Here is a 44,099-nt window from a genome sequence, read left to right as displayed (position 1 = left end):
GTCACTTCATAACAGGAGAACAAGACAGAAGCTGGAGCGTTTTGCAGAGTTTATGGCAAGGATGATTGAAAAATACGGTCATAAGGTTCTGGCCGAGATAGAAAGAGAAGAAGCAGAAAAACAGCAAAATGGTTAGTGGTGGATTGCGTCGATTTTTTCTAAAATCGGCGCATTTTACGCGCTGACGCAATCGAAAAAGTGCGTTATAGTTTAGATCCAAGGATACATGACGAACGTACCTTGGGCAACCTAAAAGGCGGTGATAGAGTGAAAAAGAAACGTTGCTATATCTACACAAGGGTTTCTACTATGGTTCAAACCGAAGGATATAGTCTGGACGCACAACAGGAGAAATTGAGAAAATATGCTGTATATAAGAATCTTGAAATTGCTGGTGAATATTGTGATGCAGGTAAGTCAGGCAAGAGTATAAAGGGACGTCCGGCGTTTCAGCAGATGATGGAAGATGTGGCCAGCCAGAAGGATGATGTTTCTTATGTGCTGGTATTTAAACTTTCACGATTTGGAAGAAATGCAGCAGATGTTTTGAAGTCCTTACAGCTTCTTATGGATTATGAGGTGGATTTGGTATCCGTTGATGATGCAATAGACAGTTCCACACAGGGAGGCAGGCTTACCCTTGCAATTTTGTCAGCCGTGGCGGAAATTGAGCGTGAGAACATAACAGTACAGTTCTTGTCTGGAAAGATGCAGAAGTTGAAAGAAGGAGGATGGCCGGGAGGTCCCATTCCTTACGGTTACCGTAAAGAGGATGATAAGTTAGTGCAGTATCCACAAGAGGCGGAAATTGTAAAATTGATTTTCGACTTATATTTACAAGACGGTATGTTAGCGACAAGTATTGTACGGTATTTGAATGATAACGGTTTTTCCAGAGTGATTAAGGGTAAGGTCAGTCCATTCAAATACGATTTTATAACAACCGTTCTGGACAATCCGGTTTATTGCGGAAAGATATTATATGGCAGGCGTACCAATTCCAAGGAGCCTAAAAAGCAAAAACGCAAGGTTATGGAGATACAGGGAAGTCATGAGCCAATTATATCTGTGGAACAGTGGGAGCAGGTGCAACAGAAGAGAAAAGCCAATTCAGCAAGATGTAAAAAGGTGGATGAGCCTGAAAGGGTTAGTATTTTATCGGGTTTGGTAAAATGCCCGGCTTGTGGGAGTGGCATGGTTGCATCCAAGAATAAACATCTTAATAAGAACCACGGCGGCTATTATAAAACACTGCATTATTACAGTTGTGGGAATGCGAGAAAACAGAATGGAATGACCTGTAAATTTCGACATACCTATAATCAGGATAAAGTGGACAGCGCAGTTCTGGAAATGATAGGCAAGTTATTTACTGTACCATCTTTTCAGAAAGAAACGGCAAAGTGGTTTCAAGGGAAAGATTCCATTGATGAGCTGACAGAACAGTTAAGGCAGTTTCGCAAGAAATTGTATCATCAAGAGCAACGGAAACGCAGTTTAGGAGAAGTTTTGGATAATCTGGATATTCTTGCGGATGATTATGATGAAAACTATGATAAGACGCAGGAAGAGATTGACGGTGTTTATGATGAAATTGAACGATTGGAGACTCTGATTTCACAGACAAAAAGGAAACTGGAATCTGTGGAGCAAGGTACAAAAGCCATTAAACAGGTGGAAAATTTGATTCATAACATCCCGGCACTTATCAAGGAGATGACTTGTGAAGAGAGACGAAAATTGTATCAGTTGCTGATTGACAAGATTGAGATGTATCCGGAAGAAACTTCGGATGGAAGAATTATAAAAAGTATTTCTTTTAAGTTTCCGGTATTTTATGAAGATTGGGAACCGACAAAAGAGCTAGTCGCTGATGAAGTGATTACATACACTTTGGATACCAGAGAAGTGGAGATTACTTCGGCAGAAGCGAAGGCAACCTATGTTGAATTAAAGAAGTATATTTTAGACAGATACGGCGAGAAGGTTTCTTCCCTTTACATTGCTCAGATTAAGAGAAAATACGGCATTGATATGGGAGAGAATTACAACAAACCAGAAGATCCAAATGCAAGGGTGCCGAAATGCCCGAAAGCAAAAGAAGAAATGATTATAGAGGCATTAAAGCATTTCAAAATGTTGGAGTCGGATATAAAGATGGCAGTTTAGGAGGTGCGGTTCGTGAAAAAGAAAACGAAATGTTATATATACATCCGTGTATCTACAGCGATGCAGGTGGATGGATATAGTCTTGAAGCCCAGAAGGACAGGCTGACAAAGTTTGCAGAGTTTCAAGATATGGAAGTGGTAAGAGAATATTGTGATGCTGGTAAATCTGGAAAAAGCATTACCGGACGTCCGGAGTTTACACAGATGCTGCAAGATGTGGCTGATGATAAAGATGGCATAGATTATATTCTGGTATTTAAGTTATCCCGATTTGGACGAAATGCAGCGGATGTTCTGAACTCCTTGCAGTTCATACAGGATTTTGGAGTAAATCTTATCTGTGTGGAAGATGGTATTGATTCATCCAAGGACTCTGGTAAACTTACCATCACAGTATTATCAGCTGTTGCAGAGATTGAGCGTGAGAACATTCTGGTGCAGACAATGGAAGGAAGAAAGCAGAAAGCCAGAGAGGGAAAATGGAATGGTGGTCTAGCTCCATTCGGGTATGATCTTGATTCAAAAAATGGAACTTTGATTGTAAATTCGGAAGAGGCAGAGATTGTGAGGATTATTTTTCAGAAATTCGTCAATGGCGGAATGGGAACACAGTCTATCAGCAATTATCTGAATCAGCATGGATATGAGAAGAAAAAGAACAGAAAACATGAGTTGAATTATTTCAGCCGAGGTCTGATAAAGAATATCTTGGACAATCCTGTTTATATAGGAAAGATTGCATATGGGAAAAGCAAAACAGAGAAAGTCAAGGGAACCAGAGATGAATACCACAGAGTATCATGTGATGATTTTCTTCTGGCAGATGGCATTCACGAGTCCATCATTGATTTGGATTTATGGGAGAGCGCGCAGGAAATCAGAAGAGAAACCGGTGTGAAGTGGAATAAGACACACAGCTTGGAGCATGAGCATATTTTATCCGGGTTATTGAAATGTCCGATATGCGGAACTGGAATGTCAGGTACTGTACGAAGACGAACCAATAAGGAAACCGGAGAGTATCAGGATGATTTCTATTACAGATGCAAGCACCGAAAGAAAATCAACGAAACAGATTTCTGTGATTATAAGCCGTCATTGAACCAAAACGAGCTGAATCGTGAAGTAGAACAAATGGTTACTGCGATTGTGAATAATTCAGAGTGCGGCGAATTTATCTTAAGGCAGTTGGACACCAGAGTGGATGTTTCTGTTTTGGAAAAAGAAAGAGAGCAGTTGCGCAGTCAGCTCCGCCAGCTGTCCGGTGCTAAAAACAAACTGATAAATATGCTTGACAAACTGGATGTTACTGATAAGCATTATGATAGAAAGTACCAGGATATGCAGGAACGTCTGGATAACCTATATGACAAGATTGGAGAGATAGATGAGCTGCTGAAAGAAATAAATGAAAAGATTAACCGTGCATATGGAAAACAAATTACATCAAAACAGGTCTATCAAATTTTACAGTTTTTTGATAAAATGTATTATGAGCTCACGGATTTGGAGAAGAAAGAGTTTTTCCAAGATTTTATAGAAAGTATTGAGTTACATCCGGAGCGATTGGAGGATGGACGCATCGTGAAACAGATTAATTTTGAATTTCCAGTGTTTTATAAAGGCGTTGAGAGTATGGCAATTAGGTTGCCCAACGAAAAGACAGTCGAGACGGTCTGTCTTTTGTCCAAACTCCATGAAGCGAAGCATCATGTGAATGTGAGACTTGACATGGACGAGATGGATTTAACGGCGGCTGAGAGCAAGGCTACTTATGAGGAGATAAAGTCCTACGTGGCGGAGCATAATGATGGGATGAAAGTTTCTAATCTCTATATTGCACAGGTTAAGGCTAAGTATGGAATCATAGAGCGTGAGAATTATAATAAACCTAAGTCAGATGACGCAAGACAGCCTAAGTGTCCGAAGGAGAAGGAAGAGGCAATAGTAGAAGCGTTGAAAGCTTTTAAGATGATTTAGTTTAGGAGTATGACGATATGAGGGTTTTATTAGGAACAACAAATCCATCAAAGGTAAAAAGATTTTCGGATTTGTTAAAAGGGTATGATATTGAATTTATTACTTTAAGAGATATCGAAGTTATAGAAGAACCTAAGGAAATGGGGAATACACCAGAAGAAAATGCTATTATGAAGGCAGAGTTTTATGGACAATACTTTGATGTTGTTATTTGTAATGATTCTGGATTATATTTTGAAGAACTGGATTTTGAGGATTTGCGTCAGCCGGGACTAAATATTAGAACACCTATGAATATGGATAGACTGTCAGATGAAGAGATGATTGATTACTATTCAAAACTTATTGCAGGGCTTGGAGGTAAAGTCACAGCATATTACCTAGATGGAATTGCAGTTTATAATCACGGAGTAATTTCATCGTTTATGGACAATATGGCAGCTCAAAAAAACGGATTATTCTATATGATTGATAAAGCTTCATCAAAAAGATTTGAAGGATGGCCTCTTGATTCATTATCAATCAATAAAGAAAACGGCAAATATTTTGTTGATGGAAGTATTGAAGAAAGCAAAGAAAATATCATAAAAGATCAATATCAAAAGAGTGTCGTAGATTTTTTGATTAAGTCTTTACATATAGCATAGTATAGGAGAAATGTGACAACTGGAGTTTCCTGAGAATATTCAGGCAATTGTCGGCGGAAAAGAATATTCGCTAGATAATACTGTCTTAAAAATCTGGCCGGAAAGTGAAGAAACAAATGGCGAATATGCAAGTGCAATAAGAAGTTTCAAACACAATTTGGATATTCAAAAGATATACATAAATTTTGATATAAAAGATACTATTGAGAGGCCGAATGACATTTGAAGGAGAAAATAGTGGACAGAAATAATGCATTAACAGATCCTAAGAAACTTGTCAGAGTAGAATTAAAAAATGCTGGATTTGATATTGATAAAATCAAAATACCGGATAGAGTATATCTTCTTGCTGATGACATTTTTGATGAAATGGTGTCAAGAAATGTAGGAGAATATAGATATCCATTAGGTGGGAAGTTGTATGTGTTTAATAAAAATGAAAACATTGGTTTTATAAAAGGGCATATGTGCTCGCCTGCGATAGCTACACAAGCGGAGGATTTAATTGCCGGAGGCGTTAAAGAATTAATTCATGTTGGTTATGCCGGGGGCTTACGACCAGAATTAGTTCCGGGAGAGATTATTCTTACGGACGGTGCTTTTAATGATACTGCAGTAGCAAGGTTGTACGGATATGATTATGATATAATTCATTCATCGAAGGATTTGACGAACGAGATTGAATCAATGATAACAAGTGCAGAAATACCATATAAGAGAGGAATTCACTGGACAACGGACGCAGGTTATAGAGAGACGTGGGGACAAGTCATGGATTATCGGGATAAAGGAGCACTTTGCGTTGAAATGGAAGGTGTTGGTTTGTTTACAATAGCTAATTATAGAAAATGTGTGGCAACAGGTATATATGTTGTTTCTGATGTGTATTCAGAGAATGATTGGAAACTTGGATGGGAAGGCAATGATATTAAAAGAGCTGTTGGTGCTGTTATTGATATGATAATTGAGTCTATAAGATAGATTGGAGTGTGGTAAGATAGTCGTGAAGTTTGAAAATGTTTATTTTATTAATGGGACAGCATATGCTGGAAAATCCACAATGGTAAAACTTCTGGCAGAAAAATATGACGGAATCGCCTGCGAAGAAAATTATCAGGATAGACTTTTAGAAAATTTGGATACCAAGGAGTTTCCTAATCTTACTTACACAAGAGATTTACAGGATTGGGGTGAATTTGTCAGAAGAACTCCAGATGAATATGAGGCGTGGGTAAATGGAGTTACGAAAGAATGTACTGTCTTAGAAATTGAAATTTTAAAGGATTTAGTTTCCAGAACAAAGAAAAAAATATTTGTAGATACTAATATTTCGGTTGAAATTTTACATGAAATTTCAGATGAAAATCATGTTTTGATTATGTTAGCAGATCCGAATATTTCTGTGCAGAGATTTTTTGAAAGACCAGATAAGGAAAAACAGTTTTTATATCAGTTGTTATTGAAAGAAGATAATTCTGAGGAGGCTATGATAAATTTCAGAGAATGTCTGAAAAGAATTAATTCACAGGAAAGATATATGATGTTTCAAAAATCTGGATTTAATGTAATAACAAGAGACGAAAACCGTAGTATTGATGAGACATTTGCTTTGGTAGAAAATATGTTTGGATTAAATAGATAAAGTCGATACAATGTCTGAGAATGTTAATGCGGAGCAAGATGTTAGTGCGCATTGACAGACTTTTGGTAAAGCCGGTTCAGGTGGTGGTGAAACTGATGCCGGATGCTGAGATGGAACCGCCGTATGATGGTGCGAAAAAATGATTCTGGTTGATGATGTGGATAATCGGCAGTTTCTGTGTGAATTGGTTGAGAGCATGTGGGAAGAATTGCTTAAGAAGAAAGAGAAAAATTGCACGTAAGACTTGACAAAATCGAACAAATATTCTATATTAACAGTGGAGATTTTATACCCAAAAGTAGAAAATACGAATGTACAAATGGAGCTCAAGCCCTTGTGGTTTGGGCTTTTTCTAATTTTGTAGAAAATCTGAGAACAACTATTTCTAAAAAGTCAATTATCATTTTGTAATGGAAAATAGACAGAATTATTCACAAAACTGTTTGTACAATACTAACAAATTTTTGAGCGTATATAGTCTTGTAAAAGTGGCAGCATGGCAATCGAGTAACATCGGTTGCTTTTTTGTTGCCTAATTTTAGAAAGTCATCAATTGTCCCGATAGAGTGATTTCTAAAAAATAAAGTAAAAAGAGTGGAGGAAATGCAAAGTGAAAGAGTATTCAAAAGGTATTTATGTGAAATTTAAACCAGAGGAGGTGGAAATACTGCATGATCGGATGAAGGAAGCCGGAGTTCAAAATATGAGTGCGTATATCAGGAAGATGGCGATAAACGGGTATGTAATAATCCCTGAATGGCCTGATTTGAACCGGGTAATATCTTTACATACAAGGATTAGTAATAATCTCAATCAGTATGCTAAGAAAGCAAATGAAACGGGGAAGCTGTATGAAGAGGATATTGCAGAAATAAAAAAGATAAATAATGAGCAAACAGAGCTTCTAAAAAAGGTACTTGAAGTAGTTATTCATCTATATGAGGAAGATTCAAAGAAGAGAAAGTGAATTGATAAAAAGCGTTAGCGTGGCTCTGCGGTTTATCCGCAGTTCGAGGGGATTGGGGCATTTTCCCCAACAAGCAAAAATGCGCCGGGTATATACCGGGGCACTGCTTGCCAATTTGAGAAAAAATGAAAGGAAGGACTTTATTTATGAGAAATTTAGAAAAAGAACAGAGGCTTGGAAGAAATGGAATAGAAAATCTGTGCATTAAGCCGACGTTTAATTACTGTACTGGTGAAGAGCAGTTTACTTTCTTCAAGTTACCAAAATGTCTAATAGATGATGCATGCTTTTTGGGGTTGTCAATAGATGCAAAACTTTTATATGTAATCTTTTTAGATAGGGTTTCATTATCTATAAAAAATGGATGGGTGGACGAAAACGGAAGAGTATTTATCTATTATTCTGTAATAAATATTTGTGAGATATTGAATTGTGGAACACAAAAAGCCTGCAAGTTATTGGACGAACTGGAGACATTCGGGGCACTTGAACGTAGGAGACAGGGACTTGGAAAACCTAACAAGCTCTATTTAAAGAAAGTGTTTTGAAAGATATCCACATAAGAAAAAATCAAAGCACATAAGACGTAAAAATCACAGTCAGAAATTTTGATTTTTACGATTACAGAGTTTTTATTTCTACAGGTCTGGAACTGAAAAAATCAAAATCTAATAAGACTAATATTAACAATACTAATTTTAATAATATCTATCTTATCCTATCTGAACGAAAGAATAGTATCTTGGATAGGATATGATGGATAACAATGGCAGAAAGGATTTCAATTATGATTAAAAATAAAGTGGTTATAAAAGAAAGAGATGCATGGAGTGATTTGGCGAATTTTATTGGAGAAATGGTGGCAAAGTATGCAGACGCAATGGAACTGGACCAATTACCGGATCCTGATAATTATCTTCGTATGAAGAGAATAAAACAGTTGTACATGGAATTATATAAAACAGAAAATATTGAGAAATTCAGAAGTATTATCATTTCTATTGAAAGAAATGCTGCGGCATGATAGAATGACCGTATAAACGGAAATAAAAACGATAAATACGGATATAAAATATAACGGAGGAACACACATGATTATCAGTGAAAGAATTTTTTACATAATGGAGCAGAAGAACATGAGTCAGTTGGAACTGTCGAGAAGAACTGGGATTGCAACAAGTAACATTAGTGATTGGAAAAAGAAAAAGACGAATCCAAAAGCAGACTGTCTGTTATCCATATGTGACGCATTGGATATTACACCGGAACAGCTTTTAACGGGAAAAGGAATTGATCCGGAGTATAAAGATGCAGATATGGATTATGAAGTTACCAGGTCGGATATTAAGATATTGAAGCAGATTCATAGCCTTGAAGACGAGCAGTATAAAAGATTGATGGCATATATGAAGGCATTGCAGAAACTGGAGCAGATGGAAAGCATTGTGGAAAAATAGTCTGTGAAGTCACAATTGACCGAGTTCTTTGAGCGATGGATGCTTCTTGTCCGAAGGGCAAGAAGATGGAATATACAAGGAATGCTAATAACAAGGGATGTGTGATTTCATAGCAACAGAATAGAAATCAGCAATTTATAGAAATTGTAATCGATTGGTTGGGAGGAAGAATGGAAGGAACAAAAGAATTGATTACTACAGATGCTATTCGGAGTAAGGTGTACATACTTCGTGGACAGCAAGTAATGTTGGATCAGGATTTGGCAGAAATTTATGGTTATCAAGTTAAAAATTTAAATCAACAGGTAAAACGTAATTTGACAAGATTTCCAGAAGATTTTATGTTTCAACTAACTAAAGAAGAAGTGGAATTGGTGAAATCACAATTTGTGACTTCACGGAATATAAATTATTTTGAAGGGCAAGAAGGAGGGCGTAGAAAATTACCATACGCATTTACAGAACAAGGAATTTATATGCTTGCGACAGTTCTTCGTGGAGAATTGGCAGAACAGCAGAGTATATTTATAATGCGTACTTTTAGGGAGATGCGTCACTATATTAGTCAAAATCAACAGTTTGTTACTAGAAATGAAATGGAACTTTTAACAGCGAAGGTTGGAACGATAACTGAGAGACAGGATCGAATGGAGAAAAAGGTAGAGTTCATTCAAAAAGATGTGACCATTTTAGCAGATAACTTTATTACTGATAAGGATAAAAAGGATTTTGTTATTTATAAAGGACAGAAGTTAGAGGCTGACATTGCTTACATAGAAATCTATCAGCAAGCAAAGAAATCAATCTATGTTGTAGATGATTATATGAATGCAAAGTCATTACAACATCTTTCTCCGGCATTTAATACAGTGACAACGACAACCACTCTTGCAACAGATGGTCTCTTCACGATTGCTAATAAAGCTGTAGGAGATACTTTGAAGATGGCTAAGAACGGAAATGCCTGGGGTGCTATGAAGACGGCTGCAGGAAGTTCTAAGATGGTTCAGTTGGCAGAAGCTAGTCCACTTACGGCTACATCGCAAGCTGTGGCAGCGATTAATCCTGCGACAATGATGATGGCTGTTGCATTGTACTCTATTGAGAAGCAACTAGGTGAGATCGCAGAAACTCAGAAGCAGATATTGTCATTTCTTGAAATCAAAGATGAGGCAAATGTCGAAGGAGATCTTGAGACTTTAACAGAATTGATTAACAATTATAAGCATAATTGGGATAATGAAATGTATGTGCATAACAGCCATAAGATGGTAATGGATATCAAGAGAACTGCACGAAGCCATATGCTTTCATATCAGAAGAAGGTAACTGAGTTCTTGTCATCTAAGAAGTTGCTAGTTGCACAGGGACAGGTTAAATCAGCATTATCTGAATTGGAGAAAAGATTCAAGTACTACAGACTTGCTTTATACACTTATTCCCTTGCATCAATGATGGAAAACAGGTTAAATCAGCATTATCTGAATTGGAGAAAAGATTCAAGTACTACAGACTTGCTTTATACACTTATTCCCTTGCATCAATGATGGAAATCATGCTTGGTGGTAATTTCAAGGAAGAGTATATTTCAGGTATTAAGGACGAGATTGTAAAGCTTTCAGGAAGTTATAGAGAATTGTTTGAGAAGAGTTCTTTGTATCTTGAAAAACTTGGCGGATTAGCGGTAGAAGCAAATGTACTTAAGGGTATTGGTACTGCAGGGAAAGCTGTTGGTAAGTTCATTGGAAGCATACCACTCGTGAAAGAAGGACCAGTTGATGAGTTCCTTCAGGATAGTGGTACTCATTTGAAGAAGAATGCAATTGGTATGGAGAAGCAGGCAGTTCACCAGTTTGCAGCACTCAACAATTCTGGAACACATATCTTCGTAAATAAGATGGAAGATATGATTCAGATTTACAATCATACTGATCGAATCTGCTTTGATGACAAACAGATTTATCTGGTGGCAAATTAATAAAAGAAGGCAATCGAGTTATGGTTATATATAAAATGGTTAATACCCATAATGGAAAAGTATATATAGGACTGGTGCTAGAATGTGGATGTTCGTACAATCAATGAGCATATTAAGAAGATTTATTCCGACTCAGAGCTTGAGGAAGATTCAACTATCCGGAATTTCCGGATAGTTCAAACGAAGGTTCACGTCAGGTGACTCGTGATACAAAGCATTATAATTTTCAAATGATTATTGCGGTTGGATTCAAGGTTAGCCATGATCTACAGCGATGATTTTGGTGTTTCTGAGTTCTCGCATAAAAAATACCTCCGTTTTCGTATTGATTGATTCAGCAGGTTGTACCGGTGTGGTACTGCTTTGTTATGAGATAAGCATACGAAAAGCGGAGGAAAAAGGCATTGAGGGGAAATTGAGCTGGAATTGAGTGAATGTTTGGAAAGTTGTAAAATTGAATTTCCATTTTGGCAAAGAATTACCACAGTAATTATGATGAGATAACATGAATGAAAAATATAGTGATTGGGTATCCGGTAAATTTGATTCTTAAAAGTAGCATTTCTAAATGCAGTAAATTTTTGTAATAAAACATTACTTTACAAGAAGAATAAAAAAGTATATAATTTTTTATAAAATATTTAATAAAAGAGGATAAGAAAACGGAAAATAAAGATAAAAGAAATATAACAAGAAAAAAAATAATTAATTATGTGCTGAACAATCGTGTTACATCCAAGGCAGAAATCGCAAAAGAGTTAAACTTGAGTATGCCGACTGTGTTAGCAAATGTGAATGACTTGTTAGAAAAAATGGTGTTGGAAGAAACTGGGGAATATGCTTCGACCGGTGGACGGAAGGCAAAAAGTATAGGGATTAATAAGTCATACTGTCATGCAATGGGAATTTTGATTACAGCGAATCATATAGAAATGGTATTAGTAAATCTTGGAGATGAGATTATAAAAAAAGATCGCATCCGTTTAAAATTTACAGCAGAATTATCCTATTGTGCAGAGGTGGCACAAAAGGTCAAAACTTTTCTTGAAGGTGAATTAGCGAAGGATACGCTACTAGGGATTGGAGTGGCGATTCCAGGAATTATTGATCAGAAACAACGGATCGTTTTAAAATCCCATGCTTTAGGTATAGAGAATTATAGTCTGCGTTTTTTAGAGCAGGCTCTGGAAATTCCAGTATATTTTGAAAACGATGCTAATGCTGCAATGCTTGCAGAAAAAAAGCAAAAGTATCCCAATGCGATATATCTGTCTTTGAACCACACCTTAGGAGGTGCATTCTGCATAGATGGAAAGCTGTTTCGAGGGCAGAACCAGAAAGCAGGGGAGTTTGGTCACATGATACTCGTTCCAGGTGGAAGAAAGTGTTATTGTGGTAAATCAGGATGTGCAGATGCGTATTGTGCTGCAAGTGTACTGACACAAGATAACAGGCAGTCACTGGATGCATTTATGGAAAAAATTGAAAGTGGTGATGAAAAAAATTTGCAGATATGGAATGAGTATCTGGAGCATCTTGCTGTTTTGATATCAAATCTGCGGATGGCATATGATATGGATATCATACTAGGAGGTGATGTGGGAGGGGTATTGTCAGATTATATGATACCACTGGGAGAAAAAGTGATGGCATATAATGGCTTTGAGCATGATGTTTCATACTTGAAAAATTGTTCGTATAAGAAAGAAGCGTCGGCTGTTGGAGCCGCGAAATATTTTTTTACAAAACATATGGTAGAATTGTAAATTTTTTGAATGCAGATAAGCAGTCCACCGCATCTGGTGCGTAGAGCATTAGGCGTTGGGTAAGGGAATGTTTAGTCTGTTGGAGTTAAAAGCTCCCACTGACAGGTTGCAAAGTGAATGCGAATGTCCGCTTTATATGTGTGAAAAACGAGAAGTTGTCTAAAATTAGAAAAAGACATTATAGTAAAAAACGGAAAGAAAACAGTAACTACGGTTTCCTTTCCGTTTTTTGCGTGCTAATTGTGAAAAATATACAAAAACTGTATTTCGAAATTATGAAATATATAAAAATATGAAAAAACATATTGACAAATTGTTTTTACAGGATGATAATGTAATTACTTTAATAAAACATTTTATAAAAGATAAAACAAAACAATATGAAAAAGGAGGAAACAATTATGTTACAGCAGGTAATGACAAATCCAGGAGAAATTATTTTCAGAGAGGTTCCGGTTCCGGAGGTAAAGGAAAACCAGGTGTTGGTAAAGATTATGAATATTGGTATTTGTGGATCAGATATTCATGTTTATCATGGAAAACATCCGTTTACAAAATATCCGGTAACACAGGGACATGAGGTTTCCGGTGAGATTACAGAACTTGGAAAAAATGTCACAGAGTTTCATGTTGGACAGAAGGTGACGATAGAGCCGCAGGTATATTGTGGACACTGCTATCCATGCCGTCATGGAAAGTATAATCTCTGTGAGGAATTAAAAGTAATGGGATTTCAGACGACAGGAACAGCATCTGAGTATTTTGCAGTGGATGCATCTAAAGTAACACCTATTCCAGAAGATATGTCCTATGAAGAAGGAGCTATGATCGAACCTCTTGCTGTGGCAGTTCATGGTGTAAAACAGATGGGCGATGTGGCTGGCATGAATATTGCAGTCCTTGGCGCAGGACCGATCGGAAATCTTGTAGCACAGGCAGCAAAAGGAATGGGAGCAGCAAAAGTGATGATCACAGATATCAGTGATCTTCGATTGGCAAAGGCAGAAGAATGTGGAATTGATGTGTGCGTGAATACCAAAAATAAAGATTTCGGTGAGGCGATGATAGAGGCATTTGGACCGGATAAAGCCGATGTGATTTACGACTGTGCCGGAAATAATATCACAATGGGACAGGCAATCAAGTATGCAAGAAAAGGAAGTACAATCGTATTGGTGGCTGTTTTTGCTGGAATGGCAGAGATAGATCTTGCGGTGGCAAATGACCACGAACTTGACATTAAGAGCACGATGATGTATCGCCATGATGATTATATAGATGGAATCAGACTGGTGAATGAAGGAAAGGTTCATTTGAGACCGCTCATATCAAAAACATTTGATTTTAAAGATTATCTGAAGGCATATCAGTATATTGATGACAATCGCGAGACAACTATGAAAGTAATTATTAATGTCAGTGAAAAGTAAGGAGCGTATATGGAAAATAAATATGGAATTGTCGGAGTTGCCCATGTCGGGCTTCCGACAAACGATTTACAGAAAACAGTAGAGTTTTATAAGAGTCTTGGATTTGAAGTAATTATGCAGACTTATAATGAAAAAGCAGGGGAAAAAGTGGCATTTTTACAGATAAAAAATTACTGTATAGAGACTTTTGAAAATGGGCAGGCGGCAATGTCAGACGGTGCATACCAGCATGTTGCACTTGATGTGGAAGACATTGAAAGTATGTATCAGAAAATCTGCAATGAAAAATACACAGTTATTACAGACGGAATCGAAGAACTGCCATTTTGGGAAAATGGTGTGAAGTTTTTTATGATTAAGGGACCAAATGAGGAAAAAATAGAGTTCTGTCAGAAACTCTGATAAAAACAGGAGGGACATATGGGAAGCGAAAACAAAAATGGAAAAGTACCGCTGATCAGTAAGATCGCATATGGGTTTGGTGATGTTGGATGTAATTTCAGCTGGATGTTCGTCAGTAATTTTCTGATGATATTTTATACAGACGTGTTCGGAATCAGTATGGCGGCGGTGTCAGCACTTATGCTTTTTTCAAGATTCTGGGATGCAATCAATGATCCAATCGTCGGGGGACTTACGGATAAAACAAAATCGAGATGGGGACGGTACCGTCCATGGCTGTTAGTAGCGGCACCAATTACAGCGATTCTTCTTGTCATGACATTCTGGGCAAGACCTGACTGGCCGCAGAATGGAAAGATTATTTATATGGTAATTACATACTGTCTGCTGGTTTTGGGGTATACTTGTGTGAATATTCCATATGGAACTTTGTGTGGTGCTATGACACAGGATATTGATGAACGTGCAAAAATAAATACATCCCGTTCGGTTGCAGCGATGATTGCAATTGGTGTGTTAAATATTATCACAGTTCCACTGATCAGCAAATTCGGCAGTCACAGTGCAAAGACAGGATATCTGACGGTTGCGGTCATATATGGATGTATTTTTACAGCCTGTCATTTCTTCTGCTTTGCGAAGACGAAAGAGGCAGTGATTACTCCGGAAAAAGAAAAAATTTCTGTAAAGGTTCAGTTGAAAGCAGTCATGCAGAACAGACCATATCTTCTTGCATTGGCAGGACAGATATTATTTGGATTTACATTATATGGTAGAAACGCAGATATTCTGTATTATTTTACATATGTGGAAGGGAATGCCTCCTACTACACAACTTATTCGATGTGCATCATTATTCCTTCTATCATCGGGGCAGCCTGTTTTCAACCAGTATTCCGCAAGCTGAATAACAAAGGAAGAACAGCATCTCTCTTTGCTTTATTTACAGGAATTTCCATGCTGATTATGTTTTTCTTTAATGCCAAAGAATCACCAGCCATTTTTTATGCTTTATCTGGTCTGACACAGTTTTTCTTCTCTGGATTTAATACCGCAATCTATGCAATTATTCCCGACTGCGTGGAATATGGGGAATGGAAAACTGGACTTAGAAATGACGGTTTTCAGTATGCATTTATTTCGCTTGGAAATAAAATCGGAATGGCAGTTGGAACAGCACTTTTAGCAGGATTGCTTGGAAAATATGGTTATATTGCAAATCAGACACAAAATACAACTGTACTTTCAATTATGAAACATGCATTTACGACGATTCCAGGTGCACTTTGGATTGTGACTGCGGTTGTATTGTTTTTCTACCGGTTAAATAAAAAACGTTATAACAAGATTGTGGAGGAACTGAAAAATGGAAGAAAAAGTTGATATCGTGGCATTGGGAGAATTGCTGATCGATTTTACGGAAGCAGGACACAGTCAGGATGGGAGGAAATTGTTCGAACAGAATCCCGGCGGTGCTCCGGCAAATCTTCTAACCGTTGCAAGCCACTTTGGGTATCGCACATCTTTTATTGGAAAAGTTGGAAACGATATGCATGGTAAATTTTTAAAGAAGACATTGCAAAAGGAAGGAATCAATACAGATGCTATTGTTGAAGACCCGGGTTATTTTACAACGTTGGCATTTGTGGAAATCGGTGAAAATGGAGAACGGAATTTTTCTTTTGCAAGAAAACCGGGTGCAGATACACAGTTAAAAAAAGAAGAACTGGATCAGACATTAATTTCAGGTTGTAGAGTTTTTCATTTTGGATCATTATCGCTGACGGATGAACCGGCAGAAAGTACAACGATCGAAGCGGTAAAAATGGCAAAAGCAGCGGGTGTTCTTATTTCCTATGATCCAAATTACCGCCCGTCTCTTTGGAAGAACAAAGAGTGTGCAGTGAAAAAAATGAAATCTGTCATAGAACTGGTAGATGTCATGAAGGTATCGGATGAAGAGAGTATTCTGTTGACAGAGGCCGAAAGTTATGAGCAGGCCGCAGACCAACTCCTTGCCATGGGACCAAAGCTGGTTGCCATTACATTGGGAGAACAGGGGGTTCTTATGGCAACAAAAAGCAGAAAAGAAATCATCAGAGCATTTCAGACACATGCGGTCGACACGACTGGGGCAGGTGATTCATTCTGGGGAGGCGTATTATGCAGTATCCTTTCTATGAATAAGAATGTTGAAAAAATGGAATGGGAAGAAATCAAAAAGTGTGCTGTTTTAGGAAATGCAGTTGCTGGATTGTGTGTGCAAAAGAGAGGTGGAATCCCTGCGATTCCGACGAAAGAGGCAGTGTTTGAATTTTTAAATCAAATAAATTTTAAAAGCTGATAAAAAAGAATGATAATTTGGAGAAAAGTAGCATAGAATAATTTCGAGCTGATATGACAGAGAATGTTTTGGCGTATTGACAGGACATTTGAAATGACGTATACTCTCATCTTTGACAGTTGATTAGTTAAAAAAGTGCCACAAATCCTTTAAATACAAGGGGTGTGGCACTTTTCTCTGCATACACGAAATATAGTAATATTTTATCTCTGCTTACTTTTTTTCTGAATTCCTTTCATTTTCCGTTTTGTTATGAATTGATAGTCCGTTCTGAATCCGCAGGTTTCGTGGAGAACGTCAGTGATTTCCTGACGTTCATATACAGGCATGAAGCCCTGTTCTTCTATATCCGCAAATTTTATGTCTTTTAAAGTGTGAAGTAATTGTTCTGTAGTATAAGTCCCTTTCAAGGAGCGGTTTAATAACCGAAAATGTAACAGAGCAAGAAAACAGGTAAGAAAATGAGCCTTAATCCGGTATTCACGATTTAAGTAAACAGGTCTGGCTTCAAAGTCTGTTTTCATAGTTCTGAAACAGTCTTCAATCTGCCATCTGCCTTCGCTGACTTTTAGGATATCTGCAACGTTGTCATCAAGCAGGTCTGTACATACAGCATAAAGACTGTCATACATTTCTTCCTCAGCAATCTTATCCGTATCGAGATAATAGTGGATCTTAGCTTTTTCTCCTTCGTTGGTTACAGCCACCTTATTTACAAATCTTGCAGGATCATTTGGATTTTTATGCTGTTTTTTTAGAGAGCCATTTGCAATGATGAAATGTTCACATTCGTCTGATTTTGATAAGTACATGCTGGAACTGGAAGAGAATGCGAAGAAGTAGCAGCATCGCCATTAAAATTTTCAGCTAGCCAAGGTCGAGTGTATGGGAGTTGGGGCATCAGTCTGGGTAAAAAGTAGCCTTTGACATGTTCTCTGTAAGAAGAACAGACAAGGTGGAGGCGATGGCAGTTCTCCGTTAAATTTGACTTTTATGTTGGAATCACTATAATAGTAGAAACGAATAAAAAAGTTGAACTTTTTCCGTGGACGGGCGAGGTTCAGACTGTGATATGGATAGCGAGTTGTGTCAATACTTTTTTGCTACAGAATTTGTTGATATGTTTCCGCAAACAAACGGAGATATTTTGCTACATTTCCTATTAGTCTGGATCGATTCCCGAAAACTGACATCAATCAGGACGTATCGTGCCACGTGGGGTGCGTCGAGATTTTGTCAAAAATGCAAGATAAATATTCTGAATTAACTAAATTGGAGGAGTTATCGATGGTTCTCGGTAATACGAAACTTTTTGAACGATATGCCTTAAAATTATATAAAAGAATAGTAGCTTTTTCAGAGCTAAAGGCACATAATGATCATTTCCTTTTGGGGGTAACATTGGAAGATATATTGTCATATGCCGCCATATTGTTTCAGGAAACAAACGTCAAATATTATGCCGTATATGTTAATGGAAAATTTTACTGCCATTCAAAAAAAGTGGAAATACCCGAGTACCTGCCTTATGATATGGAAAAACTTGTATATCATGCAATAACTGCCATTTATTTTGCAACGCTCGAGGCTACAGATGAAGAACACAAAAGATATCCTGATATTGATGGGCTTGGTAAAAATGCAAGAAGGCTCAATGAACAGGAGTGTATGCAGTATCTTCTGTTTTATACAAAGTTAATATATATAGGTGGGGACCAGAAGTTTTTCACTGACTGGAGAAACGGCATAGTGCTGGCAGTGATAAAACGCTTCATGAAGCTTCACTATCTGGGCGATGATAATGGTGAAACGAAAAGTAACCATGATATTCTAAGTTGTTACAAAGGATGTCTCTTAGGTGGCGCTGTTGGCGATGCATTAGGCTATCCAGTCGAGTTTATGTCTGAGGCTGCGATTTTTGGACGTTATGGAGAAGAGGGAATAAAAACTCTTAAAGAAGCCGGCTCACCTGCACTCATTTCAGACGATACTCAGATGACGCTTTTTGCTGGAAATGCATGTATATACAGAAGAAGCAATATTTTTACCTATGGTATAAATCCTGCAACATGGAGCGGAAAAAGCGAATACACAATCTGGAATGGTTACCAGGAGTGGCTTGGTACGCAGGGAGATACACGATGGGTTGACAGAAATGGCAGTAAAATGTGGATATATGAAGATGAGCGTCTTCACAGTCTCCGTGCTCCGGGAAACACTTGCCTTAACTCAATAAGACAAAGTGAAAAAGGTGGAACATTAGAAAATCCTGTAAACAATAGTAAGGGTTGCGGAACAGTAATGAGAGCAGGTGTGATCGGATTAACAATGAGATACGACGGTTACGATTACCTTATCGATGCTGTACGGTTGGGACGGAGAGATGCAGCTTTAACTCATGGACATGCTCTTGGAGTCGAGTCTTCAGGTTGGCTTGCAGCAACTGTGGCTAATATTATTAATCTGGGGTATTTATACGATCGTCTTGAAGATGCTTTCGTGAGTGGCATAATGATTAATGATGATGCTTATCCATTTCCGTCCCCCGAGCATCTCGAACTGATTGACATGGCGATTACACTTGCATATGACTTAAATGTTTCCGACTTAGAGGCTATTCACATGCTCGGTGAGGGCTGGGTTGCAGAGGAAGCACTGGCAATAGCAGTGTTCTGCGCAGTCAGGTATCAGGATGATTTTGCAAAAGCAATAAGAGTGTCAGTCAACCACAAGGGTGACAGCGATTCGACAGGAGCAATCTGTGGAAATCTTCTTGGAGCATGGCTTGGAAAAGAGAATGTGGCAGAAGCTTTTGATCTTAATGATCTTGAACTAAGTGATGTGATTGAAACTATCGCAGAAGACCTTTATACAGCAACTCAAAAAGTGGTTCCGAAACCGGGAGAAAATAAAGCCTGGGACAGAAAATACCGTAGATGATGAGGAAGGAAACTCCGGTTTTTTGAAGATATATTCCCATGTACTGTGGGGTGGATTTATTTCCGAGTTGTGTCGACATTCACGGCATTATTTCAACCCGCGTTAAGACGGTCTGTTTGCTGCCAAGAAAAGAGAAATAAAGGCTGAACACGGGTGAATTGAAAAAGTAAAATCCACCTTGCAAAGGTAAATTCTACTTTGCAGGATTAAATTCCACGTGAAAGAAAAAAATATTGATCTTGTATATGAAATCCTCAAAATCAGAGTTAAAATATAAGGAAAAGCTGTGGTTTTGGGGATTTTTTTGCATGCCGAGCGGAAGTCGAATTTACGTGTGATTTTTTGGAAGGAGTAAATTCCACCTCTGGGGGATGTTCTGCGATGATGGCGGTATAGATTTCCTGCCCAGCTTTTTTAGTTTTAGTTTATTTTAATAATTCAGGACTAAGGATGATTTCGTCAGCAGGAATTTTCTGCAGATGAAATGCATCTAAAATTTTTCTACCGTATTGAAACTCGAAAACTTCATAAGGACTTTTGTTTCCGAGCTTTTTCCGGGAGTAGGAGTTGATGTGGCTCATCATGAGATCAATCTGTTCCTGTGAGTATCGTCCAAGGTCAGTACCTTTTGGAATGATTCTTCGAATCAGTTCGTGGTTGTTTTCACAGCTTCCTTTCTGGTAAGGTGCGCTGGGATTACAATAGAACATCCTGGTTCGAGGGTTTCCCTGTGCATCCAGTTCGATAGCAGAAGGGTTTGAAAATTCACTGCCGTTATCCGCTAAAAGAACAGGAAAAAGTTCAATGAAAATATCCATCCTCAATTCAAAATAGAGACGGTCAAAAATGTCAATGACAGATTGAGAGTCATTATGCTGGCGGAGAAAAGCAAGCTGCAGTTGTTGTTCCACGAAATGAATAGTGAGAAGAACCGCTCCGCCTTTTATACCTTCTACAGAATCAAGCTGTCTGACAGAAGCATCCGGATGTTCAGCCATGTAATTTTCAAAACATTGAAAGTCACGTCCAATACGGCAGGATTTATCCACTTTCAGTTTAGAAGAAACATTTTTCCTTGGACGCATGCGTATGGTACGTGGCATATCGATATTTCTGGCAGTGAATAATCCGTTGTTTGTGTAAGTATACAGTGTTCGTTCTGACTTCATAAGTTCGTCAGCATGATGTATTGCAATGTGATGAAGGGACTGCCCTTTTTTGAGGAGAGGAGATACCACATCATCGAGCTGCTTGAGTTCCACTTCAGAAAGGGCAAACCCAGAACGGGATTCCCTTCTGACCTGTTCATATTCCTTCTGAGCATAAGAAGCCTTGTAAAGACGTTTTTCGAGAGAACACCTGGTACGCTGCTGACAGCCATTACAGACATAGGGAGGTTTGGAAAGCTTAGGGCAAATATATTTTTCGTAAGAGATGCAGGAGGAAGTACACCTGCCGCAAGTCCAGCACGGTTTGTTATTCGAGTAGGCGCAGTGCTGGCAAAACTTCTGCAGAGAACACTGATGCAGGAAAGCGACACGGCAGTCGTTGAAAGATCTGCCTAAAGCGCCGGTTTTCTCAAAGCAGATATGCGCTTTAATCTCCTTTGAAATCGTAGTGCAGTCTTTGCCGAGTTCTCGGGCAATAGACTTAAAACTATGGTGTTCGTTGAGCATGGTTTCAATGAGGATTCTTGCTTCCAGATTTAAATGTTTTTGTTTATTCATAATGGTCTCCTTACCGCTGGGAGGAATCACCATGTTTGTATAAAGAATTATAAGGGAAAAATAGGAAGAATTAAATTCCACCTTTAGAAATGCAACGTTTTGCAGGATTAAATTCCATAGAGGGGTGGAATTTAACTTTGCAATTAAGTAAGGCTGAACACGACGTGACCGGAAGATTTTTGTATATTGACAGAACATTTAAAAAGACATATACTAAGTGCAGTAATCGTTCTGTAGAGACTTGTGAAGCCTACAGGCGGGGGAGAGCCTGTAGGCTTCTCCCTCTTTTTCTTTAAGGAGAAATGATTTGCAGATATCGAAATAGTTTATTAGTTATGCTAAAAAGCAGTAAAGGAGATATAGGCTGTTATGAAAATCAAAAGATGGATAGTTTTGACCTTATTAATAGCAGCGATTGTTACAGGATGCAATCAAAAAGACTCGACATATCAGAGTCTGGATGAAAAGAAACTCAATTCCGAAAATACAGATATTAACGATAGAGCGGATTATTATGATAAAAATGTCGATGACCGTATAGATAAAATGAGTCCAGAGGAAAAAGAAAAATTTTATGTAGATGTGACGATAAATTACATTAGCAGAGAAAATGTTCCGGAAGATGATATTATTTTTCTGAGAAATGATAATGTGTACGAAGGGGATCTATATGACGGTGATGATACCATTCTGCTCCCACCGGGAATTTATAAACTGATTTCATCAGAAATTGGAGGACATGATGCAGATTTTGGAGAAATTAATCTGCTTACACCTGGTGAAAAGGTAACAATAATCGTTGATTATAATACATTTTCAGCAAGTCGTGGGGAGGACAGAAAGTGATTTTATTTTAATACATAGGAAATCTCATTTCCTATGTATTAAAATGTAATGATACCAGGGTCAAAAGGTCAGAAAGCCGATGCAAGCTTGCTTGCAAGAGGATTTTTGACCTCTTGACCCGCCAAAAGCATGAGTAAGTAGCCATTTTTCAAAGAAAAATGAGCGGATTACGAATGTTTTTGAGGATTGCGAAAGTGCAAAGCACGTAGCAATCTGGTATCAAAGGGGGCAAAATACCTTTTGCCCCCAACATCATGTAATAAAGAATAATGAAAAAGAGGAGAAACTAAAATGAAATTTCAAAAGCTTGGCAACACGGATATCGATGTTTCGGTGGTTGCATTAGGTACTTGGGGGCTTGGCGGCGGAAGTGTCTGGACAGACGGAGATTCTACAGTTGAGGATGCGAAGCGTCTGCTTGATATTTGTCATGAACATGGTGTAAATTACATCGATACCGCACCGGTATATGGTACAGGAGTAAGTGAGGAACTGCTTGGTAAGGCACTGAAAGGCAGAAGAAATGATTTTGTTTTGCAGACCAAATGTTCGTTGAACTGGAGAAATGAGGGCGGTAATTTCCATTACGAACGAGACGGTTATACCGTTAACAATGACACACGCGCATCAGCAGTGAAAAAGGACGTGGAAGACTCTTTGCGCAGAATGGGAACTGATTATCTGGATTCTGTTATCGTACATTATGTATGCGGCAGCTTTCCAGTGGAGGAAACGGTTGGAGCTTTGGAGAATCTGGTTCGTGAAGGAAAGATCCGCACCTATGGACTTTCTAACAGTCAGCCGGCAGATCTGGCTGCATATCAGGAAGCCGGCGGAAACGTATCTGTTGTACAGGAGTTTTTCAGTATTCTCTCTCCTTTCCATGGCAGAGAATATTTTGATCTGTGTAAAAAGTATAACACGGTATTTCAGACCTATGGTGTTCTGGAGGAAGGATTTTTGACTTCTCCTGCCTTTATGGAACGGGAATTTGCAAAAACCGATATCCGATCCAGAATACCTTGGACAGATCCGGAGAAAAAAGAAGGACTTCGCAGGGCTTTCGAAATCTGGAAACCACTTTGTGAGGAATATCATTGCAGTTTTGCAACGCTGGTAGAAGCCTGGGCACTATCTCAGTATGACCGAATGAGTCTTCTGGTTGGAATGCGAAAAGCTTCCAGTGTGGAAGATACCGTAAAGTGTCTGGATATAAAGTTGCGTGCCGAGGACATCAAATGTATGGAGGAAGCAGTAAAGACAATTCAGGTTGCGGTTCTGGACAAATAGAAAACAGTAAAGGTGGAAAGGAGCGGGATCGTATACCCGGTCCTTTCCTAATTCGGCAAAAGAAGGGGAGAAGAACATGAAAGAACCTATGATGGCAGATAGCCATGAAATCGCAGTTAGAAATTATAAACAACCATTGAGAAATCGTTTGATCATGATGCTGATCTGTATTGCAATTGCTCTTGCATCCTTTTTTGTTGTTTCCAAATGGGCAACTTCGGTTGATTCGTACCGTTGGGTTATCAAAACGCTGAATGGATTGCAGAAAAAAGCACTGGGGCTTTCCGGAACTGCAACAGCTCTTGCAACCGGTGCTGCAGCAATACCGGGAGAAGCCACAACCCCGATCGCGAATAAGCTGGCAGATGTCGCAGGGTATATGGTGATCGTTTATGCAGTGATCATTGTTGAAAAATATTTACTGACAATCACCGGGTATATTGCATTTAAAATTTTATTTCCTATCGGATGCGTGCTTCTGGCAGCAGGAAATTTTTTGAAAAACGGATGGAAGGAATTTATCTACAGAATCGGAATTAAGAGTATCATACTGGGAATTCTTTTATGGGGACTGGTTCCTACCAGTGCGTGGGTGACGAATATGGTAAATGAAACCTATGCAAAGTCCTATGAAGCTGATTTTTCACTGGAAGATACGGAAGAATTATTAGATGAGGGTGATACCTCTTCAAACACAGACAAGAAGGATGAATCACAAGAAACGAAAGATAAAAAGTTTTCATTCAGTGGTTTTCTTGAGAATGTAAAGGATAAGGTAGATGATGCAATTGATACAGTAGGTGAAGTCACTACAGAAAAAATCTCTGCTTTTGAAGATGGATTAAACAGGATATTGGAGGGTGTGGCAGTGCTGATCGTGACAACTTGTGCCATTCCGGTTCTGGTTATGTTATCCTTTGCCTGGATTTTAAAAGGGATCATGGGTCTGAGAATCCCATCTATTACACTTCAGTCGGTGCCAAGGGTTTCTGAAAGGAAAAGAAAGAAATCTGAAGAAAATTAATTTAGAATTTTGACGAAGGAGAGGAATGATATGACAAAAGATTTGACTACAGGGAAAATCATGCCGATTCTTGTGAATTTCACCGTGCCGCTGGTTTTAGGAAATCTGTTTCAGCTGACTTATAATGCGGTGGACAGTATTATCGTAGGACATTTTGTAGGGAAAGAAGCCCTGGCGGCAGTTGGTATCTGCAATCCGATCAGTACGCTTATGATACTGTTTTTGAATGGATTATGTATGGGCGCAAGTATCCTTATGGGAATTCAGTATGGGGCGAAAGATTATAAGACTTTGCACAGGCAGATCAGTACAACCATGTTGTCGGGAGTCGTTTTTTCGTTTTTCCTGACTTTATTTTGCGTGGTATTTGCAGTACCGATCCTGCATCTTTTGCAGGTAGATGCTTCTATTATGGAGATGACGCGGCAATATTTGCGGATTATTTTTATGGGATTAATGTTTACCTTTTTGTATAACTTTTTTTCCAGCACCCTAAGAGCATTAGGAGACAGTGCATCGCCTCTGTATTTTCTGATCATCAGTGCAGTCCTGAATATATTCGGAGATTTGTTTTTTGTCATTGTACTAAAGGCAGGAAGCAATGGATGCGCCATTTCCACAGTGCTTAGTGAGGCACTGTGCTGCCTGTTTTGTGTTATTTATATACAGAAAAAAGTACCGATTCTTCGTCTTGGCAAGAAATGGCTGGTATTTGATTCCAGTCTGCTGAAGAAAACGATTGCTTACGGATGGGCGTCAGCTATGCAGCAGGCTACTGTCCAAATGGGGAAAATTGCGATCCAGGCACTGGTTAATACCATGGGAGTATCCGTAGCCGCCGCCTTTGCAGTTGTCAATCGGATCGATGATTTTGCTATTACACCGGAACAGAATATTGCCCATGCCATGACGGCACTTATGGCGCAGAATAAAGGAGCCGGAAAAAATGACCGTATGCGGGAAGGATTTCGCTGCGGAATGATCCTGGAGATTGTTTATGGAGTGGTTGTTATGGTAATTTGCCTGGTATTTGCCGGAGAACTTATGGCACTTTTCGTAAAAGACGAGGAAGTAATAGGGCATGGTGTCATTTATCTGCATCTGATTGCCGTAATGTATATACTTCCGGCCATTACGAATGCAATCCAGGGATTCTTCCGTGGAATCGGAGACCTGAAGGTAACACTGATGAGCAGTTTTACCAATATGGCGGTCCGGGTCATTGCGGCAGCACCAATGATTTTGCTATGGAACTTCGGGATTGAAGCATTGCCATATTCCTATCTGGCAGGCTGGGTTGCCATGCTGCTGGTAGAAACGCCTTTGATGATTCGGATTTATCGGAAATAATATATAAAAATGCGAAAGGATTCCTTGATCATGTGATTGAGCTTGCAGCATCTACAGCTACAGTAACAGAAGCAGCTGCTGCACTACAGGTAGAACCGGGAATGATTGCGAAAACCATGTCATTTTTGCAAGGGAATAAGCCAGTTCTGATTTTAACGGAAGGAACTGCAAAAGTAGACAACAGAAAATATAAAGATACTTTTCATATAAAAGCAAAAATGATTCCGTTTGAGGAAGTAGAAGATATCATCGGTCATGCTCCGGGCGGAGTATGTCCATTTGGTATCAACGAAGGAATAGAAGTCTATCTTGATGAAAGTCTGAAAAAGTTCAATACGGTTTACCCGGCAGCAGGGAATGATCATAGCGCTGTAAAGCTCACTATTCCTGAATTGGAATTGGTAGCAGAAGCGAACGGGTGGGTAGATGTCTGTAAGGAACTGTAAAATTGCCCAGAAAAGGAGCTTATACAGAATCCGGTCCCAATCTCTTTATAAAAGCCAGCGGTGTCATATGATATTTTGTCTTGAATGCCCTGTAAAAATAAGAGAGATTACGAAAGCCGACGGATAAAGATACCTCTAATATGGAGGTGTTTCCGTGCTCAAATAACTCTACTGCTTTTTCCGGCCTGATACTGTTGATATACTGGATACAGGTCATATTCATATGCTTTTTAAAAAAGCGCATAAAATGATATTCGCTGAAATAGCAAAGCTTTGCAAGTTCAGAAACCGACAGAGCTTCTGCATAATTCTGATCAATATGATCAAGTACAATTTTTAATTTATCGGAAGAGTCTGATTCTGTAGAGGATCTTGCGTTACTGTACTGGAGCAGAAGAAAAAGAGTCTGCAGCAGACAGGATTTTATGGCGAGTTCATATCCAAACATCCGGGCGTCGTACAGGGAAACAAGCTGTGAAAAGTACTCTCTGAGAGAATCATAGGCAGGGTGTTCCAAGGTAATGAGATATGGCAAGGCTAATTCGTGATTTACCATAGGTGTAAGATAGCGGGCAGAACAGATATCTGCGTTATTTCCACCCAGAAGATTCATATGGAACACATAGGTTTCCGAGCAGAATTCTGCACTGTTTTTCAGGATAATGGAATGCAGGAGTAAGGGTGGAATAAACAGGATATCCCCTGTACCTGCTTCGTATTCCATCAGATTGATCTGGTAAATACAGGATCCCTTTGTTATGAGGGTCAGCTCTGCCTCTTCGTGCCAGTGCGTTGTTATGACAGGAGAATCTGCTGAGAGTTTTGAGATATATTTCTGAATCGGAAAATAAACCTCTCCATGTTTTGCGTTTTCTTTTTGCTCCGGTATAAGTGAATGCGGTGTTTTCATATTTCTAATACCTCCATAATAGCAGGATTGTGTTATAAAATGAAAAAATAATACAAGATTTGTTACGATTAAGATTATATAATAGCAGTATAATATAGCCAAAGAAATAAAGCAATGGCGAAGCAATACGATGATCATATATGAAAGAGGTTGATAAAAATGGAAAAAAAGTGGTGGCATGACAAAGTAGCGTATCAGATTTACCCAAAGAGTTTTCTGGATACAAATGGAGACGGAATCGGAGATCTGAGAGGAATTATTTCTAAACTGGATTATCTGAAAAAGTTAGGGATTGATATTATCTGGTTATCGCCTGTTTACAAATCACCATTTGTAGATCAGGGATATGATATTGCGGATTACTATGCAATTGCTGAAGAGTTCGGAACAATGGAAGAATTTGATGAACTGCTGGCGGAAGCAAAAAAACGAGACATGCATATTATTATGGATCTGGTTATTAATCATTGCTCCGACAAACATGAGTGGTTCCAGAAAGCTTTAGCAGATCCGGATGGAGAGTTTGCAGATTATTTTTATTTCCGCAAGGGCAAAAACGGAAATCCACCGAGCAATTACCGCTCTTATTTTGGAGGAAGCTGCTGGGAAAAGGTACCGGGAACGGACAAATATTATTTTCACATGTTTGCAAAGGAACAGCCGGATCTGAATTGGGAAAATCCGAAGTTACGGCAGGAACTGTACAAAATGATCAACTGGTGGCTGGAAAAAGGTCTCTCCGGTTTTCGAATCGACGCGATCATCAACATCAAGAAGGATCTGGACTTTTCTGATTTTGCACCGGATGGGAAAGATGGTCTGGCAAGCTGCTGGAAGATGGTTGAAAGTGTAGACGGAGTAGGGAAGCTACTGGAAGATCTGAAAAAGTCAACTTTTGAAAAGTATGATGCCTTTACAGTAGGAGAAGTATTTAATATGAAACCGGATGAATTACCGGAATTTATTGGTGAAACCGGTCATTTTTCAACAATATTTGATTTTAGCGCCCATACGCTCACCGATGGAGAACATGGATGGTATGATGCTCCGAAGCTGGAATTTGCGAAATGGAGAGATGCGATCATTCAGGCACAATTAGAAACACAGAAGTATGGCTTTAAGGCGAATATCATTGAAAATCATGATGAGCCAAGAGGAGCATCCAGATTTTTATCTTCTTATGCCCAGACACCGGCGGGAATCAAGATGCTTGGTACGGTCAGTCTTCTGCTCAGAGGAATTCCTTTCATTTACCAGGGGCAGGAAATCGGTATGAGAAATGCCAAATGGAACAGCATGGAGGAATTTGATGATATCAGTACAAAAGACCAGTATCATACTGCCCGTGAAGCAGGATTGTCGGATCAGGAAGCCTTGGAAGTATGCAGTCGCATGAGCCGTGACAACGCGAGAACACCGATGCAATGGAACGGTGAAAAAAATGGCGGATTTACAAAAGGAACGCCATGGTTAAAGGTAAATCCTTTATTTAAAGATGTGAATGTGGAAGCTCAGGAACAGGATATGGACTCCGTTCTGAATTATTATCGTAAACTGGTTGCACTGCGTAAATTGGATGAATTGAAAGAAGTATTTACCTATGGAGAATTTCTTCCGGAATATGAAAATGTGGACGGAATCATGGCATTTTATCGTAAAAATGAATCCAAATGTATTCTTGTAGCTGCTAATTTCGGAAAGGATGTTGCAATAATCAAATTGAAAAGCGGTATAAAAAAAGTATGGCTGTCGAACCGGGCAGAGGAAATGGCAGACTGTGAAGCAGATACGTTGAATTTACGGAGCTGTGAAGTTGTGGTTCTGGAATTAGAATAGTCTGCACAATAAAAATTATAAATATGTAATAAAAACAGGGATTGACCTTGCTGGATTATATGCAGCAGATCAATTCCTGTTTTTATATTCGATGAATCAGATCACTCGATTTGAAACAGCAGTATCAAATTTAGCCGGATTCTGCTATACTGTATAAGAAAAACGTCAGATAAAAGAAGGGTGAAGCATATGATCACATTAAATGACTATTTATATTCAGGTGATACGATTTTTCGGATTTTAAGAAATTATACAGTGGATCTGAAGAAAGAAGCAAAGAAGAATCACAACGAAATAGATCTCATCCATTCCCATTTTCTGATCCAGATCAGGGAACTGCTTGAGCACAATGATTTCCTTACTGCACAGTCGCAGAAAATCAGGGAGTTTTATAAATATATGGTACAGGAATATCCTCTGCTTGCCTTTACTTTTAAAGGAAGGATCAAGTCGCTGATCCTTGCAGAGGAAAAATTCAACGGGTATATTGTAGAATATATTTATGATTATTACGAAAAGCATCATACCTATCCGTCGGTGCCGGACCTAAGGGAAAAGCTGAGCTGCTTTCGGGATATTATCGCATACCGTCTGGTAATCTCTCTTCCGAAATGCAATATCAGGGATGACAAACTGCGAGAGGAAGAGGAAATCAAGTATTTATACAGGATCGCGAATGTTCTTCCAGGCTTTCTGGAGGAAAGAGGGTTTACGGCAGAACTGGCAAAGGGAGTGCTTGAAAGTACATCTCCTTTTATGGATGAGGCGGTAAAACCTTATTATCGGGATTATATTTCTAATGGAAATGGAAGCAGCTATCAATCATTGCACATCACGTTTTACGACAACTGTTCGAGAAGCTACATGGAAGTGCAGCTGCGGACAAAGAAGATGGATGATATAGCGGAGATTGGAGCTGCAAATCACCAGGCCTATGAGAAGGAGCAGGAAAGAGTCAGGGCCAGAAGAGAAGCCATTCCGGAAGGAGAATGCATTTATTTTGATGAGGCATACGAAAGAGGAATGCGGCTCCTGGAGCTGGAACTAAAGGATCTGGAAGTCAATATGTTTGCTGCGGCAAATAACAGTCTGATCAATGACGGATGCGGATTATACCGGGGCAGGCTGATCCTGCCGTATGAACATTTATCAAGATTCCAGACGGATCTGAACGATTAAAGGATTATAAGAATGAATAAATCAGATATAAAAAAGCATATTACCATCTCCCGGTCAGAGAAGAGTTGTATCTGGATAATATGCCGGATCTTTTTTAAGAAAAGAATGAAAAAGAAGAGAGGATAAAAAATGGAAGAAAAGAAAAATCAGACAGAACCGGAAGTCTGTAAAGTGGCAAAAAAATGCGGAGGATGCCAGTATCAGGGAGTGCCCTATAAGGAGCAGCTGAAAAAGAAACAAAAAGCGGTAAATGCATTGTTGTCGAAATTTGGAAAAGTAGAACCGATCATCGGAATGGAGAATCCGTATTATTACAGAAACAAAGTACACGCCGTATTTGACAGAGACCGAAGGGGAAATATCATATCCGGAACCTATGAAGCGAAGACCCACAGAGTCGTTCCTGTTGAAAACTGTCTGATCGAGGACAAAAAAAGTCAGGAGATCATCCGGACAATCCGTGGACTTTTGAAATCTTTTAAGATCAAGACCTATGATGAAGATACAGGTTATGGCCTGTTCCGTCATGTGCTGATCAGAAGAGGATTTAAAAGCGGAGAAATCATGGTGGTTCTGGTGCTTGGATCACCAATCCTTCCATCGTCTAATAATTTTGTAAAAGCACTCAGAAAAGAACATCCGGAGATTACGACGGTTGTACTGAATATCAACGACAGAAAGACCAGTATGATCCTTGGGGAGAGAGAAAAAGTGTTATATGGGAAAGGATTTATCCGGGATGAACTCTGCGGGTGTACCTTCCGGATTTCACCAAAGTCTTTCTATCAGGTAAATCCGGTGCAGACGGAGATCCTTTATCAGAAAGCGATTGAATTTGCGCATCTGACAGGAAAAGAAAGCGTAATCGATGCCTATTGCGGAATCGGAACGATCGGTCTTATCGCTTCGGGACATGCAAAAGAAGTGGTTGGTGTGGAACTCAATAAGGATGCTGTAAAGGATGCAAAATTAAACGCCAGAGAAAATCAGATCCGGAATGTGAAGTTTTTCCAGGGAGATGCCGGTGAATTTATGGAGGCAATGGCAGCAGAAGGAAAAAGTATGGATGTGCTGTTTATGGATCCGCCGAGAGCCGGAAGTGATGAGAAATTTATGGCATCGGCAGTGAAGATGGGACCGGAGAAGATCGTGTACATTTCCTGCAATCCGGAGACACTGGCAAGAGATCTGAAGTATCTGACAAAAAAAGGATATCAGGTAAAAAAGATACAGCCGGTGGAAATGTTTGCGTTTACAGAGCATTTGGAAACCGTCGTACTCTTATCGCGATAACAAAAAGATTGATGAAAAAAGTAGGACAATCGTCTTACTTTTTTTGTTTTTAGTCAAATGTTAACATTTGACAATTTGTTAAAAATGCCCAAATTGTAGAATGTTAACAATCTGAATGTGTGTGAACGAAAAACAGATATCGTCCATATATGTAGTAAAATCCGTCCATGAAAGACTTGTTTTTCTGTATACAATAAAAATACGGCGTATTCCACAAAAATGCACAAAAACGAAAACGACAATAGATGTTTAATTGGTAAAATGTTATAATTACCTTAACACAAAGTTTATGGAGGAATGCAAAATGAAAAAGAGAATGATAGCCCTTATGCTGGCTGGTATCATGGTATTCTCAGCCACAGCCTGTGGCGGTGGAGGAGCTTCCAGCAAGAACCAACAGAACCAAGATGATGGCGAAAGCAAACAGGTTGGAGTTGAGGTGACCGAAGACATGCAAAGTGCACCACCGGAAGATGCTCCTGTGGGGGGACAGGTAGTAGTTGCAATTTCACCGGGTACTTTATCACCGGATATGTACGGCGGCTGGTCTAACAATGCAACAAACTCCGGATTCATCGGATTGATGAGTGGTTACGCCCTCGCTGATTACAATCGTGATTATGTTCTTGATTGGGACCCGGTTGTCGTTAAAGATCATGAAGTGATCGAGAACGACGACGGAAGCAAGACATACCGTTTTGAAATCAATGATAACCTGAAATGGAGTGACGGTTCTCCGATCACAGCAAAAGATTATGTATTCAGTCTTCTGCTTCACTCTTCTCCGGAATTTGCAGCCTGTGAAGGTGATGCAACATACGGATGGGCTTTAGTTGGATACAACGATCATGTACAGGGAACAACAAAAGAATTCGCAGGTGTTAACCTTCTTGGGGATTACGAATTCTCTATGACAATCAGTGCAGATCAGCTTCCGAACTACTATGAGATGGCAAATGTTGCCTATGGACCGGAACCGCTTGCAGCAATCGCTCCTGGATGCGACGTGAAGGATGATGGAAACGGAGCATACCTCACAGACGGATTTACAGAAGATCTCATCAGAGAAACCTTACTTGATCCGGATAAAGGATTCCGTTACAAAGCACCGGTTGTATGCGGACCTTACAAATTAAAGAGCGTGGATCTTACAACAGAAACTGTTGAACTTGAGGTCAACGAAGAATACCTTGGAACCTATGATGGAACAAAACCACATATCCAGACAATTATTTCCAAACCGGTTGCAGATGAAACAATCCGTGACGAATTTGAAAAAGGAACAATCGACTTCTACTCAGCAGGTACGGGAGAAAAGATCGAAGCTGCTTTAACAAAAGTAGAAGAAGGAAAATTAGATGCAAACTATGGTCTTGTACCGGGAACACGTATCAACGAGATGCGTTACATGTGTGACTTTGGACCGACACAGTTTGAAGAAGTAAGACGTGCAATCGCTTACATCGTAGACCGTGATGAAATCAACAAACAGTTAACAGGCGGATACGGTACAGTAGTAGACTGTTATGCAACAGATGCAACAACAGATTTTGCAGCAATCAAAGATGATATTGAATCTGAACTGATTCACTACTCATATGACCTTGATAAAGCAAAACAGGAACTCATCGATGGTGGATGGACACTGAATGAAAAAGGTGACGAGTATAAAGAAGGTACAGACAAATACCGTTACAAAGAAGTAGATGGTGAATTGATGAAATTAAAAGTTGAAGTAGCATGCTGTGAAGATGACTACTCAAAACTTTACAACACAGTAATCCCACCGGAAGCAGAAAAGATCGGTATGGAATACAAATACACATCTATGGATTTCGCACTTATGATCAATCACCTGACTCGCCAGGGTATCGACGAACCGGAATATAACATTTTCTACAGCAGTATCGGAATTCCGGAAATTCTCTTCTACTGGAACTGTTTCGATGATGATCCGAGCTTAATGGGAACATGGAATGTTAACTATATTTCTGATCCGGAATTAAAAGCGATCGGTAAAGAGATGCAGAAAATTGATCCTGAAGACATTGACGGATTCAGAAAATTATATGGAGAATTCCAGCTGGCTTACAACAAAAAACTTCCAAGTCTTCCAATGGGATCAGGCGTTTCTTACATGTTCTTCAATCCGAAGCTTAAGAATTTCGTTCCTAGAGCTCATGTGGGATGGGGAGCAATGGTATTAGATGCATATGTTGAAGAATAAATAAGAAGGATTCATTAGAATAGATCAATTCTATTAACATCTGATATGCATGACAAAACAGGGAGGACAGAACAAAGGGAAACGTTCTGTCTTCCCGTATCTTTTCTTAGTGTGAAAAACAAAATTATGACGAAGTATTCAGAAAGAATCACATGTCATAGATAATTCAGGATAACTATATAATCCAGAAGGAGAAAACTACATTATGGCAAAATACATATTGAAAAGACTTGGTTATATTATTATAGTATTCTTCCTGCTTTCCATCTTACTGTTTGGTATCTTCAAAATGGTACCTGGTGATCCTGCCAGACTTATGGTCGAGGGACAGAAGCAGAGCGTTTCACCGGAACAGTATGAGATGCTCTATCAACAGGCAAGAGTACGTCTTGGACTTGATAAACCGATTCCGGTTCAGTATTTAAGCTGGATGGGAAATATCTTACAGGGAGATTTCGGTTACTCTACCGTATATCGTATTCCGGTTAAAGAACTGATCGGACCGCCGATGAAAAATACAATCGCATTAAACGTTGTATATTATATTTTCCTTTTAGCGATCGGAATTCCGCTGGGAATCAAATGTGCAGTAAAAAAAGATACGGTATTTGATACATCACTTCAGGTAGCAACAATGATCGGTATCAGTATTCCTTCATTTATTTCGGCGCTGATCTTTATCTACCTGTTTGCGATTAAAATTCCGATTTTCCCGATCAGTGGAATGGTTACAACCGGTGCGAATTTCACTGGCTTCAGAGCATTCTTAGATTATTTATATCATATGGCACTTCCTATCATTGTATGTCTGACAGGTATCGGTGGACTGATCCGTTATGTCAGAGGAGCTCTTCTTGATGCATTATCTATGGATTATGTTAGAACAGCCCGTGCTAAAGGTCTGAAAGAAAAAACTGTTATTTACAAACATGCGTTCCGTAACGCAATGATCCCGATCACAGGCTGGATCGTAGGCTCTATCGTAGGTATCTTTGGTGGAGCGGTTATCATTGAGACCCTGTTCTCATGGAAAGGTGTCGGAAAACTTCTGATCGATTCCTTGAACCAGCATGACTATACAGTCGCATTGTCCATGCAGATGTTTTACATTTTGTTAGGACTTGCTGCAAACCTGATCACAGACTTATGTTACTGTATCGTTGATCCAAGAATTAAACTCGATTAGGAGGAAGACAAATGTTATTTGGAAAGAAGAAAGAAAAAGAGCAGCGTTCCGTTCTTGAAGAAGAACAGATGCAAAGTCCTTTTCGTACGATTATAAAAAATCTGCTGGAAAACAAACTGGCTATGGGGGGATTGATCGTATTCGTATCAATTTTTGCAATGTGTTTTATCCTTCCGATCTGGTTTCACCAGGATTTAAACTATCAGGATCCAACACAGAAAAATATCGCACCGGGATTTTCATTCCTTTCGGTTCCATCAGATTTAAAAGACAATGCCGAAGTGATTGAATTTGGTCCGACATACGGTGTAGGAGTTGACAAAGACGGTTACGTTTATGAGTGGGGACAGTTAACGAAAAACCTGAAAAAAATCCCGGCTGATATGGGAAAAGTTGTTGATATCGCAGTTGGTCAGGATCATGTGCTGGCAATCAACGATAAAGGTAATTTATATACCTGGGGCTTCAACCGAATGGGACTTAATGTGATCCCGCCGGAGCTGAAAGGCAAAAAAATCGCTGATATTGAAGCGGGATATCAGGTATCCGTTGTTGTAACAGAAGACGGAAAAGTTGTTTCATGGGGAAACACAAGTGCAGTTGATATTTCTACAGCTAATGTAAAGGACGAAAAAGTCAAAGAAGTAAAAGCAAATATTCAGACAGCCATCGCCCTTACAAAGGATGGAAAAGTCATCTCTCTTGCAAAGAAAGAAACTGCTTTAGATAATGTACCGGAAAAGATTCAGGGAAAAGTAGAGAAAATCGCTTTGACAGATAAAGCAGCAGCGGCTGTACTAAAAGATGGTACCGTAAAAGTCTGGGGAAACAACCATGACCATATTTTCTCTGTACCGGAAGAAGTACAGGGCAAAGCGGTGGATATTTCAGGTGGACGTAACCATCTTGTTGTTGTGACAGAGGATGGAAACGCGGTAGCCTGGGGCGGAAACGAAAACAAACAGGCAACAGTTCCTACAAAAGCATCCAATATTGCAAAATTAACTTCCGGTTATTATCAGAACTGCATCATCAAAGAAGATGGCTCTGTTGTAACATGGGGACTGAAAGGTTACTTACTTGGGACAGATAACCTTGGAAGAAACGTATTCTATCGTATCTTAAAGGGTGGACAGATGACTATGACCGTTGGATTCATCGCTGTTATCATCCAGTTCGCGATCGGTATCTTAGTAGGTGGTATTTCCGGATACTACGGTGGAACCGTGGATATCCTTCTTATGCGTCTGTCAGAGGTTGTCGGATCCCTTCCGTTCATCCCACTGGCACTGATCCTTTCTGCTTTGATCGGAAATAAAGTATCTGATGTCGGAAGAATCATCATGATCATGTTGATCCTCGGTTTCCTCGGATGGACTGGTATCGCAGGTCTCGTCCGTGCACAGGTGCTTGCAGAGCGTAACAAAGAATTCGTTGTTGCTGCAAAAGCACTGGGGGTAAGAGAAAAGAATATTATTTTCCGTCATATCGTACCGAACGTAATGACGATTATCATTGTACAGGCAACAATCTCATTTGCAACCTGTATGTTAACAGAATCCGGATTATCATTCTTAGGATTCGGTGTTGCAGAGCCAATTCCTTCATGGGGAAATATGCTGAACAACTGTCGTTCTTCAGAAGTTATCTCACAGTACTGGTGGAGATGGGTATTCCCGTCAGTTGTATTAGGACTTTGTACTGTAAGTATCAACTTGTTTGGTGACGGACTTCGTAGAGCAGTTGACCCGAAAGCAAATGAAAGGTAGGAATAACGATGGCATATTTATTGGAAGTAGATGATCTACATACATTTTTTAAGACAAAAAAAGGAATTGTAAAAGCGGTCAACGGTGTTTCCTATCGAGTAGAGCCTGGGAAAACATTAGGTATCGTAGGAGAATCCGGAAGTGGAAAGAGTGTATCGGCAATGAGTATCTTAAAGCTTCTGGATGGAAACGGATATATCGACAGCGGTACAATTACTTTCAAGGGAAGAAATCTTGCGGAGTGTACAATCAATGATATGTACCAGATTCGTGGAAATGAGATTTCCGTTATTTTCCAGGAACCGATGACAAGTCTGAACCCGGTATATACAATCGAAAAACAGTTAAATGAAGTTTATTTAACTCATCAGAAAATTACAAAAAAAGAAGCAAGTGAGAAATCACTTGAAATGTTAAAAGCGGTTAAGATCTCGAATCCGGAATCTGTTATGAAACAGTTCCCGCATCAGCTGTCAGGTGGAATGCGTCAGAGAGTTATGATCGCCATGGCTCTTGCCTGCGAACCAAGTCTTCTGATCGCTGACGAACCGACCACTGCTTTGGACGTTACCATTCAGGCACAGATCTTAAAGCTGATGAATGAACTGAAAAAGGAAAAAGGAACATCAATTCTGTTCATTACACATGACCTTGGAGTTATTAACCAGATGGCGGATGAGGTGGCAGTTATGTATTGCGGTCAGGTTGTGGAAATGTGTAAAGCAAGAACAATCTTTGCAAAAGAGACAACCTGCTCACATCCATATACGGAAGGACTTATGACTTCAATTCCACGTCTGGATACACCGGTTGGAGCAAGACTTGAGGCAATTCCTGGAGCAGTACCTCATCCGCTGGATCTTCCGAAGGGATGCAAATTCGCTCCGCGTTGTAAATATGCAACAGAGAAATGTTTGAATGAAGAACCAAAATTAGAGTTGGCAGAAGACAATCACTTGATTCGTTGTTTCTACCCGGATAAGGAGGCACGCCATGCCAAATAATGATGAAAAGAAAGTGCTTTTGAAAGTCACGGATCTGAAACAGTGGTTTCCACTTAAGAAAACAAAACTATTCCAGAAAGAGCAGGAGTATGTAAGAGCCAATGACGGAATTACTCTGAATATTTACGAAGGAGAAACAGTTGGTCTTGTTGGAGAATCCGGATGCGGAAAATCAACATTTGGAAGAACTTTACTTCAGATTTACAAACAGACAGAAGGTAAGACAATGTATTACGGCAGAACTCTTACCGATATGGCACCGCTTTATGTAGATGAGACAATTAAAAATATTTTTTCCAGTAAAAAGAAAATTGCTGAATTAGAAGCAAAGGCAGAAACATTAAAAGCAGAATATGAAAAAATGGAAGATTCTGCGGAAAAATTCCAGAAACAGGCTGAATGTGAAAATATCCAGAAGAAATGTAATATGGAATTCCTGAACCTTGTTCAGATCATCGGTGGATTCTACAGCTTAGATGACACAAAAGAAGCAGAACAATTACTGCTTGACAAATTTAAAGTTGCCAGAGTGATCAGCGGTTTAAATGAAGAAAACCAGATGGAAGGCACAGATAAGACAAAAGAAATCGCAGAGAAGAAAGTGGAACTTGAAAAAGCGGAAAAGAAGTTAGAAGGACTCCGCAGTAAATATAAAAGCGATGAAGCTTTTGCAAAATACGAAGCATACCGTGATGATGGAGTAGATCTTGCGAGACTTAAAACACAAGAAATGCGTTTCCTCCGTAAAGATATGCAGATGATCTTCCAGGATCCATACTCATCACTTAATCCACGTATGACAGTCGGACAGATCATCGGAGAAGGTCTTCTTGCACATGGCATTTTTAAGAAAAATGATGAAAAAATGCAGGCATATGTAATGGAAGTCATGGAAAAATGTGGACTTGCACCATACATGATCCATCGTTATCCACACCAGTTCTCCGGCGGTCAGAGACAGAGGATTGGTATTGCACGTGCACTTGCATTAAAACCAAGATTTGTAGTCTGCGATGAGGCGGTTTCCGCACTTGACGTTTCCATTCAGTCACAGATCGTCAACCTTCTGAAAGATCTTGGAAGCGAAGACAATCTTGCATATTTATTTATCTCACATGGTTTGAGTGTTGTAAAATATATCAGTGACCGAATCGGTGTTATGTACCTTGGAAACATCGTAGAGCTTGCAGAGTCACAGGAAATGTTTGACCATCCGACACATCCATATACGGAAGCGCTGTTATCGGCAATTCCGACAACAGACGTCGATTCTGACAGAGAGATGATCCCGCTTGAAGGAGATATCCCAAGTCCGGTTCATCCGCCGAAAGGATGTAAATTCCATACAAGATGTAAATACTGTACAGAGATCTGTAAGCATATTACACCGGAACTTGTGGAAATGAGACCGGGACACTTTGTGGCTTGCCACAATCCACTTGGAGTAGAAAAGGATTCATAAGATTAATAGAAAGGAATTATCATGAGCTTTTTTGGAGGATACAGCAAACGAGGAAGACAGTTGGAGGAACAGGATAAAAAGTTTCTGGAATTTAAAAAGCAGATGAGTGATCAGAACATTGTTTTTGAAAAGGGAGATTATCTGGCCATGGTTTTGGGTGCCTTCTGGGCACTCTGGCCGGCTCTGGCTATTACACTTGCAGTAATTGTGGGGATCAGCCTGTTCTTTTTATAAAAACTGCAAAAATCTGAAAGGAAGAATGAATGGAATATACCAGGAAGGCATCAATAATCTGTTGAAAAGACAGCAAAATTGATTGAGGAGCATTATATGATCGTTCCGGAAGTTCTGCATGAAAAGCAGTGTAAGAAATCCGAATAGAACGAAGGATAATGTGATTTCAGTTGTTTTAGATCAGGTGGCTAAAAAGGCACCTGACAGCGGCGTTCTGCTTCAAAGCTACGTCACAAAACAGTCTGTGTAAATGCTTGCAATTACAAGTAAAAACGAATACAATATAGAAAAAGAGGCAGGTATCAGGCAGAAATGAGACAGATGGAATTTAAAATGGAGCGTCCGGGACTGGTTGAGCCCGGACAGATTGTTGATGTGACAGAGGGCGTTGTAGCTGCGTATTTTTATTATACGATTGAGCCGGCTGTGGCAATGAGTGCCAATTACCGTTCATGGCAGAGGCTTAAGTCCGGACAGGGAAAGGTGATTGACGTAAAGCAGACACCGCAGGGGTATTATGTGGTGTGTGAATTTGATGAAGAGGATGTGGAATAAAGAGAAGGAAAATCCACTGGAAAGAATTCAATATAAAAAGATCAGAGAATGATAAAAAATGTGGTTATCAGACTCTGATCTTTTTATATTGTCATGTGTATGGAAGAAAACTACCGGTGACATGCTTAATGATGGAAAAAACTGCTATATAATCCTGAACCAGGAACATAAACAGAGAAAATCTACAGTCCAAGAAGAGCAGGAAGTTCCCTGATTGCGCCAATCTGTCTTGGTGGATCCGAAACATCACCAAATCCATACGAAGCATAAATAAAAGGCACGTCTGCCTTCTGACAGGCATCAAAATCACCTGAGGTATCTCCGACATAGACCACATCCTGCAGATGATTGCGCTCCATCAGAAGACGGATGGATTCGTTTTTTGGAACCTGTGTCTGACCAAAGCATAAAAAATCTTTGATATATTTTCCGAGTCCCATCGTTTTTAGAAAAACTTCGATATATCCACACTGGCAGTTGCTGACGATATAAAGGTCGGTTTTCCGAGAAAGGCTTTCCAGTGTCCGTGCAACATCCGGGTAAAGAATACCATGATCGGTTTCAAGCAGCCGGTTTTCATAGTCAAAGCAAAGATAGCCGATCCGGTCACGTTCTTCTTTTGGGCAGGAAGGAAAGAGTGCAAGCGTGATCTCATCCATTGTTTTTCCGAAAAGTGACTTAAGCCCATCTGCTGTAAGTGAGAGGGAAAAATCCGTATTCTCATCTATCGCCTGATTCCAGGATCTGGCAACTGCTTCGGTGGAGTCCCAGAGTGTGCCGTCTACGTCAAATATAATACCATCCATGATTCAATCTCCTGTATCTGAAAAATTATTTAACAGGTTAAGGATAGCACAAAGCGGGTATCCGGGCAATGGTCTGTAAAATATTTTATCGAAAAGTTACAGGTGCTGTCGAAAAAATGCGAATTAGTAAGAAAGAAGAAAAGAAGTGTAAGATAGTAGAAACAGAGAAAATAAAAGAAGTAAGTGGGGAAAAGAAATGGCTGAGGGGAAAATCAGGATCAAAGATGTTGCAAAAATAGCCGGAGTGAGTGCAACAACTGTATCGAATGTGATCCATGGAAGAACGGAAAAAGTATCAAGAAAGACAAGAAAAAGGATAGAGGAGATCCTGGATGAACAGGAATATGCCCCGAGCATGGGAGCGCGTATCCTTTCAGGAAAATCTTCCGGGATGATTGCTGTAGTTGTTGGGAAAAGGCAGGAATGGGAGCAGGAGAGTGAAAAATTAGAAGAAATATTGCGTGAGATCGAGAAGAGTCTGGACGAGAGGGAATATTATATGCTGCTGCATTTTGTGAAAACAGCAGAAGAATTTGTACGATATGCGGCAGTATGGAAACTGGATGGGGTTATCTGTATCTGGCTCAATGAAGAGGAGTGTACAAGAATCCGGCAGATGTGTGCGGTTCCGGTGGCTGCGATATACAGAACAGACCGGATTTACGGAAAAGCCGGTGAGGAAGTCGCAAGGTTTCTGCTTAAAAGAAAGGAACAGAGAATCTGGTTTCTGGATGGAACGGAAGAGTACGGGAAAGTGGTATGGCAGGGAATGCAGAAAATATTTTCAAAAAAAGGCTGCTTTCTTGAAGAAGAACAATATCTGGAAATTCCAAAAGACAGGGATCTGCGGAGAATGTTCTATAAAATCCGGCTGGCAGGGCTTGCATTATCCGCAGATATTCTCGTATTTGCATCTGCCGTACAGGGAGCAGAGGCTGTCGGTTATCTGCATGATCTGGAAATCAAGGTGCCGGAGGAAATTGAAGTGATGGCAGTCGGAAAAGAAGAAACAGCACTCATTTGCCGCCCACAGCTGACAACAGTCGAATTTGACAAAAAACGATTTGTCCGGCAGGTAATCGAAGAATTATATGTCCAGATGATAAAAGGATATATTTTGACAAAATCCGGAAAAATCAGTGTGAAAACAATAATTAGAGGTTCCTCTAATTGATAAAATCGAATTAAAGTGATAAAATTTTAGAAAGCTACTTGACAAAGGTAGTGTCAATTGCTACAATAAAAAAACAGAACGCACTCTGTTTTGTAAAGTAAAGGAGTATGTTATGAGAAAACAAGCTTATTCAATTTTGGTTTATAACAATCCGGGACTATTAAGCCGTATGGCAGGATTGTTCAGCAGACGGGGATACAATATTGAAAGTATTACCGCAGGTACAACTGCAGATCCGAGATTTACAAGGATCACGATCGTAGCAAGTGGAGATGAACAGATTCTTTCACAGATCGAGAAGCAGGTTCGCAAGATGGAAGACGTGATTGAGGTGAAGCCGTTAAATGACAGCAATTCAGTATGCAGAGAACTGGTTATGATCAAGGTTCGTGCAAATGCATCTGAAAGAGCAGATCTTATTTCACTGGCAGATATTTTCCGCGCGAAGATCGTTGATGTTGAAAAAGACTGTCTGATGATTGAACTGACGGGAACCGAATCAAAGTTGAAAGCGTTTATGGAGCTTCTGGAAGGATATGAGATCCTGGAGCTGGCAAGAACTGGTATTACCGGTCTGAAGCGTGGAAGCGATGACGTGATCATGTTTGATTAAAGCAGAGGGACGTTTAAAAAGAGCTCAGAGCTCGAAAGCAGCACCTTCAGGGGTGCAGCAGTAGTTACATAAGAAAGCTAGGGGCATGGAGCCTTTAACTCTATAGAATCAATAAGTCATAGGAGGAAATTAAAAATGGCAGCAAGAATTTTTTATCAGGAAGACTGTAATTTATCAGTATTAGAAGGACAGACAATCGCTATCATCGGATATGGTAGCCAGGGACATGCACATGCACTGAACCTGAAAGATTCAGGATGCAATGTCATTATCGGTCTTTACGAAGGAAGCAAATCATGGGCAAAAGCAGAAGCTCAGGGATTTGAAGTATATACAGCAGCAGAAGCTGCAAAGAAAGCTGATATCATCATGATCCTTATCAACGATGAACTTCAGGCAGATATGTATAAGAAAGACATTGAACCAAACCTTGAAGAAGGTAACATGCTGATGTTCGCACATGGATTCAACATCCACTTCGGATGCATTACACCTCCGTCATACGTAGATGTAACAATGATCGCTCCAAAAGCACCAGGACATACAGTAAGAAGCGAATACCAGGCAGGAAAAGGAACACCATGTCTGATCGCAGTAGAACAGGATTACACAGGAAAAGCCTGGGACAGAGCACTTGCTTACGGTCTTGCAATCGGTGGAGCAAGAGCCGGACTTCTTGAAACAACATACAGAGTAGAGACAGAAACAGACCTCTTCGGAGAACAGGCTGTACTTTGCGGTGGTGTATGTGCCCTTATGCAGACAGGTTTCGAAACACTTTGCGAAGCAGGATACGATCCAAGAAACGCATACTTCGAATGTATCCATGAAATGAAACTTATCGTAGACCTGATCTACCAGAGCGGATTCGCCGGAATGAGATACTCAATCTCCAACACAGCAGAATACGGTGATTACATCACAGGACCAAAGATCATCACAGAAGATACAAAGAAAGCAATGAAGAAGATCCTCTCAGACATCCAGGACGGAACATTCGCAAAAGAATTCCTTCTCGACATGTCACCAGCAGGACGTCAGGTACATTTCAAAGCAATGAGAAAGAAAGCCGCAGAACATCCATCAGAAGTAGTAGGAGAAGAAATCAGAAAACTCTACAGCTGGAACGGTGAAGATAAACTGATCAATAACTAAGCGATAGGCAACAAGCCGGTCAGCTAAGCGGAAATAGAAGGAGTCCGGGNNCCCGGACTCCTTCTATTTCTGATTAGTTAGTTGGCGCCGCCAACGGTCGAACAAGCTCTGCTTGTGAGACTCTGACCGGCTTGTATCGTAAATCATTCGACCCACAAACTCTAAAAACACAACCAGCGGAATCGCGCCTCGCGCCAATTCCGCGTCCCCCCAAAACAGAAGTCCCGTCAAACCACAAACTCAATCCAGCCAAACCGCGCTCCCGCGCCAGTTTGGCGTCCCCCCAAAACA

The 44,099-nt window shown here is 39.7% G+C and carries 38 protein-coding genes and 1 pseudogene; 35 read left to right on the top strand and 4 right to left on the bottom strand.

All coding sequences use genetic code 11. The features are described from left to right. The first annotated feature begins 267 nt into the window (after positions 1-267). The 16 genes from ACYQ5K_RS01860 (at position 268) to ACYQ5K_RS01785 (ending at position 16,782) form a co-directional block, all read left to right on the top strand. Positions 268-2,169 (top strand): recombinase family protein, encoded by a 1,902-nt coding sequence (locus tag ACYQ5K_RS01860; RefSeq protein ID WP_459777234.1) that lies wholly within the window; start codon positions 268-270, stop codon positions 2,167-2,169. A gap of 3 nt (positions 2,170-2,172) precedes the next feature. Further along, entirely contained in the window at positions 2,173-4,149 is a 1,977-nt protein-coding gene (locus tag ACYQ5K_RS01855) for a recombinase family protein (RefSeq protein WP_459777233.1), read from the top strand. 17 nt (positions 4,150-4,166) lie between these two features. After that, entirely contained in the window at positions 4,167-4,796 is a 630-nt protein-coding gene (locus tag ACYQ5K_RS01850) for a non-canonical purine NTP pyrophosphatase (protein WP_022122791.1), read from the top strand. Between the two features lie 222 nt (positions 4,797-5,018). Then, positions 5,019-5,777 (top strand): nucleoside phosphorylase, encoded by a 759-nt coding sequence (locus tag ACYQ5K_RS01845; RefSeq protein ID WP_179963173.1) that lies wholly within the window; start codon positions 5,019-5,021, stop codon positions 5,775-5,777. Positions 5,778-5,799: 22 nt separating this feature from the next. Beyond that, complete coding sequence (locus ACYQ5K_RS01840; RefSeq protein WP_173689526.1) at positions 5,800-6,438, top strand: hypothetical protein; 639 nt, start codon at positions 5,800-5,802, stop codon at positions 6,436-6,438. A 610-nt stretch (positions 6,439-7,048) separates the two neighbouring features. Continuing rightward, on the top strand, positions 7,049-7,405 hold the full coding sequence (locus tag ACYQ5K_RS01835; protein ID WP_175305155.1) for a plasmid mobilization protein: 357 nt from the start codon (positions 7,049-7,051) through the stop codon (positions 7,403-7,405). A gap of 146 nt (positions 7,406-7,551) precedes the next feature. Beyond that, a complete protein-coding gene (locus ACYQ5K_RS01830; RefSeq protein ID WP_195231652.1) occupies positions 7,552-7,953 on the top strand; it encodes a replication initiator protein A in 402 nt (133 codons plus the stop codon). A gap of 218 nt (positions 7,954-8,171) precedes the next feature. Then, on the top strand, positions 8,172-8,429 hold the full coding sequence (locus ACYQ5K_RS01825) for a hypothetical protein (RefSeq protein WP_117699325.1): 258 nt from the start codon (positions 8,172-8,174) through the stop codon (positions 8,427-8,429). Positions 8,430-8,496: 67 nt separating this feature from the next. Then, on the top strand, positions 8,497-8,862 hold the full coding sequence (locus ACYQ5K_RS01820) for a helix-turn-helix domain-containing protein (protein ID WP_175305153.1): 366 nt from the start codon (positions 8,497-8,499) through the stop codon (positions 8,860-8,862). Positions 8,863-9,032: 170 nt separating this feature from the next. Beyond that, a complete protein-coding gene (locus ACYQ5K_RS01815) occupies positions 9,033-10,409 on the top strand; it encodes an ORF6N domain-containing protein (protein WP_459777232.1) in 1,377 nt (458 codons plus the stop codon). A gap of 8 nt (positions 10,410-10,417) precedes the next feature. Continuing rightward, positions 10,418-10,840: a hypothetical protein gene (locus tag ACYQ5K_RS01810; protein ID WP_459777231.1), complete on the top strand. Its 423-nt coding sequence runs from the start codon at positions 10,418-10,420 to the stop codon at positions 10,838-10,840. A 713-nt stretch (positions 10,841-11,553) separates the two neighbouring features. Next, positions 11,554-12,606 (top strand): ROK family protein, encoded by a 1,053-nt coding sequence (locus ACYQ5K_RS01805; RefSeq protein ID WP_334298988.1) that lies wholly within the window; start codon positions 11,554-11,556, stop codon positions 12,604-12,606. Between the two features lie 401 nt (positions 12,607-13,007). Next, positions 13,008-14,036 carry a zinc-dependent alcohol dehydrogenase gene (locus ACYQ5K_RS01800; RefSeq protein ID WP_195231654.1) on the top strand — a complete coding sequence of 343 codons (1,029 nt, stop codon included), beginning with the start codon at positions 13,008-13,010 and terminating at the stop codon, positions 14,034-14,036. A 9-nt stretch (positions 14,037-14,045) separates the two neighbouring features. Continuing rightward, positions 14,046-14,438, top strand: coding sequence for a VOC family protein (locus ACYQ5K_RS01795; protein ID WP_173689620.1), 393 nt, complete (start codon positions 14,046-14,048; stop codon positions 14,436-14,438). Between the two features lie 18 nt (positions 14,439-14,456). Further along, positions 14,457-15,821: an MFS transporter gene (locus tag ACYQ5K_RS01790; RefSeq protein ID WP_173689621.1), complete on the top strand. Its 1,365-nt coding sequence runs from the start codon at positions 14,457-14,459 to the stop codon at positions 15,819-15,821. Further along, the gene (locus ACYQ5K_RS01785; RefSeq protein WP_459777230.1) at positions 15,805-16,782 is read left to right on the top strand and encodes a carbohydrate kinase family protein; all 978 of its coding nucleotides are present in this window, start codon (positions 15,805-15,807) and stop codon (positions 16,780-16,782) included. The genes ACYQ5K_RS01790 and ACYQ5K_RS01785 overlap by 17 nt, the downstream gene beginning before the upstream one ends. 203 nt (positions 16,783-16,985) lie before the next feature. Here the strand turns inward: ACYQ5K_RS01785 and ACYQ5K_RS01780 are convergent. Further along, positions 16,986-17,558 (bottom strand): annotated as a pseudogene (locus tag ACYQ5K_RS01780) (IS1634 family transposase); the annotation flags it as partial. A 511-nt stretch (positions 17,559-18,069) separates the two neighbouring features. Between ACYQ5K_RS01780 and ACYQ5K_RS01775 the strand changes: the two are divergent. Beyond that, complete coding sequence (locus ACYQ5K_RS01775; protein ID WP_459777229.1) at positions 18,070-19,722, top strand: ADP-ribosylglycohydrolase family protein; 1,653 nt, start codon at positions 18,070-18,072, stop codon at positions 19,720-19,722. A gap of 425 nt (positions 19,723-20,147) precedes the next feature. On the opposite strand, the gene ACYQ5K_RS01770 is transcribed toward ACYQ5K_RS01775, so the two are convergent. Then, the gene (locus ACYQ5K_RS01770; RefSeq protein WP_195231711.1) at positions 20,148-21,449 is read right to left on the bottom strand and encodes an IS30 family transposase; all 1,302 of its coding nucleotides are present in this window, start codon (positions 21,447-21,449) and stop codon (positions 20,148-20,150) included. 369 nt (positions 21,450-21,818) lie between these two features. On the opposite strand from ACYQ5K_RS01770, the gene ACYQ5K_RS01765 reads away from it, so the two are divergent. From ACYQ5K_RS01765 to ACYQ5K_RS01745, 5 genes are all read left to right on the top strand, one after another. Beyond that, on the top strand, positions 21,819-22,295 hold the full coding sequence (locus tag ACYQ5K_RS01765; protein WP_195231322.1) for a hypothetical protein: 477 nt from the start codon (positions 21,819-21,821) through the stop codon (positions 22,293-22,295). A gap of 291 nt (positions 22,296-22,586) precedes the next feature. Further along, the gene (locus ACYQ5K_RS01760; RefSeq protein WP_173688502.1) at positions 22,587-23,585 is read left to right on the top strand and encodes an aldo/keto reductase; all 999 of its coding nucleotides are present in this window, start codon (positions 22,587-22,589) and stop codon (positions 23,583-23,585) included. 76 nt (positions 23,586-23,661) lie between these two features. Continuing rightward, a complete protein-coding gene (locus tag ACYQ5K_RS01755; protein ID WP_459777228.1) occupies positions 23,662-24,609 on the top strand; it encodes a hypothetical protein in 948 nt (315 codons plus the stop codon). A 30-nt stretch (positions 24,610-24,639) separates the two neighbouring features. Further along, entirely contained in the window at positions 24,640-25,959 is a 1,320-nt protein-coding gene (locus ACYQ5K_RS01750; RefSeq protein WP_459777227.1) for an MATE family efflux transporter, read from the top strand. Beyond that, complete coding sequence (locus tag ACYQ5K_RS01745; RefSeq protein WP_173688508.1) at positions 25,956-26,405, top strand: YbaK/EbsC family protein; 450 nt, start codon at positions 25,956-25,958, stop codon at positions 26,403-26,405. The genes ACYQ5K_RS01750 and ACYQ5K_RS01745 overlap by 4 nt, the downstream gene beginning before the upstream one ends. 19 nt (positions 26,406-26,424) lie before the next feature. Here ACYQ5K_RS01745 and ACYQ5K_RS01740 read toward each other — a convergent pair whose 3' ends face one another. Then, the gene (locus tag ACYQ5K_RS01740) at positions 26,425-27,315 is read right to left on the bottom strand and encodes a helix-turn-helix transcriptional regulator (RefSeq protein ID WP_173688499.1); all 891 of its coding nucleotides are present in this window, start codon (positions 27,313-27,315) and stop codon (positions 26,425-26,427) included. 159 nt (positions 27,316-27,474) lie between these two features. On the opposite strand from ACYQ5K_RS01740, the gene ACYQ5K_RS01735 reads away from it, so the two are divergent. The 10 genes from ACYQ5K_RS01735 to ACYQ5K_RS01690 all read left to right on the top strand — a co-directional run bounded on the left by ACYQ5K_RS01735 (position 27,475) and on the right by ACYQ5K_RS01690 (position 40,060). After that, positions 27,475-29,151, top strand: coding sequence for an alpha-glucosidase (locus tag ACYQ5K_RS01735; RefSeq protein ID WP_459777226.1), 1,677 nt, complete (start codon positions 27,475-27,477; stop codon positions 29,149-29,151). 189 nt (positions 29,152-29,340) lie between these two features. Then, on the top strand, positions 29,341-30,330 hold the full coding sequence (locus ACYQ5K_RS01730) for a guanosine polyphosphate pyrophosphohydrolase (protein ID WP_459777225.1): 990 nt from the start codon (positions 29,341-29,343) through the stop codon (positions 30,328-30,330). Positions 30,331-30,459: 129 nt separating this feature from the next. Next, on the top strand, positions 30,460-31,623 hold the full coding sequence (gene rlmD, locus ACYQ5K_RS01725; protein WP_195231316.1) for a 23S rRNA (uracil(1939)-C(5))-methyltransferase RlmD: 1,164 nt from the start codon (positions 30,460-30,462) through the stop codon (positions 31,621-31,623). A gap of 304 nt (positions 31,624-31,927) precedes the next feature. Continuing rightward, the gene (locus tag ACYQ5K_RS01720) at positions 31,928-33,850 is read left to right on the top strand and encodes an ABC transporter substrate-binding protein (protein WP_459777224.1); all 1,923 of its coding nucleotides are present in this window, start codon (positions 31,928-31,930) and stop codon (positions 33,848-33,850) included. Between the two features lie 205 nt (positions 33,851-34,055). Beyond that, on the top strand, positions 34,056-35,036 hold the full coding sequence (locus tag ACYQ5K_RS01715; protein ID WP_459777223.1) for an ABC transporter permease: 981 nt from the start codon (positions 34,056-34,058) through the stop codon (positions 35,034-35,036). Positions 35,037-35,047: 11 nt separating this feature from the next. Then, positions 35,048-36,805, top strand: a complete 1,758-nt coding sequence (locus ACYQ5K_RS01710; protein WP_459777222.1) for an ABC transporter permease subunit — start codon at positions 35,048-35,050, stop codon at positions 36,803-36,805. Positions 36,806-36,813: 8 nt separating this feature from the next. Next, on the top strand, positions 36,814-37,809 hold the full coding sequence (locus ACYQ5K_RS01705; protein ID WP_459777221.1) for an ABC transporter ATP-binding protein: 996 nt from the start codon (positions 36,814-36,816) through the stop codon (positions 37,807-37,809). Further along, entirely contained in the window at positions 37,799-39,271 is a 1,473-nt protein-coding gene (locus ACYQ5K_RS01700) for an ABC transporter ATP-binding protein (protein WP_459777220.1), read from the top strand. The genes ACYQ5K_RS01705 and ACYQ5K_RS01700 overlap by 11 nt, the downstream gene beginning before the upstream one ends. A 21-nt stretch (positions 39,272-39,292) precedes the next feature. Then, positions 39,293-39,505: a hypothetical protein gene (locus ACYQ5K_RS01695; RefSeq protein WP_008369357.1), complete on the top strand. Its 213-nt coding sequence runs from the start codon at positions 39,293-39,295 to the stop codon at positions 39,503-39,505. Between the two features lie 312 nt (positions 39,506-39,817). Beyond that, positions 39,818-40,060, top strand: a complete 243-nt coding sequence (locus ACYQ5K_RS01690; RefSeq protein ID WP_008369354.1) for a hypothetical protein — start codon at positions 39,818-39,820, stop codon at positions 40,058-40,060. A gap of 182 nt (positions 40,061-40,242) precedes the next feature. On the opposite strand, the gene ACYQ5K_RS01685 is transcribed toward ACYQ5K_RS01690, so the two are convergent. Beyond that, positions 40,243-40,866 (bottom strand): HAD family hydrolase, encoded by a 624-nt coding sequence (locus ACYQ5K_RS01685; RefSeq protein ID WP_173688490.1) that lies wholly within the window; start codon positions 40,864-40,866, stop codon positions 40,243-40,245. A 196-nt stretch (positions 40,867-41,062) separates the two neighbouring features. Here ACYQ5K_RS01685 and ACYQ5K_RS01680 point away from each other — a divergent pair, with 196 nt between their 5' ends. The 3 genes from ACYQ5K_RS01680 to ilvC all read left to right on the top strand — a co-directional run bounded on the left by ACYQ5K_RS01680 (position 41,063) and on the right by ilvC (position 43,808). Next, positions 41,063-42,040, top strand: a complete 978-nt coding sequence (locus tag ACYQ5K_RS01680) for a LacI family DNA-binding transcriptional regulator (protein WP_173688489.1) — start codon at positions 41,063-41,065, stop codon at positions 42,038-42,040. Positions 42,041-42,152: 112 nt separating this feature from the next. Next, on the top strand, positions 42,153-42,653 hold the full coding sequence (gene ilvN / locus ACYQ5K_RS01675; protein WP_117556485.1) for an acetolactate synthase small subunit: 501 nt from the start codon (positions 42,153-42,155) through the stop codon (positions 42,651-42,653). 135 nt (positions 42,654-42,788) lie between these two features. Continuing rightward, on the top strand, positions 42,789-43,808 hold the full coding sequence (gene ilvC, locus ACYQ5K_RS01670) for a ketol-acid reductoisomerase (protein ID WP_195231302.1): 1,020 nt from the start codon (positions 42,789-42,791) through the stop codon (positions 43,806-43,808). Positions 43,809-44,099: the final 291 nt, after the last annotated feature.

It is taken from the genome of Allocoprococcus similis (assembly GCF_054660775.1).
The sequence above is the reverse complement of the archived record's forward strand: the minus strand, read 5'-3'. Positions and strand labels throughout refer to the sequence as shown.

Bases quoted from the DNA above. Each gene is read 5' to 3' on its own strand.
- ACYQ5K_RS01850 (WP_022122791.1), top strand. From the start codon at position 4,167: ATGAGGGTTTTATTAGGAACAACAAATCCATCAAAGGTAAAAAGATTT.
- ACYQ5K_RS01830 (WP_195231652.1), top strand. From the start codon at position 7,552: ATGAGAAATTTAGAAAAAGAACAGAGGCTTGGAAGAAATGGAATAGAA.
- ACYQ5K_RS01825 (WP_117699325.1), top strand. From the start codon at position 8,172: ATGGCAGAAAGGATTTCAATTATGATTAAAAATAAAGTGGTTATAAAA.
- ACYQ5K_RS01820 (WP_175305153.1), top strand. From the start codon at position 8,497: ATGATTATCAGTGAAAGAATTTTTTACATAATGGAGCAGAAGAACATG.
- ACYQ5K_RS01815 (WP_459777232.1), top strand. From the start codon at position 9,033: ATGGAAGGAACAAAAGAATTGATTACTACAGATGCTATTCGGAGTAAG.
- ACYQ5K_RS01810 (WP_459777231.1), top strand. From the start codon at position 10,418: ATGCTTGGTGGTAATTTCAAGGAAGAGTATATTTCAGGTATTAAGGAC.
- ACYQ5K_RS01800 (WP_195231654.1), top strand. From the start codon at position 13,008: ATGTTACAGCAGGTAATGACAAATCCAGGAGAAATTATTTTCAGAGAG.
- ACYQ5K_RS01795 (WP_173689620.1), top strand. From the start codon at position 14,046: ATGGAAAATAAATATGGAATTGTCGGAGTTGCCCATGTCGGGCTTCCG.
- ACYQ5K_RS01790 (WP_173689621.1), top strand. From the start codon at position 14,457: ATGGGAAGCGAAAACAAAAATGGAAAAGTACCGCTGATCAGTAAGATC.
- ACYQ5K_RS01785 (WP_459777230.1), top strand. From the start codon at position 15,805: ATGGAAGAAAAAGTTGATATCGTGGCATTGGGAGAATTGCTGATCGAT.
- ACYQ5K_RS01775 (WP_459777229.1), top strand. From the start codon at position 18,070: ATGGTTCTCGGTAATACGAAACTTTTTGAACGATATGCCTTAAAATTA.
- ACYQ5K_RS01770 (WP_195231711.1), bottom strand. From the start codon at position 21,449: ATGAATAAACAAAAACATTTAAATCTGGAAGCAAGAATCCTCATTGAA.
- ACYQ5K_RS01765 (WP_195231322.1), top strand. From the start codon at position 21,819: ATGAAAATCAAAAGATGGATAGTTTTGACCTTATTAATAGCAGCGATT.
- ACYQ5K_RS01760 (WP_173688502.1), top strand. From the start codon at position 22,587: ATGAAATTTCAAAAGCTTGGCAACACGGATATCGATGTTTCGGTGGTT.
- ACYQ5K_RS01755 (WP_459777228.1), top strand. From the start codon at position 23,662: ATGAAAGAACCTATGATGGCAGATAGCCATGAAATCGCAGTTAGAAAT.
- ACYQ5K_RS01750 (WP_459777227.1), top strand. From the start codon at position 24,640: ATGACAAAAGATTTGACTACAGGGAAAATCATGCCGATTCTTGTGAAT.
- ACYQ5K_RS01740 (WP_173688499.1), bottom strand. From the start codon at position 27,315: ATGAAAACACCGCATTCACTTATACCGGAGCAAAAAGAAAACGCAAAA.
- ACYQ5K_RS01735 (WP_459777226.1), top strand. From the start codon at position 27,475: ATGGAAAAAAAGTGGTGGCATGACAAAGTAGCGTATCAGATTTACCCA.
- ACYQ5K_RS01730 (WP_459777225.1), top strand. From the start codon at position 29,341: ATGATCACATTAAATGACTATTTATATTCAGGTGATACGATTTTTCGG.
- rlmD (WP_195231316.1), top strand. From the start codon at position 30,460: ATGGAAGAAAAGAAAAATCAGACAGAACCGGAAGTCTGTAAAGTGGCA.
- ACYQ5K_RS01720 (WP_459777224.1), top strand. From the start codon at position 31,928: ATGAAAAAGAGAATGATAGCCCTTATGCTGGCTGGTATCATGGTATTC.
- ACYQ5K_RS01715 (WP_459777223.1), top strand. From the start codon at position 34,056: ATGGCAAAATACATATTGAAAAGACTTGGTTATATTATTATAGTATTC.
- ACYQ5K_RS01710 (WP_459777222.1), top strand. From the start codon at position 35,048: ATGTTATTTGGAAAGAAGAAAGAAAAAGAGCAGCGTTCCGTTCTTGAA.
- ACYQ5K_RS01705 (WP_459777221.1), top strand. From the start codon at position 36,814: ATGGCATATTTATTGGAAGTAGATGATCTACATACATTTTTTAAGACA.
- ACYQ5K_RS01700 (WP_459777220.1), top strand. From the start codon at position 37,799: ATGCCAAATAATGATGAAAAGAAAGTGCTTTTGAAAGTCACGGATCTG.
- ACYQ5K_RS01695 (WP_008369357.1), top strand. From the start codon at position 39,293: ATGAGCTTTTTTGGAGGATACAGCAAACGAGGAAGACAGTTGGAGGAA.
- ACYQ5K_RS01690 (WP_008369354.1), top strand. From the start codon at position 39,818: ATGAGACAGATGGAATTTAAAATGGAGCGTCCGGGACTGGTTGAGCCC.
- ACYQ5K_RS01685 (WP_173688490.1), bottom strand. From the start codon at position 40,866: ATGGATGGTATTATATTTGACGTAGACGGCACACTCTGGGACTCCACC.
- ACYQ5K_RS01680 (WP_173688489.1), top strand. From the start codon at position 41,063: ATGGCTGAGGGGAAAATCAGGATCAAAGATGTTGCAAAAATAGCCGGA.
- ilvN (WP_117556485.1), top strand. From the start codon at position 42,153: ATGAGAAAACAAGCTTATTCAATTTTGGTTTATAACAATCCGGGACTA.
- ilvC (WP_195231302.1), top strand. From the start codon at position 42,789: ATGGCAGCAAGAATTTTTTATCAGGAAGACTGTAATTTATCAGTATTA.